We start from the raw sequence: 57,671 nt of genomic DNA on the forward strand, positions 1-57,671 counted from the left end.
TTATTAGTGTTTAATTCATTGCAGTGACACTAAATATTGAATATTATTATATACTGATAATGTAAAAAAATATACCAAAATATCCAAAAACATCCTTTACCGAAGTCATTTAAAAATTTTAGACATCTAAATTATTTAAGAAGCCATTACAGGAAAATGGAAATTAAGATTACCTCATTTTTTAAATTTTGATTAAAGGGGAAATTCCTATATTCGTAGAAACAAAAATGCAATTTTATGGAACAACGAACAAAATTTAGCACATTAATGCCTATTTATGGTTTATACACCATTAAGGAAAAATAGAAATCTAAAAATACAATTCATATGAGTACAGCAATAGTTTTCAATAAAGAAATGCAGAATTATTTCAATTCAAATAATTCATTAGTCGCTGAATTTTTAAGAACAAAATTCAAAGAAAGTCGTAGAGAAAATTATAATGGTTTCTTTGATGATTTTTTATTTAGCTACGGTATTATTTCCTTTAATTCTGAGCCTATTTTAAATGGAAAAAAATATATTCCTTCTCTAACTTGCTCAAAAAATAATATCTTCAGAGAGGAAATGGGTGTAACTGAGTTATCTAAAGAGCCCAAAACTTTATTAGAATGTGAAAAGATATTTGCGCAATATTTTATATCCAGATTTAATGATATAAATTTATCTTACTTCACAAATTGGGATTCTGAAAATAATTATAATTAATTCCAAATAACAGAAAATCTAATATAGTATTATGAACTTACGTCTATTTTTTCTGTTAGTTATTATTGAATCGCTTTGTGTTGTTAGTGGATTTTTTGTACTTATATTATTTTTCTTTCTTTATTTTGGTTCAGGCGCTGGAGCAAGTTCAGACAAAGCTATATTGACTGAAAATGTGGGGTTTGTAATCCTGTTTTTATTGCCATTGCTTTTTGGAATTTTTAAAAGCAGAACTTTAACAGAAAAATTAAAAGCCAAAAGTTATTTATACTCAGGCTTGCTCGTAACAATAGTTAGCGGTATATATTTTGGAATTAATATGTAACAGGACAGCCCTACTGCTAACACACGCTACAGCAATTTGGATATTTGGCTTAATGGAAAAATTGGTTTGTATTTGAAAATTTAACAAATCCGAAAATAGGGCTTAATTTAATCCAAACTGCTTGTAGCGCGAGAACGTTATAGGGCACTTAACCGCAGAAAACCGGAATATGACATATTTAATGATTGATACCTGTGTTTGGTTAGACTTGGCCAAAACATCAAAATACGAAAAGTTAGTAAACTTATTAGACCAACTTGTAGAAGATTGGGAAGTTTCGTTAATAATTCCAGAAATAGTATTGTCAGAATTCCAAAATAACAAAGACAGAATTGTTTCAGATGCAGGCAAGAATTTATCAAGTTACTTTGAAAAAGTTAGAGATATAATCTTTGATTTTGGCGAAGAGAAAAATAAAAAAATTATTATGGCTCATCTAGATGAATTTACAAGCAAAATTCCCAATTACGGAGAATCAGTTTTAAATTCGTTGCAAAAAATTGAAAAATTATTCTCTCAAGCAGAAATTATTAAAACTACAGATGAAATTTTATTGAAAGCTTCAAAAAGAGCACTTCACAAAAAAGCTCCTTTTCATTTATCAAAAAATAGTATTGGCGATGCAATAATTATTGAATCATATATTGAGTACATAATCCAAAATGAACCTCAGGACTGTAAATTTATGTTTGTTACACATAATAAAAATGATTTTAGTTTAACAAACGGTAATCATAAAATCCCTCATAAAGATATTGCAGATTTCTTCGATTCAACTAAATCTTTTTATTTCATCAATTTAATTGATGCATTAAATGAAATAAATGCTGAATTAGTTCTTAATATACAAGAAGATAATTATTGGAAATCAGAACCACGAAATCTTACTGAAATTTCAGAAGTGAGTAACGAATTAGAAAGAAAAATTTGGTATAACAGACATCAAATCTTGGCAAATAAAATTAAAACAGGGAAAGTAAAGATTATTGATATTAAAGATTATAGTAGTCAAAACCATAATACGACTATTGTAGATATAATATGGGAAACTGCGATAAAAGGTGCGAAAACAATAGAAGAAAAATATGGTAAAGAGAATCTTATTTGGGATGATTTTGAATGGGGAATGATAAATGGTAAATTATCAGCACTTAGATGGGTTTCAGGGGAAGAATGGGACTTTCTGGATACATAAACGCCCTATAACACACGTCTCATGCAATTTGCCAATTTAGTGAAATTACCGTTTTAATTCTTATTTTAGTTTAGCTGAAATACTCGTCTTCGTACGTCGCAAACGGCGCAAGGCTCGAGAACGTTAGTGGCAAGGCAGAGAAGCTATTGTGTATACGAGCAACTAAAAATTAATTATGGAGTATAGTTTTACAGTGCCTAATCATAAAGAGCATTTCACAGTGCAAATTGATGGGTTTATATATCAATGTGGATATAGATTTAAAACAGAAAGAACCACAGCAGGAATTAAGTATTCTTGTCAGTTCAATAATGAAGAAACCAAAAATGAATTTGACAAAGGGTTAAGCGACAAGGTTCCTGAACTTTGGCAAAATGAACAGTAAAATTAACCCTATTTAATGTTGTTTTTTTACCTTTATACTTGAAATAAATCAAAACATCATGAAAGATTATCAACTAACGGTACCTCACGAATTCGAGGCGTTTCACTTGGGAATTGAATTAACTATTATGGATATACAAGATAATTCAGAACCGATATTTACAACCAAAGAAACAAAAGACGCGACAATTTACTTTATTCCATTTGAGGAAGAAGACAAAATGTATGCTTTTGATAAGGAAATTAGAGCAAGTATGCCATATCTTTTTAAATCTTAGCTTGGATTAAAAAGAGTACAACTGACTATTTAAGATATGCCCAGCCGCTAACATGCATTACAAGATATTTGGGCATTTGGCTAAATTTAAAGATGGTTTTTATTTGGAAAACTTTTGCATATTGGAAAAACTCGCCTCTTTAATCCCATATCTTGTAGCGCAGGACGTTGACAGTAATGTTCCCTCAGAAAAGACCTAAACATAAATATGAAAAACCACCTTGAAATTAAATTTGAAATAGCAAATTTTGAATTAGAGGAAATTGAAAATTGGTTAAAGGAAGAATTACTAACTTCAAATAATGGCTTTTATCATAATTGGAATTTAATAGCGAAAGCGTATTCCGAAAACAAAATTGTAATTATAAAAAATGAAATCAACGTAATTGGATTTTTAATTTGGTGTGATTTTAATATGTATGCTGAAATAGATATTTTTGAAATCAAGCGAGAATTTAGAAAAAAAGGAATTGGGAAATATTTTTTTAATGAAGTTTCAACCTTTTTTAAAAACCATAATTTCTCTGCAATAAAACTTTTTTGCGAACCACAAGAATCTGAAAAATTTTGGATAAAAATGGAATTTATAAAATTTCCAAAAATTGGATATTCTATTTCTGACCTTACTTATTTCAAACCATTAATTGAAATAAATGAGCCAACAATTGAAATTGATGAAAATAATAAATTGGAACTTTGGGATTTAGAACCTTACCAAATAAAAGATACTAAACCAAAATGGATTTGGAGCATAAATTCGGAAAAATTTCTTCCAATATTAAATCCTTGTAACTCAGATTGGAATATTCGTTGGACAAAAAACGGTAAAGTAATTAGAGAAAATAAAGTAAAACGTTTTTCAAATACAGAAATTGAATTTGGAAATTTTCTTTTTGTGGAAGAACTAACTGAATAAAAAACACTGCCGCTAACTGCCGTTTAGCGAGATTGGGGTTTTAGGTTTAATGGAAAGTTAGTGTTGTATTTGAGAAATTTGTGTTTAACCGAAAAATCTCGCATCTTTATTCCCCACCCTCGCCAAGCACCAGAACGTTACATGCAATGCTATAATAGAAAGTATGGAAAATAAATTTAAAATTCGACATGCAATATTAAAGTCCCTTCATGAGAAAAGGTCAGAAGGGACTAGTCCAAATACTATACATGTTTCAGAAATTGCTCGAACTTGGTTAGAATTAGTAGAAACCGTGGATTTTTCAGAAAATAAAATCGTTGAGCAAATTAAATATCTAGAAAATCAAAAAGATATATATACACAGGAAGAAGACTATTATATATTTTATTACGCAATTACCGATATTGGCATTGCTTCTTTTTATGATCAAAAATATCTTGATGAAGGAAAAAAAAGATCAAGAGAAAAATACCATGACATAATTAGAAATTGGTCAGTCACCATACTTTTGATATTAGCTATCCTGACCTTCACAATCAACGCATATGTAACGATCAAAAGAAATTCAGAAATAGAAAATTTAGAAAGTAAATTGAAAATCATTTCAAATCAAATTAATCGGAAGTAAAAAGCAACGCAGGTAAAAGCCATTTGGCGATATTGGGATTTTAAGTTTAATTTAAAGATGGTTTTGTACTTGGAAAATTTGTGCTTAACCGAAAAATCTCGCATGTTTATTCCCCAAACTCACCAAGTACCAGAACGTTAGCTGTTATTAATACAAATATATCGTATGAAAGAAAATTATCAATTTGATCGAATAGAATTATCACAATCGAATATGTATAATAATATTCGAGGAAGTAAACCAATTGGTGATACTACATTCGAAGGATATTTTAAGTGTAAACTTGTTCACGGTGAAATGTTTTCAGTGATTGTTCCAGATTTAATTTACATAATGGATGATGATAAAACATTTTCTTGGTTTCAGCATTATTCATTCTTGCCAAACCATTTAAATAAATTTAGTGAAGAAGAGATTTTTGGCACTATAAATATAGATATTGCTTGGGGACATACATTGAGAATTACAATTTCTCACGAAAATCATATTGAAAACTTCCAAGACCATTCCAATCTTTTTAAATGTATAATAAAAGGTCCAAAAAATCTTCTAGAATACTCGACCGGGAAAGGAGAAATAATTAATAACAAGCCTTTTATTAAACTCTATCATCACACAACCGACGAAATTAAAGAATTGATTGAGAAATCAAGTTATTATTTAGGTTCCCTTTGGAATTATCAAGGAACTAAAAAAATTCAAAGTTTATGTTTTGTTTATTTTACAAGTTTAGATTCAATTAAACAAGAACAAGATTTAGTGCAAATAGCAATGGCAAGTGAGGGAGAATTATATTTAATCAAAGATATTAGTCAAGAAATTGTACCAATAAAAGTTTACCGAGAAAATACTCTTAATAGAAAAGCCAGTATAAATCAATTAATTGATAGTACAATAATTATGAGTAATCCTATTTTAATGCATACTCAAGATGATTTAAGTTATGTATTTTATGAGCGAAGTAATCCTTTTATTTATCGTGTTGCTCTTAATTCAGAAAAAACGCTACCTTTTAAAAATGGAATTATTTTTAGAACTGAAGATGTTTCAACTAGTGACCATATTATCTTGGGTGATGCTACAACGGAAATAGGACTAGTTGCAATATTTGATGAAGAGAACACAAAACAGATATTTAAAATAGAACCATTTTACAATTCAAAAACCAATATTTTAAAATTTTGGTTTGATAATACTAATCGCGATTTATATACAGAAAAGAAAATTACTAAACCGAAATTTTAACAATAGCTTACAGCTACTACAACGGATTGAGCAATAGGCTTAATTAACAATGGGCTAAATTAGTCCCAAATCCTCTGTAGTATTTAGAACGTTAGCAGATATATTATGACAAATAAACAGAAAAAGATGCTATTAGATTTGAAATCTAAAAAAGAAGAAATTTTTCAAATTGATCATCCTTTTGATGTACTTATTCATTCTGTATTGAACACAATTAATCTAAATGAACTTATCCAAATTTATATAGATGATAGTTTAATTGAAGTAAAATCATCTATTTATTCCAATATTGAAAAAAGACTAAATACTATTGATAATACCGAAAAAATATATGAAGATTTGAAATTCATTTTAGAAAACGGAGTTGAATATTATAAATCACAAAGGACTAGAAAAGTTTTAGAAATTCTTTTAATTAAACTTGATGATGATTATAAATATGATTACTTCAATACTTTTTTTTACTCAAAATATTCAAATGATAAAAAGTCAGCAGTTAAATATATCAAATACGCAAAAAAGGATGTTGCAAAAGAATTATTAAAAGAATACTTAAGTTCCGGGAATGCGGTATTTCTTCTACCTTTATTAGATAAAAAAAACTTGGAGTTTCTTGCAGAAAATATTACAGAAATTTGGTACACGGAACCTTCATTCTTTTATAAAAAACGGCTTATTGAACTTTTATCGCAGACAAAATTTAAGAATCTTGAATTTATAGAAAATGAAGAAATTGACTTATATATCCTGGCCTGTCTAATTAGTAAAAAAATAAAACCGAAGCATGCGTTGAAATTATTGAGTAAAGTCCCAGAGAGCAAAAGGCATTTTAGCATTTTTAATTTAAGTAAAGAATTAGATTACAAATTCATAGAGTGCGAAATGAAAAAATACATCTGCTAACAGATACCACAATGGATTTGGGTATTTGGCTTAATGGGAAGTAAGTTTTGTATTTGCGATGATTTGGCAAATCCGAAAAATGGGCTTAATTTAGTTCCAAGCCCGCTGTAGTGCCAGAACGTGCCTAATTATTAAAAACTTCTTAAAAGAAACAAATTCTATGATAACAGCATTTGCAGATGAATCCGGAAACAATTCGTTTAAATTTGATTCACAAGGAAGTCATTTTATTGTTGCCACTGTAATTTGTAATTCTGAAAAAGTACAAGATTTAGAAAAACAAGTTGATATAATTAGACAAAATCATAATTTCCAAACTGGAGAAATTAAATCAAGTGGCGTTGCAGGCAATCATAAAAGAAGACTTAATATTCTAAATGATATTGTTAATCTTGATATTTCTGTGTATGCAGTTATAGTTGACAAAAGAGAACTTAAAGGACAAGGCTTCAATTATAAAAAATCATTTTATAAATACTTAAATAATTTATTATATAAAGAACTGTTCAGAACTTTCCCCCAATTAGACTTATTTGTAGATGAGCATGGCGGAAACGATTATATGCTTGAATTTAAAAAGTATGTTTATAAAAACCATCAGAAAAATCTATTTTCAGGATCACAATTTGGAATACAAAACAGTAAACAAAGTAATTTAATTCAAATTGCAGATTTTGTTGCTGGAACAATCGCCTACATTTATGATGAAACTAAAAAATCAGAATATAGTGAAGAATTTAAAACTGTATTAAAACCGATTGTAAGCGATTTCAATTTTTTTCCAAAGGAATACAATTTTAAAGAATTTAATGAGTCAAACACTGATGAATTTTATTCGCCACTAATTGCAGAAGTTAGTATATTGAGAATTAATAATTTTATTGAAAAAGAAGTAGGCAACGACCAACAAAAGATTGACCAAATCAACTTCTTAAAATTATTGCTTTTATTCCAAAGAGTATATTATAAATCAAGATATATTTCTACAAAAGAGATTTTTAATCACTTAAGCCAAAGCCGAGAATCAAAATTGTCGGAAGAGTATTTCAGATCCAAAATTGTAGGTAACCTGAGAGATAATGGAATATTAATCTCTTCAAGTCCCAAAGGTTATAAAATTCCAACAACTGAAAAAGATTTATATTCTTTTATAAAGCATGGAAATCGAATAATTTTACCGATGCTAAATAGAATTAACGAAATGCACAAAGCTATAATGTTAGCATCAGGTAATAAACTTGATTTATTGGCAAATGAAGAATTTAAAGAACTGAAGAAAATAATAAATAACTAAACACACACTACTACAACGGATTTGGGCAATTGGCTAAATGAAAAGGTGGTTTTGAATTTGGGAGATTTGGCAAATGCGAAGAATGGCCTTAATATATTCCTAAATCCGCTGTATTATGGGAAAATTAACGACAATCTAAAAAAACAAATCGTGAAAGTAGAAACAACAAAGGATTCTGCATATTTTGAGAGAATAGAAAATGAAATTACTGACGAACTTAATAAACGCTTATCGGGGGTTTTAGAAGATTATGCTGAAATTAAAGGTCACGTTTCATCTTTTCAATCACTGCATGGAACAATTAGTCTAAACAAGGCTTCAAGTCTCGATATGGTTCATGGTAAATGGGCAACACATGATGATTATATTGCCGATTGGTTATCTGGACTAAAAGATTCTATTGAGAGTGGCAGACCGTCTATGATGCAAAAGATTTTTAAAATACAACGTATTCGTGAATATGTGCTTCTCTTCCTTGAAAGAGATTTTTATAGACATTATAAAGTTAGGACTAAAGATAAACCTCAAGAAAATTTATGGTCAATTTGGTTTGGTTCTGAAACGTTATTTTGGGGTTTATTAATATCGCCGAGATTAATTGAAGATAACTGGGAAAATAAACCTGGAAGAATTAGAAAAGTTGAATTTGGCTATTGGACTATTGGTCATGTTTTAAAAACAGGCTTAGTCGATCCCGAAAATAATACGATATATAAATTTCGTGATTTAAACGACTTTTTAATTTTTTATGAATCTATACTCAAAAGAGTTTCAAATTCAATTTATGAAAAACAAATTTTTGCTTTTTATGTTGATTATATTAGAAAATCACAAAACCCGTTATTAGAACCGTTACTTATTCCTGAATTTCGTTATGAGGGTATAAAGCAAAAACATAAATATAGATTAGATTTCACAATCTTAAATTGTCATACTGGCGAGCGCATCGGCTTTGAATTAAGTCCTCAATCAACACATATGGCAATTTCTGGTATAAAATCAAAAACTCAGACTGAGTTGAATAAAGATTTAGCTTTAAAGTGGGGTCGTGAGATGCAAAAGAGAAATGAATATTTCCAACAGTATGGAATTACAATAATGACTTTTACAGATGACAATCTTATCGACATGAAAAATTGTTTTAAAGCAATGGAATATTATCTATCCAAGAGAAAAGCCGATCGTCAAAGTGTTGATGAATTGATTCAAGACATTATTTCAATTAAATAGATAGACTGTGGTTAACAACTATTACAACTAATTTTGAGTAATAGGAATCTTCAATTTCAAGAATAATAAAAGGCGAAAGTTGTATAAACTTCAATACCTCGTAGCCCGCGATAGTAATATGGTAACATTCGGGAATAGGGATTTTCGAATTCTGAGCAAATTTTCACCTTTGGTCGACAAAGAGTTTTAGGAAAGGTAATTAGAAATAAGATTATGATGATTTTGTATCATGGCTTAAACGAACAGAGACATCGCTTTTGAAACTTTACTGCGATGACTTGAATAATTCTGTTGAGTTAGAAAACTGGTACAATGATTTAAATGGAAGTAAATACAAAACACAATAGTTAGCAGACATTAGTTAAAAGAGATTAATTTGAGTTCAGATAGGATAAATAATTGGATACGGGGTGCTTTTTAGGGGAATATATGAAATAAAAAAGACTTAAAAAACTGATTAACAGTTATTTAAGTCTTAATGTTTGTGCGGATAATAGGACTCGAACCTACACGCCTTGCGGCACCAGATCCTAAGTCTGGCATGTCTACCAATTTCACCATATCCGCGTAATTGTGGGTGCAAAGATAAGCATACTTTCGAATATTCAAAGAAAAATTTGAAAAAAATTATTCATTCTCTTTTTTGTATATTTGGTTTTCTATAAAAATAATTTAAATGGAAAACATTAAGTCGTACGTTCAACAACATAAAGATCGCTTTATCAATGAGTTGATCGAATTATTAAAAATTCCGTCGGTAAGTGCCGACACTGCATATTCACAAGATGTAATTGATACATCTGAGGCTGTAAAAGTAAGTTTAGAAAAAGCAGGCTGCGATTTAGTTGAAGTTTGCGACACTCCGGGTTACCCAATTATCTACGGAGAAAAAATAATCGATCCCAATCTTCCTACTGTTTTAGTTTACGGACATTATGATGTTCAGCCGCCGGATCCAATGGAATTGTGGACGTCTCTACCTTTTGAACCCGTTATCAAAACAACAGATATTCATCCCGAAGGAGCTATTTTCGCCCGTGGTGCCTGCGATGACAAAGGCCAAATGTACATGCACGTAAAAGCGCTTGAATATATGGTTCAAAGCAATACTTTACCTTGCAACGTAAAATTCATGATCGAAGGCGAAGAAGAAGTAGGTTCGGCAAGCTTAGCCTGGTTCGTAGAACGCAATCAGGAAAAACTGAAAAACGATGTAATCTTAATTTCAGATACCGGAATGATTTCGAACCAACAACCGTCTATCACGACAGGCTTACGAGGTTTAAGTTACGTAGAAGTTGAAGTTACAGGACCAAACCGCGACCTGCACTCAGGTTTATACGGCGGGGCAGTGGCGAACCCAATTAATATTCTGGCAAAAATGATTGCTTCACTTCACGACGAAGACAATCATATTACGATTCCGGGATTCTACGATAAAGTACAGGAATTATCTGCAGAAGAAAGAGCCGAAATGGCAAAAGCACCTTTCAGCTTAGAAAAATATAAAAACGCTTTGAATATCGCTGACGTTTATGGCGAAAAAGGCTATGTAACCAACGAACGCAACTCAATCCGTCCAACCTTAGATGTAAACGGAATCTGGGGCGGTTATCAGGGCGAAGGCGCAAAAACAGTTATTGCGAGCAAAGCTTTTGCTAAAATCTCGATGCGTCTGGTTCCAAATCAGGATTGGCATGAGATTACAGAACTTTTTACCCAACATTTCACCAGCATTGCGCCTGCCGGTGTTACCGTAAAAGTGACGCCGCACCACGGAGGTCAGGGCTATGTTACGCCTATTGACAGTATTGGATACAAAGCAGCAAATATGGCTTACACAGAAACTTTTGGAGTTCCGGCCATTCCGGTTCGTTCCGGCGGAAGTATTCCAATTGTGTCACTGTTCGAAAAAGAACTAAAAAGCAAAACAATTTTGATGGGATTTGGTTTAGACAGCGATGCCATTCACTCACCAAATGAGCATTTCGGAATCTTTAATTACCTGAAAGGAATTGAAACTATTCCGTTGTTTTACAAGTATTTTGTGGAACTTTCAAAGTAATTTCAACTATCAATACAATTCAAATCCGTTCAGCAATGAGCGGATTTTTTTTGATATAGATAGAAGAAAACTAATAGGATTTTTGTTGAATTTCTAACATAAGAAAGTCAGTTATTAAAATAAAAATTAGTTGTATTATTTTATTGATTAAAATTGCAAATTATTATTCAGGTTCAATCAAAATCAATCGGCGTGACATCACAAAAAAAACTTTCATCAATTCTTTTTTTACTCATTGTCTTTATTTCTGCAGCAATTAAAGCTCAAACACAAGTTCCGGATACGAATAAGGATTATCATCATATGTCTGAATTGGATGAAAAACCTGATTTTCCGGGTGGTATGCAGGGATTTTATGATTTTATAGGTGCTAATTACCAAACACCAAAAGTTCAGGGATTAGCGGGTAAAATCTATGTTACATTTATAATTGAAAAAGATGGTTCCTTAGCAGATATAAAAGTTTTAAGAGATATTGGTTACGGTACAGGAAAAGAAGCGATCCGGGTGCTTCAAAGTTGTCCTAAATGGATTCCGGGAAAATACAAAGGAGAACCGGTTCGGGTTTTATACTCTTTGCCTATTAATATTAAGGCTACTGAAAAGCCTGAAGAAAGAATATATTCAGAATCCGAAGTTTTTGAAAGACCAGCTTATCCGGGCGGTCTGCAAAATTTTTATATCGACATTTCAAAACACTTTAAAACTCCCGAAAAGGAAGGTCTAAAAGGGCAGCTTGTCATTGGTTTTGTAATTGAAAAAGATGGCTCGATAGGGAAAATTACGATTTTAAAAGATATCGGTTATGGTACAGGTGAGGAGGCTATGCGATGTATAAAATTAATTAAAAACTGGACTCCGGGTAAGCTTAAAGACGGAACAGCCGTAATTACAGCCTACAGTTTGCCTTTTACAATTCAATCAGCAAATTAATTGCTGAAAAAATCCGCTTCTAAACTTTAGAAGCGGATATTAAAAAAATTCAAAAAACTAAAAATAAATCCGGCTAAAATAAGTCCGGATTGTATCCAAAATAGGGCATGTTTTGTTCGTAAAAAACGACACCATAACTTTCTAATTCTTCTAAAATAGGCAAATACACTTCTTTGTTGATTGGAAGCTGTACGCCCGGAGTTGTAATTTTGCCATTCAAAATCAATAAAGTCGCAATAGCCACGGGAAGTCCGACAGTTTTTGCCATTGCAGTATACGTCTGATCATCGCCAATGCAAGCCATTTTTGAGTCTATTTGTCTTTTCTCACCATTCAGTTCGTAACCAAATTTATGATACATTACAATCATATCTTTATCATCTGGCTGCAGCGCCCAGCTGTCAGTGAGTATTTTTTCTAAAATCTGTGCAGGAGTTGCATTAGGTAAATTCACTTTTTTGTCAGGATTAAATAAATCCAATTCCAAAAGCTTGTCCCACATAATATCATCCTGATCGATTTTTAAAATCAAACGCATTTTTATTTCCACAGAATCGGTTGGGTGATAAGGCAAAAAAGAATTCGTAAACTGACGGTAGCTCATGTTTTCAGAATCTTCCATGATGTAGCTGTCATCTGTCATTCCTAATTGCACAAACATATTCCATGCTTTCGAAAAGCCAACTCTTCTAATCGTTCCTCTGTATAAGGTCAGAATATCATCTAAACCGTAAATTGACCGGTATTTAAGCGAATCACGGTTGGAATAGGCTTCAAATTTACCGTAGCCCTCTACTTCGAGAAACTCCGTTCTGCGAAATAAGGTTCCGTATGGAATGTATTTATAAGTACCTTCCTGAATAAACTTGGCTGCGCCACCCTGACCCGCTAATACTACATTTCGCGGCGCCCAGGTAAATTTGTAATTCCACAAATTATTATCTGATTCCGGAGCTACCAGACCCCCACAAAAAGATTCAAAAAGCAGCATCTTACCGCCTTTCGACCTAATTTCGTCAATAACTTTCATAGCACTCATATGATCTATTCCGGGATCGAGGCCAATTTCATTCATGAAAATCAAATTGTTTTGTCTGGCTTCTTCATCAAGTTCCATCATGGCATCGCTGATATAGGAAGCAGTAACGAGATGTTTTTTGTATTGCAGACAGTCTTTTGCAATTTCAATGTGTAAATATGCAGGAAGCATAGAAATGACGATTGAAGCTTTTTCTATGGCAGCTTTCCTTTCTTCAATATCAAAAATATTCAGGGCAATTGGGGTGGCATTGGGATGGTTGTTGATTTTTTTTTCGGCCAGGGCCAATGACAAATCAGCCACAATAATATGCAGGTTTTCGCTTTCAGATTTTGAAAGTAAATACCGTATCAAAGATGATGCGGATCTTCCGGCTCCAATTATTAGAACATGTCTCATGATTTACATATATAACACAAACATAGTAAATTGTTACAAAAATAACAATTAATGAATGGTGAAATTTTTAAAATAAATGGAACAAAGTAAATCAGATTTTTTTGAAAAGTGTATTTGAAATGTTTTTTGTTTGATTGAATTAAGACTATTTTTGTGATATTAAATACAAGTAAAAATGGAAAGAAAAATAATTATTACAGCTGCTATTTTTGGAATGTTAGCCATTATTTTAGGTGCTTTTGGTGCCCACGCCCTAAAAGCGATATTGATCCCGGAACAATTAACCAGTTTTGAAACTGGTGTCCGTTATCAAATGTACCATGCTTTCTTTTTATTTTTTGTAGCGTCCAGAAAAGAGTTGTCTTTAAAAACGTTAAAAGTGATTTATAATTTAGTATTGGGAGGGGTGCTTTTATTCTCAGGATCCATCTTTTTGCTGACTACAAAAAATGTCACTACAATTGACTTTAAAATTATTGGATTCGTAACTCCAATTGGCGGATTCTTATTAATCTTCGCTTGGTTTGTACTTTTAGCTACTTTTTTTAAGAAAAAATCATAAAATTGGTTTAAAAAAATTCTATCTAAAATTTAATACTTAATTTTGTTGTATATATAACAGGAAGCTTTGTCAGTGTGAATTTTATATATTATTTGTAGATATTCATAAATAATATAACACAAACGAAGTGCCTTTGTATTTTTTAAAATTGATATTTTAAAGTAAATTATAACACAACAAAAATTTATGGAGACTAATACACTTTCCACGAAATCGATTTCGCTTATGGATTTAGGAATAACAAATGCTAACGTACAGTATCAATTATCAGCAGATGAACTGCATGCGATTACTGTGCAGTCAGGGCAGGGTGTTGAAGCTTCGACAGGTGCTTTGGCAATTAATACAGGCGAATTTACCGGACGTTCTCCGCAAGATCGTTTTATTGTAAAAGATAAAATTACAGAAGATAAAGTATGGTGGGGAAATATAAACATCCCGTTTTCACCGGAAGCTTTTGAAAAATTATATAATAAAGTCACACAGTTTTTATCAAACAAACAAGTTTTTGTACGCGATTCATATGTCTGCTCTGATGCCAATTACAGATTGAATGTGCGTGTAGTAACGGAAACTGCCTGGTCTAATTTATTTTGCTACAATATGTTTCTTCGTCCGGAAGAATCTGAACTGGCAAACTTTACTCCGGACTGGACCGTGATTTGTGCACCAGGTTTTATGGCAGATCCTGCTGTAGACGGAACACGTCAGTCTAATTTTGCTATTCTGGATTTTACTAAAAAAGTAGCCTTAATTGGCGGAACAGGTTATACAGGAGAAATGAAAAAAGGAATCTTCTCTGCTCTTAATTTTATTCTGCCGGTTTTCGAAAATACATTGCCAATGCATTGCAGTGCCAATGTTGGAGAAGCAGGAGACACAGCAATTTTCTTTGGTTTATCAGGAACAGGAAAAACAACTTTATCTGCAGATCCGGAACGTAAATTGATCGGTGATGATGAACACGGATGGACAAGCGAAAACACTGTTTTTAACTTCGAAGGAGGCTGTTATGCCAAAGTAATTAACTTATCAGAAGAAAATGAACCGGATATTTTCAGGGCGATTAAAAAAGGAGCGCTTTTGGAAAATGTGGTTTTTAAAGCCGGAACAAACGAAGTTGATTATGAAAATATTTCGATTACACAAAACACACGTGTAAGTTACCCAATAACACATATCGATAATATTCAGCCAGGTTCAATTGGCCATAATCCTAAGAATATATTTTTCTTAACGGCAGATTCTTTCGGAATTTTGCCTCCAATCTCAAAACTGACTCCGGGTCAGGCAGCTTACCATTTTATTTCAGGCTACACTGCAAAAGTTGCCGGAACTGAAGCCGGGGTTACAGAACCGCAACCTAACTTTTCAGCCTGTTTTGGAGCGCCTTTTATGCCTTTGCATCCAACAAAATATGCAGAAATGTTAAGCAAAAAAATGAAAGATGCCGATGTAAAAGTCTGGCTAATCAATACCGGATGGACAGGCGGACCATACGGAACAGGAAGCCGAATGAAGTTAAAGTATACCCGCGCCATGATTACGGCAGCATTAAACGGAGAACTGGATAATGTGGAATACGTAGACCATAAAGTATTTGGAATTGCAAAACCACAATCCTGTCCGAATGTTCCAAGTGAAATTTTAAATCCGAGAAATACCTGGGAAGATCCTGCGTTATATGATAAAAAGGCGTTAGAATTGGCTCAGAAATTTAAAGCTAATTTTGCCAAATTTGAAGAGTTTGCAAATGCCGAAATTTTAGCCGGCGCACCGATTACAGAATAAAAGAAATTATTGATTCAAACTAAAAAAAGCTGTTCGTTATGAACAGCTTTTTTGTTTGGTTTCCAATCGCAGCTAAAAAATAAAAATAAACACTAAACACTGCACTGCGATTGAAAACAACACTGAAAGTTTATTTTTTTGCTTCGTCGATACGTTTCTGGATCAAATCCCAGGCGTAATAATGAAATGTCATTCCGTTGCTCATGGCTACAAAAAGACCGTTATTATAAGCTCCGCCTAAGTTAACGCTGGTTACATCGGCACCATCGCATTCAATTGTTGACGTTGGAACTTCTGCCAGTAATTTATAGCTGTCTGGATTTCCGTTAACGCCTTCTCTCGGATAAACCATAAAAGAATTTGCCTGTTGGTTGGATACTAAAATATATCCTGTAGAATCTGTTTTTTTGTAAATCGCAATTCCTTCATGATCTGCCTTGAAATCTTTCTGACCGAAGAAAGCCAGTTCTTTATTGTCGTTTAAAGCCGGATCTGCTTTGTATTTCCTGATTCCAACTTGCTCGTCACAATAGTAAACAGCACCTAATTCATTATCAACTGCGATAGCTTCGATTTCTTTTTTTCCGCTGTAAGTTCCAAATTTGCGAACGACTTTTGCAGCAGCATATTTTCCTGAACCGGAAAGTTCATACTGCCATAAATAACTTCCTGAAGGACCAGATTTTCTTCCCACAATAGCAAATATTTTACCGTCAGTTGGTCTTGTGTATAAAGTAACTCCCATTGGGTCACGCAACTCTTCTCCTTCAAATACTGAAATTCCGCCATTGTCAATCGGGTTTAAATCGGGTAAGCTAAAGATTCTTATTTTGTTGCTTTCACGTTCTGTAGTCACGGCAATGTCAACTTTTTTTCCGTCAATAATCAATCCGTAAGCAATATCAACATTGTTTGGACGCTTTAACGGAATTGATTTTTTTAGTATTTTTCCATTTAGATCAAAAGCATATAAGCCACCATCTGTATCTTTATCAGTTCCCACAATAATACTTTTTGAAGCATCTGTTGGATGGATCCATATTGAAGGATCATCAGTATCATGAGGCAAGGCTTCTGTAACGGCTGTTGGTTTTACCGCGTTTGGTGCAACCGGAGCTAATTTATCGTCTTTACAAGCCGTAAATAAAATGCCTGAAAACAAAAGAACGAGTATAAATTTATTTTTCATTGAATTTTCATTTGAATAAAATTAGACAGAACCGTTATGTTCTGCCTAATTTAAGAATTTTATAATTTATATTTTACAAGTCAAACTTCAAACCTAAATTATAGCGGGCCTGATAATATTCTACTTGTTTGGTATGCGCTTCAACTCCCTGGTAGTAACGTAATGGCTGATTAGTCAGGTTGTTTGCTTCTGCAAAAACACGAAGTTTAGGTGTAATTTTGTACGACGCATTTGCGTCTAAGAAAAATTGTTTGTCATAGTAACTGTCGTTGTATGATTCTGAACCTAACTCATCTAAATAATCAGATGCAAAATTGGTAGAAATTCTTGCTGAAAAACGTTTGTTTTCCCATGATAATGAACCATTAAACATGTGTGGCGTAGTTCCCGGAAGGCTAATATCGTTTCTTTCATTACCGTCCTCATCAGCAATTCCTTTTGCTTTAGACTTTGTGTACGTATAATTCAAATAAACATTAAACCCTTTTAAAAATTTCCCCGGCAGGAAATCTAACTGACGCTGAAATGCCACTTCAAAACCGTAAACATCAACATTATCACCATTTCTGGATTGTATAAATTCCCAATTTTCACCCGCTGGAATTGGATTAACCTGATTTGGAAAATCAGCAGCAAATTTTTCAGTTGTATATTGATTATCACTGTAGTTGTAAATGAAATCATTTAATTTCTTATAAAAAACACCTCCTGAAATTAATCCAACCGATTTGAAATAGTTTTCTACCATAAAATCATAATTGTATGAATAGGTAACATCAAGGTTTGGATTTCCAGCTGTAATAGCCATATCCGAAGCAATATTGTTTACGTAAGGTGCAAGGGCATAATAATCTGGTCTTGCCAAAGCTGTTGTTGCAGCCAATCTTAAAACTAAATCTTTAGTTGCATTATATTGAAATGAAATACTTGGCAATAAATTCGTGTAAGAGTTTGTCGTGTTAATTTCACTTTCTAATTCTTCTTCATCCAATACACGATTTCCTGTGTAATCAATATGAGTATTTTCTATACGGAAACCTAAAACCATTGAAAGCTTATCGTTAAAATCCTGATCCCATCTGATGTAAGCGGCATAAATATTTTCTTTAGCATTATAATTTACTGCTAAATATTCTGAAGGATCTGATTCTTTGTCAAATAAAGATGCGTTGTTCAAATCAAGATTTCCTAAAAAGTTAGCCGAAGCAAAAGTTCCCGGAACATATTTACTTCCCGGATTGAAGTTTTTACCATCAAAATAACTCGTTGAAATCTCTGATAAAAGCCCCATTCCATCGTTGATTGGCTCATAAGAAAAGAAAGTATTGTTTCTTTCTTTTTCTTTCATTCTCAAACGAAGTCCGGTTCTGATTCTTCCTTTTTCTGCAGCGATAATCGAGAATGGAAAACGGATATTGATTTTAGCACCAAATTCACTTTCACTTGTTTCATCCGTATTTTCAGAAGCCGAGTCAAATTCTAATTCATCTAATGACTCTCCTACACTTGTAACTAAAGGAAATTTATTTTCAGAAAAATCCTGATTAATGCCTAATCCTTCCTGACGGTATTCGATATAACGCTCTCCCGGGCGGTATTCTCTGGCTTTAGCATAATTAGCAGACCAGTCTAAATCTAATTTTGAGTTGATCAAATGTTCTCCGCGTAACGAATAATTTTGTACTCTTTGATCTTCTAATCTTCTGTTTTTGTTACGGTTATTATCAACACCACCTTTGGTTTCACGTTTTACACGACCTTCAAAACCGGTAATTTCTTCACCATTATAGATAGCTTCAATATCATCGTAAGTAGTTCTGAAACGGTTTTCCCTGTCGTCTCTCCAGTTGTAGATTGCATTGGCGAAAATACTGTTGTTCTCATCAAATTTATAATCTAAAGCAATAGATCCGCTTCGGCGAATACGCTGTACATCGTATTTTCTGATTTCAGCAGCCTGTACAAATTCGTTTCCGAAATCATCTTTTACCCATTCGTTTTCGATGTTGTCAGATCCGTAATCTACATTATTATAAGAACCGCTGAAGACAAATCCTAATTTATTGTTTAAGAAACGATTTCCATACACTAATCCTGCAGTGTAAGAAGCGTGTTCGCGAATTGGAAGATAACCTCCTGCAAGTGTTGCCGAAATTCTTTCGCCGTTTGGAGTTGCTCTTGTCACTAAATTAACAGAACCTCCAATCGCATCAGCATCCATGTCTGAAGTCAGGGTTTTATTAACTTCAATAGTCGAAATCATATCAGACGGGATTAAGTCCATCTGAACATTTCTGTTGTCTCCTTCTGCTGACGGAATACGATCACCATTTAAAGTTACTGAGTTCAAAGAAGGAGCCAGACCTCTGATAATAATGTTTCTGGCTTCACCCTGATCATTTTGCATCGTAATACCCGAAACACGTTTTAAAGCATCTCCCACATTGGCGTCCGGAAAACGACCTACCTGATCTGATGAAATTACGTTTCCGATATTTTTATTGTTTTTTTGCTGGTTTAGTGCTTTTGCCTGACCTTTTAAAATGTCTCCCACTACAACCTCATCTAATTCTGTTCCTGTAGTTTTAAGAGCAAAATCAATTACATTGTTTTTACCTTGTTCAACTGAGATTTCTTGTGTGATGGATGTATATCCTATGTATTTTACAGTTACCTGATACGTCCCAATATTAATATTAAGTAATTCAAATCGTCCATTATAATCAGAGATGGTGTATTTATTCTCTCCAACAATTTGAATCATGGCTCCCGGTAAAGGAAGTTTATCGTCGGCATCTAATACCTTACCTGATATTATTGCTTTTTGAGCGTAGCCTGTGAACGTTAATAAAAATAGCATTGCTGCTACATAAAAATTTTTCATTTTGTTTTTGGTTTGATTTTGGTGCGAAACTAAAACCTTAGTGTTATTAAACTCCTTCAAAAAAATTATCATACTGTTATGATTAGGTGTTTTTAATTAGAAAATAGTAATGTTTATGTAACATTGAAATAGCATAACTAGTCAGTTATTAGGAAATAGTTACTAGTGATTAGTAGAATGTGGGAACTATTAACATTACAGTTCTTATAAAGACCTAAATTTAGATAGCTAAATGAATTTTCTTTCTTATATCGGTGAACAAAAACTAATTGCTAATCACTAATTACTATGGACTAAACAATTATAAAACCACCAAATAATTGATTCACAACTAAAAACAAATTAACTATTTGCATTGCAATTGAATTTTTGGCGTTAAATTTGCCTTATCAATCACAATCAAAAATCATCAATCATGTTAAAACAATTTTTTATCCTGTGCTCAGGTGCCGACAGGAATCTTCTCGAAGGCTGTTCAGAAGGCGAGCAAACCAAATATGTTGGTATTGGCGCCACCGTTTTTTTTACCGCAGTTATGGCTTTTTTGGCCAGTGCTTATGCGCTTTTTACTGTTTTTGATTCTATCTATCCGGCATTGATTTTCGGGTTTGTATGGAGTTTACTTATTTTTAATCTGGATCGTTTTATCGTTTCAACTATTAAAAAAAGAGATCGCTTTATGGATGAATTCCTGCAAGCAACTCCCCGAATTATCCTGGCGATTATTATTGCTATCGTAATTTCGAAGCCTTTAGAAATCAAAATTTTCGAAAAAGAAATCAATACCGTTTTGCTAAAAGAAAAAAACGAAATGGAACTGGCTAATAAAAAACAAATTGGAACCTATTTCAAATCGGATTTAGATAAAAATAAGGCTGAAATTGCTGCTTTAAAAGCGGATATTCTAAAAAAAGAGAAAGAAGTAAATGCTTTATACTCGACATACATAACAGAAGCCGAAGGAACTACCGGAACAAAAAAACTCGGGAAAGGTCCTGTTTATAAAGAAAAGAGAGAGAAACACGACGCATCTTTAAAAGAATATGAAACGTTAAAAACCGCCAACGAGGCCAAAATTGCCGAAAAAGAAAAAGCAGGTAAACAGCTTCAGGCTGATTTAGATAAGAAAGTTTCACAAACACAGCCCATCATCGAAGGTTTTGACGGATTAATGGCGAGAATAAATGCCCTGAATAAGTTACCGTGGCTTCCGTCGTTTTTTATTATGTTATTATTCCTGGCAATTGAAACTTCTCCAATAATTGCCAAACTGCTTGCCCCAAAAGGCGAATTCGATATTAAACAGGAAGAAGCCGAGACTGCCATGAAAGCTACTTTGGAACAAAATAAATACCAGCGTGATTTACTGATAAAGACAAGCGCCGAAATGCACGACAAAGTATATGCTGATATTGCCGAAGATAAAAATCTTTACAATCTGCAGCGAAAAAATGCAACTGAATTATTAGAACTGCAATCAAACGGTTTTTTAGAAAAACAAAAAAGTACATTATAATTCTAAAAAGATTTAAGACAATTATAAAGAAAGAAGCTTCACAGGCTTCTTTTTTTTGTTTATAAAAAATCAACCAAAGGAAAAATGTCTATTAATTCCCAAAAGAGAAAATTCAGCTTAGTGAAAATATTAATTTTTCTAAAATCCATTGGAGTAAAACCATAAAACGTTTTAAAAGCAGCCGAAAAATGGGACACATCTTTATAGCCGCATTTATAAGCAACCTCCCCTACATTTGAATTTTTGTTTTTGAACAGTTTTTTGGCATATTCCATTCGGAGTTTCGTCACATAACTTTTTACCGTGGTTTCAAAACAGGCCTTAAATCCCTTTTTGAGTTTAAATTCGTTGAGTGATATCAATCTGGAAAGCTCCAGAAGCGAAGGTGCATTTGTAAAATTGCGTTCTAAAATTCTTTTGGCCTCCAACAGTTTTTTGTAATCCTTTTCATCTACAGGTGCTTTAGCCTCAAATTCCTTTAAGGATTCAAGCTGAAAAATTAAAAGCTCTTTTATCTTGGCTTCCAGGTACATTTTTTTCATGGAGCCCGAATATTTGCAATTCTTTATTTCGTGAATAGCCCATTGAATTTCTGAATTGAACGGAACATATTTTGGCGTCAGATAACCGGATTTTTTCTGTTGAATATTTTTGGAGAATTTTTGATGTAAATCCCAGTTTTCATTAATCAGTTTAGAATAAAAATCGGGAGATAAAATAATCGACAGATAATTAATTTTTTCTGATTCAGGAATTTTAAATGTAGCGTTGAGTTTTGATGTGTAAAGAATATTATGAGTGTTTTCTGTGGTGTATTTTTCGCTTTCAACCTCGTCAATATTTGCCTCTACATTATTGCAGCAAATAAAATTGAGTACTACCGATTCGCCAATCATTTCAGTCCGAATTGTTTGAGGAGTGGAAAAATACATCTGAATATCAATAATCAAAATATCTTCGGTAACAAGATTAACGCTGGTAATTTCTCCCAGATTATCTTTTTTAATACTGACTTTTTCTTCAGTAAAATGATTTTTTTGATTGTAAGCACCTGTTTCTATGTCTATAATAGGCTCTTCTTCTCCCAGAATGATTGATTTAAATCTCAAAATATAATCCGTTTTTACAAAATAATAATCCGTTTTTCCCTATTTGTTTTAAGAACTGTCATGGTACTTTTGTCGCAAATTTATTTATAATAAGTCTAATTAAGAACAATATCTGCTAAAATTTTTAAATACCACCCATGCGCAACCTATACTCTTTTCTCATTCTGTTGATTTTGATGGCTTTACCATTATTTTCGCAGGAAAAACAGACTAAAGAAAAAACTGCTGCTACTGAAAAAACCAAAGAAGAAAAATCAGAAGCAGAAACATTAGAAAACATTACCGTACAGGGAACATCAAAAAAGAAAAAAATAGAAACTTCTGGTTTTGCAGTATCAATCATAGAAACCAAGGAAGCTTCATTAAGGAATTTAACTACCAATGAATTACTGGACAGGTCGGTTGGTGTACGTGTTAGACAAAATGGAGGAATAGGCTCAAATGTAGTGTATAACCTGAATGGAATGTCCGGAAGTACTATAGGAGTTTTTCTTAATGGAATTGAGGTTTCTACTTATGGGCAGTCTTTTAACCTCAACAATATTCCGCCAGCCATGATCGAGCGTATAGAGGTTTACAAAGGAGTTTTGCCTTCTCATTTAACAGGTGATTATGTCGGTGGCGCAATTAATGTGATACTAAAAAAAGATGTGTCTCAGAATACTGCTAACGTTTCAGCCTCTTATGGATCATTCAACACTTTCCAATCCGATTTTGGTGTAATGTACCGGGATAAAAAAACAGGGTTTTCATTTAGAGGATCAGGTTCTTATATCTACACAGACAATAGTTATGAAACTTGGGGACACTCATCAACTTATGTAAATGAATTTCAACAAATTATAAGAAACTACAAAGCAAAACGATTCAACAATACTTATAAAAATATAAACGGGCGTTTTGAAGTTGGTTTTACCAACACCAAATGGGCTGATCAGTTTTTTATTGTGTATAATGGATCCAGCAACTATACCGAAATTCCTCACGGTATAACAATGTCTGTACCTTATGTGGGTAGATTTAATGAAGCGGGGGCGAATGTATTTGAACTGAACTACAACAAAAGGAATTTTCTTGCAAAAAATTTAACTTTTAATGTCAATGCCGTGCGAAGCGAACGTAATAGCTATTTACAAGATACTGTTGATTATGCTTACAATTGGGATGGTAAAATAAGACATATTTATGAAAATGGCGTTTTGGTTAAATTGAAGACAAAAGAGGGAGGACAACAAGGAAAAAAAGTTATTACTGATACAGATACAAAAATCACAAACGCACGAGCCAATTTGGGCTATTTGATTACAGATGGACATCGTGTATCGTTAAATCATAAATTTGAAGCAACAAACAGAAAAGAGGAAGATTTATTAAATCCTGCATCCAAAGATTTAGCTACCGATAGTAATATCTATAAGAATATTACTTCTATGTCTTATGAAGCGGAAACTTTTAATAAGAGATTAAAAACCAATATTTCAGGAAAGTACACCAATAATCGTGTCAATGATTTACGAAAAAAAATAGTAACAATAGAAGGTGTAAACTCAATTGTAGAAGAAAATGTTACTACTATTGACAGAAATTTTGGCTTCGGTGGTACAGTCTCATATAATTTAATTCCCAGTATGTTTATCACTGGTTCTACGGAAAACTCATATATAATGCCCTCTGATATGCAATTGTTTGGAGCACCTGAACAAAATATACTCCCAAATCTTCAATTGCAGGCAGAGAAATACATCAATTATAATTTAGGTTTTCGTTGGAATCCATCTGACTTCGGAAAACATAAAATAGCGTTTTATGTTAACGCTTTCTGGCGTAATGCTTACAATAAAATTACGCCGCAAACTGTAGTTGCCGCAGATATTGAAAATGAATCGGATGCCGATATACAAGTGACTAAATTTGTAAATCTTCAAAAAACACAAGCAAAAGGTTTCGAAGCAGAAGTCATTTACATCTATAACAACCGTCTTAATACATCTTTTAATATTTCAAAATTCAACAATCTGGATAAAAGTGATTCTGATGAAAATGGTGCACCAAATAGATATTATGGCCATCAGGTATCCAACGAGCCTTTTTTTACCATGAATATGAACATGCAATATAACTTTTTAAATGTTTTTCAGAAGGAATCGCTATTAAGTACTTATTATAATGCAGGTTATGTAGGTGAATATTTTACTGTTAGAGGAGAACCGGCATACTCAATAACGCCTACCCAGATTACACATGATTTAGGAGCGAGTTACCGTTTTCCTTCTAAAAAACTGGTAGCCAGCCTAGATGTAAAAAACATCTTCAATGCCGAAGTCTATGACAATTTTCAAATACAAAAACCGGGTAGAGGAATCTACTTCAAATTGAATTATACCCTTAGTAAATTTTTATAATCAAATTAATCAATATCATGAAAAAAAATCTATTTAGAATAGCATTATTTAGTACTGTTATTGCAGCCTTAACATTAGGAAGCTGTAGTAGTGACGACAACAACGATCCAGGAACTAATCCGCCTGTTGCAGACGGTACACGCTGGATAACTTTAACAGGATCTTTTCCTGATGCGGCAGGAACAGCAGGAAATGGAGGAACGCGTGCTTACGCAATTACTCAGGAGAATGCGGCTAACCCGGATTATGTAGTAGATCTTTTTAAGATGGAGAGCGAGAAATATGTTGTAGGATTTGCTTTGAAATCCAGTCGTACTGCACGTGTTCAGGCTTCTGAAGATGGTAAATTTTTATACAATATCCAGTACACAGGAACTGAAGGCGGTGTATTTAATAAATACAGCGTTTCCGGACAAGGGAAATATACAGAAGTTGGTTATGAGCTTAATACTGCAACTATTTTAGGTACGTCTCCTCGTTGGGTTAAAGCAGCAGAAGGTATTGGTGTAGGGGTATCTTTTGGTGAAGCATTAGATCCTTATACTGGAAGTGCCCCAAATTACGTATGGAGACATCCAAAAGGTAAAATCAAAATTGCAAACATCGACTTAAATAATACTGCCATCACAAATACCGGTAATATTGACGTAGACCTTGGAGCTGAATTAGAAGCACAAGGTTACCATGTATGGAGAGCAGACGTACCTGTATTAAATCAGGCTAAAGACAAATTATATATTGGTTTAGGTGTTAGAAGACACAACGTAAACGGTACAGTAACAACAAATGCAAATACCGGAGCTATCTCTGGCTGGCAGACAACTAACGAAAGAAATTTAGGTACTCTTACTTATGTAGTAGATTATCCAAGTTTAAGAAATGCTAAGATTATCACTTCAGAAAAAAGTATGATTGACAATTTAGGATACCGTACATTAACACAGTATGTTGGAACTGATGGAAATCTTTACCAGGCAACTGCTACTTCTGGTCCGGATATCCTACGTATCAGTAAAGCAACAAATGATTACGATCAGACTTACCACTTCAATCTTAATACTGCTTTAAGCATAACTGGTTCAAGTATTAAAGCCTGGAGATATATTAAAGATGGAGTAGCTGTTGTTCTTTATACCGTAACAGGTACTAATGGCGGTTATGTTGCTTTAATAGATTTAAATGCTAAAACAGCAACTAAATTAGCGACAGATAGTGAAGCAGACACAGCATTAGCAACAACATTTGGTCAGTTTCAAAACATCGGTTTAGTTGGAGATAATGTATATCTTCCATTAACTCCTTCAGGTAAAGATGGAAATATTTATATAGTAAACTGGAAAACCAAAACAATCAAAAAAGGAGCTACATTAAAAGCAGCTTCAGGTAGTTTCTATTTAGGTGCTTACTAAGCAATCTTAGAAAATATTAAATTCAGTTTAAAAGCAGATATTAATGAAAAATTAGTATCTGTTTTTATTTTTAGAAAGTATAAAGCATAAAAAAACCTATTTTACAAGAAGTGAAATAGGTTTTTTTATGTGAATAGTTTTTTAAACGTTCTTCAAATTGATAATTTCCTGATCCGTCAAAAAGCGCCAGTTACCTCTTGGAAGGTTCTTTTTAGTTAAACCTGCAAAAGATACACGGTCAATACGTAACACATCATAATCAAAGTTTTCAAAAATAGCACGAACCACTTTTACATTTGATGAACGTAATTTAAGCCCTATTTCGCTTTTTGGTTCATTATCAATATAACTTACTTCTTCTACAAAAACGCGGTGTCCGTCCAAAACCAAACCTTTACTGATTTTTTCTAAATCTTCAAATTTCAGGTTTTTATCCAAAGAAACCTGATAAATTTTTGACGATTTCTGACTCGGCAAAGTAAATTTACGAATCATGTCCGTATCATTGGTAAACAACAATAAACCTGTCGTGTTTTTGTCCATTCTTCCAATCGGAGCAATTTTAGCAGTTGTAGAACCGCGAACCAATTCTAAAACGTTACGGTATTCCTGACCTTCGTCAAGAGCAGTGGTAAAGTTTTTAGGTTTATTCAGTAAGATATATTCTTTCTTTTCAGGAGTTAGAACCACACCATCAAAGTTTACAACATCGTTCAATTTTACTAAATAACCCATTTCAGTAACCGGAACGCCATTTACTTTAACGTTTCCTGACTGAATGTATATATCTGCATCACGACGCGAGCAAACACCTGAATTGGAAATATATTTATTCAAACGTATTTCGTCAGAAGCTTTTTGTCTCTTCGGAGCCTGATTTTGTTTTTTAAGTTTTTGTGCTTTTTCTTCTTCGGCTGCCTTCACAGCAGGTTTCACTTTCTTCGGCCCTTGAGCACGCTTTGCCATAGGAGGTTTTGGCTTGCCGGAGTTTGATCTTGAGCTGTTTGGTCTCGATCCGCCTCTTTTATTATTCCCTTCCTTATTATTCATAAATTCTGTAATTTGTGCAAAGATAGTTTTTTCCTGCTAATAATCTTAAGTTCAATGTTGTTAGATTAATAGCAATAAGGTTTTAATCGATTTGAAGCATCACATCCTGCTTTGTTTAAACATGGATTCCCGTTTTCCGTTCCCAATCTTTTATTTTTTGGCAGCAAAAAATAAAAGGATTTCCACTTCAACCGGGGCTAGATCAAATCAATTGGCTTCTTTTAATATTAATAAACAGAGTTTTACCACAGAGATTCGCAAAGTGAACCTGGAGTTACACAAAGTTTTTATATTCTCCGTGAATCTTTGCGAAAAATTCTCTGTGGATCTTTGCGGAATAAACCCTAAAAATTAGAAATCAATTGCTTTCCGTGCCACAAAACACTTGGGTTAATCAAAACAATACAAAATACACCTGAAACAATCAAAAATTTAAGCACATTATGAAGCAGTAAGTATTGTTCCTTAGAGTTTGATTTCCATAAATAAAGCAGAAAAAAAAGCATTGTTGCAAAGCACATATAGAAATAAATATCCATATAGCCCACATCATAAACATTAATCAGTACATAAACCGGAAGTACAGTCAAAAAAGTTAAAACAGTAATGATTTGTTTAGAAACACTTTCGTTATAAAGTATTGGAATTGTCTGATAATTATTGGCTAAATCACCTTTTAAATTCTCCAGATCTTTTATCATTTCCCGAATCAAAAGCAATAAAAACAAAAACATGGCATGTGCTGAAATTACGGCAAAATGACTTCTGTGATTTTCAATTTCGTCAAAGGAAATCTGATGGTAAAAAAAGTAAAGTAGAATGGCGAAAAAAGGCAGAACAGCCAAAAAAGCCGCTGTCAGATTTCCAACAACAGCGTATTTTTTTATCTTATGAGAATAAAACCAAATCAGGAAAATATAAGCTGAAAAAAATAAAAAAGCACGCCAGGAAACAATTAATGCCATTAAAACGGCAATAAAATTCAAAGTAAAATAAACCGATAGTTTTGTTTTTTGACTAACTAATCTGTCCAGCATCGATTTGTTTGGCCTGTTGATCAAATCCTTCTGGCTGTCGTAAAAATTATTGATGATATACCCCGAAGCAATTGTAATGGCTGAAGCAAAAACAATTAGGAATAATTTGAAATCAAGTAGAATATCAAGTGCTCTTTTTTCAGGAGCGAGTATAAAAATAGCTGATAAATACTGTGCTAAAACAATAATCGGAATGTTGTAGCCTCTTACCACAGAAAACAGACTGACAATTTTCATTACTAAAAGTTTGTGCTGTCTGCTTAACATCATACGTATTTAAAGTTTGGAAAAGTATAAATTTAGAATTGATAAACCACTTCTAATTTATAGTCTTTTAAGGAAACTTTAGCACGTTCTAAATCTTCAGTAAAACCCAGAATATAACCGCCGCCGCCAGAACCGCAAAGTTTTAAATAATAATCATTAGTGTCAATTCCGTTTTGCCAGATTCCGTGAAACTGTTCCGGAATCATTGGTTTGAAATTATTTAAAACGACTTTAGAAAGCTTTTTAGTATTCGTAAACAACGATTTCATATCGCCATGTAAAAAGTTGTCTACACAGGCATCGGTATATTTAACGAATTGGTTTTTTAGCATCGCACGGAAACCTTTGTCTTTCAGGTTTTCCATAAAAATATTAACCATTGGAGCCGTTTCTCCCACAATTCCTGAATCTAATAAAAATACAGCCCCTTTGCCGTCAAAACTTTGAGTAGGAATGCCGGTTGCTTCAATATTATCCTTAGAATTAATTAAAATCGGAATACTCAAATAGCTGTTTAATGGATCCAGACCAGAGCTTTTTCCGTGGAAAAAACTCTCCATATTCGCAAATATGTTTTTTAACTGCAATAATTTTTCACGCGTAAGATTCTCCAGAACCGTAATCTTATGTGTAGCATATTTATCATAAATAGCGGCAACCAAAGCACCGCTGCTTCCCACTCCGTACCCTTGCGGAATACTGGAATCAAAATACATTCCGGTTTCAACATCACTTTTTAAAGCTGCCAAATCAAAAGCAACCAAATTAGGCTGTTCTGTTTGTAAGGTTTCGAGATAAGTGGTGTAACGTTTTAAACTTGCATTTGAGGCAATAGCTTCTGCAGAAGGATTTTCATCTTTCTTTAGTGCACCATTGTAAAAATTATAAGGAATAGAAAGTCCTTTAGAGTCGCGAATGATTCCGTATTCTCCAAAGAGTAATATTTTTGAGTAAAATAAAGGTCCTTTCATAATTAATTGATAATTCACAATTTATAATTGATAATTATATGTTTTTAGAGGTTTTAATAATACTTGTAAGTAATTTTAATAACTCTGTGATTTTAGGTTTAATATTTTGAAATTCAATATCAGAAAGATATTTTGTTTCATACAACAAATCTAACCAATATTCTGTTTCGTTTGCTTCTTTTAATGAAATAGATAATTTATGGATAAAATCAGCTTTACTTTGAGCATGTTCCTATTCTCTTACATTGGCATCAATAGAGGTTCCGGATTGCAAAACTTGTCTGGATAAAACAAATTCTTTTTTCTCGCTTAAAACTTTATAAAGGTTCACAATTTCGATTTCAAAAGCAAAAGATTTTTCTTTGATAATGTTTTTCTTCTCCATAAAGTTAGTAATTTTTAATTGACAATTATCAATTATCAATTATCAATTGACTGCCCTCCCCAATTTCGTCACAAATGTACTGACCATTTTGACAAAAGCCAACTAATTCGTTCTTAATAAATTGTAATACTTTTTTACTAACGTTTTCAGGATATAAAACATGGACATTTGCACCCGCATCAAGGGTAAAACAAACCGGAGTTTTTGTTTCGGCTCTGAATTTCCAGATGGCGTTAATAATTTGTAATGTGTTTGGCTTCATCAGGATAAAATAAGGCATCGAAGTCATCATCATGGCGTGTAAAGTCAGGGCTTCACTTTCTACAACTTTGATAAACTCTTCTATATTTCCACTTTCGAAAATAGCGATTAATTTATCAAGATTCTCGTGTGCCTGCGCAAAACGGCTGTAGGCATACGGATGATTGTGCATTAAATCATGTCCAACTGTGCTCGAAACCTGTTTTTCTCCTTTATCAACCAATAAAATCGTGTCCTGATAATTATGGAAATTTTCATGGATTGCATACGGAAATTCAACCCCAAATAAATCAGAGCTTCCTTCGATATTTGCCTGATTTCCCCAAACAACAACATTTCCTTTCACGCTTCGGCATGCACTTCCGGAACCTAAACGGGCTAAAAATGATGCTTTCTGATAAAAATAATCGTCTGTCATTTCCGGGTTGAGCTTTTTTTCTAAACTCATAAAATTCATAGCCAAAGCGGCCATTCCGGATGCCGAAGAAGCGATTCCCGAGCTGTGCGGAAAAGTATTATGAGTATCAATCGTGAAATGATAGTCTTTCAAAAACGGCAGATATTCTTCAATTCGCTCTAAAAACTTTCTGATTTTTGGCTTAAAATCTTCTTTTGGTTTTCCTTCAAATAATAAATCAAATGAAAAAGCATCCTTACTCTCTTTCTTTTCAAAAGCAAGTTTCGTAATCGTTTTGCAATTATTCAATGTAAAACTTACCGATGGATTCGCCGGAATCTGGTTGTCTTTTTTTCCCCAGTATTTTACCAATGCTATGTTGCTTGGAGCACTCCATTCAAAGTTTCCGTTTTCAATTGTTGAAGAATATGTTTTAGGAATAAAATCAGCTGCTGTAAACATGAATTATAAAATTTTGACAAAGATAACTTTTTCACCATATAAGTTATATAAGAAATATAAGCAGCTTTTACTAAATGAACTTATATGACTTATATGGTTTGAAATTTTTCTTTTTGACTATTTTTGATTCAAAATTTTATTATCATGAATAAGTTCGTAAAAATAGCAATAGCTTTAGTAGTTTGTCTGGCAGTAGGATATTCTGCAAGTCTGGTAACAAGACCCAGCGTAGCAGAGTGGTACCCAACAATTGAGAAGCCATTTTTTAATCCGCCCAACTGGATTTTCATGCCGGTCTGGACCTTGCTTTATATTTTAATGGCCGTTGCTGCCGGTTTAGTCTGGGATAAAATAAAAGAACAAAATGCAGCCGTAAAAAAAGCTTTAGGATTCTTTTTGATCCAACTGACTTTAAATGCCATCTGGTCGTATTTATTCTTCGGATTAAAAAACCCGATGCTGGCTTTAATCGAAATTGTTCTTCTATGGCTGATGATTTATGAAACGTATTTAAAATTTACTAAAATCAATAAAACGGCTGGATATTTATTAATCCCGTATTTGGCCTGGGTTGGATTTGCAGCGATTTTGAATGCGAGTATCTGGTGGTTGAATAAGTAACTTTTGTTTCAGGTTTCATGTTTATTTTGTTTCAGGTTTTCTGGTTAACTGATGAATCTTAATTTTTAACCTCTGTTCTCAACTTCTTAAATTCTTCATTTTTAGAATATAAAAAATCCATCGTAGCCAGAATATTTGGGTTTTCTAAAAGGATTTTAGATTTAGGATCAGCTTCGCAGAATTCAATAAAAAGGGCTGTTTCTTGGGGCTTTAATTTTAGGTCTTTTGTCAAAAAATCAGGATTTAATGTGTTTTTTACGAGCTGGCTGAAATCAATTTTGGGACTTTCCTTTTTAGGAGTTTCTTCTTTTTTGAATAAATTCCGAATTTGTTTTCCAAGGTAAATAAAATCTGTTCCGAGGGGCATAACTGCTTCTTTATAACCAGCAATTTTTAATCCTTCCTTTGATTTGTGAGAGTTTAGCTTAATCTGTTCTATTTCTTCTTTAGTCAGCCAGACTGTTTTTGATTCCTTATTCAAAACGACAACTTCTTTCAGCTCTTCCGGTTTGGCAATCATATTGACTGTAAAACGATTGGACTGAATGTTTTCTGCTGTGACTTTTAATCTTGTAAATAAAAAATCTTTTGAGAAGAAAAGCAGACTGTCTTTTATATTTACACTAATTGAAAATTCGCCCGATTCGTTTGTTCTGGTGCTGATTTTAGCAGTTTTGTTGATTACTTCTACATTTTTAAGCGGAAGATCCTGAGCAACTACTTTGCCATGAAGCAATTTTTCAGTTTGTGAAATAGATAACTGATAGGTGAAAAAAGAAATTGTGGTAAGTAATTTTACTCTCATACAGAATTAATTAGCTGAGAGTAAAATTATTAGAATCGTCTTAATGAAAACTTATGAATTGTGTAAATTCTTGTTAATACTCACGTTAGGTATTGGAATGGAGTAAATATTAAATCAAATGTTATAAAATATCAATCAATTCTGAAGCCGAATTTATAACCAATTTTGCACCGCTGTTTTTCAATTCTTCCTGAGTTCTGTAACCCCAGGTAACGCCAACAGGAAACATATTAGCATTTACTGCTGTCTGCATATCGATATCAGAATCGCCTACAAAAAGGATTTCTTCGGGTTTTAAGTTCCATTTTTTGCTAATTTCGACCGCTTCAAACGGATTTGGTTTTTTAAGTGCTTCTGTACTTAAACCAACTGCAGCATCAAAGTGATTTGGAAATATTTCAGTAGCTATCTTCTTGGTCAACTCATCTGCCTTGTTGGAGAAAACCGCCATTTTGATATTTTGTGAAGCCAAGTTATCTAATAATTCGACAATCCCTTCGTATGGTTTTGTTTTTAGCGTGCAGGTTTCACGATAACCTTTCACCATACTTTCAAAGCAGGTTTCAATCTGCTCCTGAGAATTGTTTGATACAGGCAAAGCCTTGCTTACTAAATTCCGCAAACCGCTGCCAATAAAATATTGATACGTATCATAAGTATGCGTTGGATAATTTAGACTTGTAAGTACAGAATTCATGGCATCTGAAATATCTTCTAATGAATTAACTAATGTTCCGTCTAAATCAAAAATAATTCCTTTAAATTTCATTTTATTTTTAAATATTATTGGCTAAAATAAACCCGCTTGTCCAGGCATTTTGGAAATTAAATCCTCCGGTAATGGCGTCGATATTGACAATTTCGCCTGCAAAATAAAGGTTTTCGTGAATCTTGCTTTCCATTGTTTTAAAGTTGATTTCCTTTAAATCGATTCCTCCTGCAGTTACAAATTCTTCTTTAAAAGTGCTTTTTCCGTTTACCTGAAATTTTGCCTGAGTCAATTGTAAAGCTAAATTCTGCAATTGAATTTTAGATAAATCTGCCCATTTTGTTTCTTCTTCAATTCCCGAAGCTAAAACTAAGCTTTCCCACAAACGATTCGGGAATTCAAAAGGTGATTTTTTTGAAACGGCTTTTTTGGCATGTTCCTGTTTTAATTCTTTCAGAATTTTTTCAGCATCTTCGGTATCAACATCATTAAGCCAATTGACGAAAATCGTAAACTGGTAATTTTTATCGTGAAGGATTCGTGCTCCCCAGGCCGAAAGTTTTAGGATGGCAGGGCCACTCATTCCCCAATGTGTGATTAACAAAGGACCCGTTGATTCTAGTTTGGTATCTTTTACGTTTACGGTAACTTGGGCTGCAACTCCGGGTAATTCTTTAATCCTGGAATCTTTAATATTGAATGTAAATAGGGAAGGAACGGGGCTTACAATTGCATGACCTTCTTCCTGAAGCATTTCCCAAATTTTTGGATTGCTTCCGGTTGCCATAACTAATTTTTCGGTAGTGTAATTTTCGGTTTGTGTGTCAATTTTCCAGTGATTTTCTTTTTTAAAAATCGATTGTACGCTTTGTCCTGTCAATACTTTGATACCTAACTTTTCTGTTGCTTTTAAAAAACAATCAATAATAGTTTGCGAGGAATTAGAAACCGGAAACATTCTGCCGTCTTCTTCGATTTTTAATTCAACACCGTGTTTTTCGAACCATTCAATTGTATCTCCAGAACAGAACTGATGAAATGGACCGCGAAGTTCTTTTTCGCCTCTTGGATAAAATTTAACCAGTTCATTAGGCTCAAAACACGCATGTGTCACATTGCATCTTCCGCCTCCGGAAACGCGGACTTTAGATAAAACTTCTTTTCCTCTTTCTAAAATGGCAATTTTAAGTTTCGGATTTTTTTCTGCAATATTAATTGCGGTAAAAAAACCTGCTGCGCCTCCGCCAACGATGATAATGTCGAAATTTTTGATCATATTTTATCTGGAAAATCAGAGATTATTCCGTTTACATTATAGCTTTTAACTTTTTGAATATCTTCTTCAACATTTACAGTCCACGGTAGAACCCAAAAACCTTTTTCCTGCATTTTGCGAACATTATCAGTATTTAATAAGTGAAAATCAGGATGAATAGCTTTTGCCTGTATCGATTCGGCGAAAGCCAAAGCAGTATCCAAATCTTCTTCGGTTAAAACACCAATTGGAATATCTGAATTTAGATTATGTACTTCCTGTAAAGCATTCCAGTCAAAACTTGAAACGATAAAATGGCTATAATCCCAGCCTTCTTCTGCAATGTATTTTTCAATTAAAGAAACAACTTGTTTTGAAGTATCCGCATTTTTTAATTCGACGTTGATAAAACATCTTTTTCTGACCAGATCAAAAACCTCATTCAAAGTCGGAATTTGGTGCTTACCAGCAATTGAAAATGACTTTAATTCGGATAATGTGAATGTGTTTACAGCACCTTTTCCGTTGGTCATTTTATCGATGGTTTCATCGTGCATTACGATGATATGCCCGTCAGCACTGAGGTGAACGTCAAGTTCAATTCCGTCTGAATTTAGGTCTAAAGCTTTTTGAAAAGCCTGAAGTGTATTTTCGGGTTCGTATGCTTTTGCACCTCTGTGAGCTATTTTTAGCATTTTTCTATTGAATAAGGTTCAGAGTTGCAAAGGTACAAAGTTGCAGAGGAAAAATAATAGCCACGAATTCACGAATTTTATTTTCAAAGATTGTTAAAATAATTCGTGAATTCGTGGCAGAATAACAATGTAATTTGTTTTATTCCAATTCTAAAACCAGAGCTGATTTTGGTTCCAAAGTAATTTCAGAAGATAAATCGAATGTTTTTCCATTCAAAACATCTTTTCCTGATGTATAATTTTTGATGTTTTCTTTGAAACGATTAGTTTTTACAACTTGCTCTTTTGCATTGTTATTGAAAACTACCATTACCGTTTTAGAATCTGTATATCTGAAATAAACATAGGTATTATTCTCAGGAATGTAATGCGTCATTTTTCCGAAATGAAGAGCTTCATTTGATTTTCTCCAGTTGAATAATTTTGACGTAAAATCAAAGTATTTTGCCTGTTCTGCTGTTCTTCCGGCTGAAGAGAAAGCATTATTTTTGTCGCCTGCCCAACCGCCCGGAAAATCCTGACGAATATCGGCGTCACCGCCTTTGCTTTTATCGCCGCCCATTCCAATTTCTGAACCGTAATATACTTGTGGAATTCCGCGAACGGTTGCCATCAAAGTCATCACCAGTTTATATTTTGCAAAATCATATTTGTAAACATCATTGATTCTGTTGGTATCGTGATTTTCAGCAAAAACCAAAAGATTGTTGACATTAGGATACAAATAATCCATTGCAAAATTATTATAGAATTTAATCAGTCCGCCATCCCAATTCGGGGTATCTTCATTAAAAACAGAACCAATTTGATCTTGCAAAGTAAAATCCATTACACTTGGTAAATTCGAATTGTAGTTTTGAATTTCGCCTATTTTACTGTCTTTTTGCCAATACGCCAGACTCGCCTGATTGTGCATCCAGATTTCTCCCACGATATTAAAGTTTGGATATTCTGCAGTAACTGCTTTTGCCCAATTGGCCATTGCGTTTGCATCTGAATAATTATAAGTATCTACTCTAAATCCGTCAAGATTGGCGAATTCAATCCACCAAATAGCGTTTTGAGTTAAATATTTTGCAACTAATGGATTTCTTAAATTCAAATCCGGCATTGAAGGTACGAACCAGCCATCAATACAAATTTCCTGATCTGTTTTTGAAGCGTGCGTATCCGGAATTACTTCACGACGATGGTGCGTTTGAGTATAATTTTCAAACTGATTAATCCATGATTTGGTTGGGATATCTTTCATCATCCAATGGGTAATTCCCCAATGATTCGTAACATAATCCATTACCAGTTTCATGTTTCTTTTATGCATTTCTGCAGACAAACGAGCGTAGTCGTCATTAGTTCCGTAACGCGGATCTATTTTGTACACATCAGATTGTGCGTAAGTATGGTAGGAATACTCCTTGTCATTGTCTTCGCATAAAGGCGTGCTCCAAATTGTTGTTGCGCCAAGAGACGAAATATAATCTAAGTTTTTAATGATTCCTTCGATATCTCCACCGTGACGTCCGCCCGGCAAAGCACGATTTCCTTTTTCTGCTAAAGAAGCATTGCTGTCGTTTTTTGGATTTCCGTTTGCAAAACGATCCGGCATAATCAGGTAAATCAAATCTGATGCATCATAACTTTTTCGGTCTGCTGAATTGGCTCTTCTTTCTTTAAGGGAATATTTTTGGGTAAAAGCTACTTTGTTTTTCAATTTAAAGGAAAAAATTAATTCTGAAGCTTTTACATCTTTTGTATCTATGGTTACAAAAAGATAATTTGGGTTTTCAGTTTTTTCAACATTTTTAATCGCAACATTATTTGATACCGAAGTTTCATACTGCGAAATGTTTTTTCCGTAGAACATAATCTGCAGTTCCGGATTTTTCATTCCGGCGTACCAGAAAGGCGGTTCTGTTTTTTGTATTTGCGCTTTCGCGGAAGCGGAAAACAACAGGACCAATAAGATTAACTTATAAAAAGAATGTTTTAAGAAATTCGTTTTAAGGTTTTTCATAGTAAGTAAATTTAAACCATATAAGTAATATAAGTCCATGTAAGAGTACGTTTGAATTAAATGAACTTATATTACTTATATGGTAAATTTAAAATTATTTGTTTTCAATAATGCTTATTGCATAACCTCCTCCCGGAGCAGAAAGCTGCGATAATTTTGATTTACTGGTTACAGCAATTTTCTTGATGGTATAAGCCTGCGGATTTGTTTTGTAATGCGCCTCTTTTGCATCAGCATAAATGGTTGCGGTGTACTTTTTACCTTTTTCAAGGAAACTGAAATCGATGTTTGAAGTACGTGGCGTTTCTCCGTTTACATTTCCAACAAACCAGTTGTTTGTTCCTTTGGCTTTACGGGCAACCGTAACAAAATCGCCCGGCTCAGCTTCAATATATTTGCTTTCTGACCAGTCTACAGCCACATCTTTAATGAATTGGAATGCATCCGGAAAACGGTTGTAATTCTCAGGCGTATCAGCCGCCATTTGTAACGGACTGTACATTGTAACGTATAAAGCCAATTGGTTTGCCAATGTGCTGTTTACGTGAGAGGTATTTCCTGGATTCATTTTGCTGATATCCATTTCGAAGATTCCAGGCGTATAATCCATTGGGCCTCCAATTAAACGTGTAAATGGTAAAACGGTAACGTGATTTGGTTTTGAACCCCCAAAAGCCTGGTATTCTGTTCCTCTAGCTGCTTCGTTTCCGATTAAATTTGGATAAGTTCTGCAGATTCCCGTTGGACGAATGGCTTCATGCGCATTGACCATAATTTTATACTCAGCCGCTTTTTCGACTGCATATTGGTAGTGGTTTACAATCCATTGGCTGTAATGGTTTTCACCGCGAGGCAAAATATCACCTACGTAACCGCTTTTTACGGCATCGTATCCGTTGTCGTTCATGAATTTGTAAGCTTTATCCATGTGACGCTCGTAGTTACGAACAGATCCTGAAGTTTCGTGGTGCATGATGATTTTTACACCTTTAGATTTTGCATATTCATGCAGACCTTTTACATCAAAATCAGGGTAAGGCGTCAGGAAATCGAAAACATAATCTTTTGAATGTCCAAACCAGTCTTCCCAGCCTTCGTTCCAGCCTTCGACTAAAACAGCGTCGAAGCCGTGCTGTGCCGCAAAGTCAATGTATTTTTTTACGTTAGCATTATTTGCTCCGTGTGTTCCGTTTGGTTTAGCTTTTGAGAAATCAGAAACGCCTAATTGAACCGTTGGGAAATCGTTTGTGTAGGACCATGAGCTTTTTCCTGTAATCATTTCCCACCAGACACCAACATACTTAACCGGTTTAATCCATGAAGTATCATCAATTTTTGATGGATCATTTAAGTTTAAAGTCATTTTTGAAGCTAAGATTTCTCTCGCATCATCGCTCACCATAATGGTTCTCCAAGGCGAATGGCTTGGCGCCTGCATATACCCTTTATCTCCTTTTGCATCAGGCGTTAACCATGATTCAAAAATCATGTTTTTATCGTCTAAATTCAGGTGCATACAAGAATAATTGATCAAAGCCGCTTCGTGCAGGTTGATGTAGATTCCGTCATTCGTTTTCAACATCAAAGAAGTCTGAACTCCTGTTGGAGAAAAGTTTTTTTGCGAAACGTTTGCTGTGTATGCCTTTTCAGATAGACCACGGATTTCAGATAATTTCGATTTGGTGTAATCGTATTCCTGAGTATCATAATCTCCCGGAATCCAAAAAGCCGTGTGGTCGCCCGCCATTGCAAATTGAGTTTTCTCTTCTTTAATAACAAAATAAGTAAGGTTCTTTTGAGCAGGGAATTCATATCTAAATCCAAGTCCGTCATTAAACAAACGGAAACGGATTATGATTTGTCTGTCAGTACTTTTTTGATTTAAAGTTACCGCCAGTTCGTTATAATGATTTCTGATGTTGTCAACTTCTCCCCAAACCGGTTTCCAGGTTTCATCAAAAGTGCTGGTTTTGGTATCCACAATCGTAAAATCATTCAGTAACGATTTGGTATCATTTTTAAGTTCAAGCCCTAATTTACTGGTTTTTACTACCTCCTTGTTTTTGTATTTTAAATTGTAAGCTGGAGTTCCGTCGCTTTGAAGCGAAAATTCCATTACGAACTTCCCTTCCGGTGATTTTAATTGCTGTGCATTTGCTATTGAGCTGAATGCAAACAAGATTAAACTTGCGAAAAATAAGTTTTTCATATGATGATATTTATTGATTTTTAAAAGTCATATGTAATTCGCATATCCTAATTGGTATATTCGACCAATTTCCGGTCATGCTCATTTCATATTTTTAGTTTTAAAGTATTGTAATTTAATTAATTTTTGCAAGTTGTTTGTTTGCAATTACAGATTTTCCATTTACGATAATCGTTAAATCCTGATCACCATCTACCATAAAAGTTGTTTCAGTATGACTTACTGTAACTTTTAAAATCTGATGCCTGAAATTGATTTTAAATGAATATCCTTTCCATTCTTTTGGAATTTTTGGTGAGAAATGAAGCTGGTCATTTTTAACACGCATTCCGCCAAAACCTTCAACAATACTCATCCATGTCCCCGCCATTGATGTGATATGACAGCCTTCTTCTACTTCTTTGTTATAATCATCCAAATCCAGACGTGAAGTTCTCAGGTAAAAAGTATACGCCATATCCATTTTATCTAAAACGGCAGCCTGAATTGAGTGTACACAAGGTGAAAGTGAACTTTCATGAACAGTAAATGATTCATAAAATTCGAAATTTCGTTTTAATTCTTCTCTTGAAAAATGGTCTTCGAAGAAATAGAAACACTGCAAAACATCGGCTTGTTTGATATAAGGCGAACGTAACACACGGTCCCAGGACCATTTTTGGTTAATAGGGCGCTGCGAACGGTCTAAATCTTTTACCCTAATTAATTCTTTGTCTAAGAAACCATCCTGCTGCAGATAAATTCCTAATTCCTCAGAAGTTGGAAAATACATATCATCTGCTACTTTTTTCCATTCCTGAATTTCAGCAGCAGAAAGATTTACTTTTTCTAATATTCTTTTATGGTCTTGCGGATATTCTGAAGCTACTTTTTTAATTTGTTCTTCAGCATAATCAATACACCATTTTGCAATATAATTGGTGTAGAAATTATTGTTGATGTTGTTTTCGTACTCATTTGGACCTGTAACACCAAGAATTACATATTGATTTTTTTCTTTAGAAAAAGAAGCTCTTTGATGCCAGAAACGGGCAATTCCGATTAATACTTCCAATCCTTTTTCAGGAATATATGAGTAATCTCCGGTGTAACGGTAATAGTTGTAGATCGCAAAAGCAATTGCTCCGTTTCTGTGGATTTCTTCGTGGGTAATTTCCCATTCGTTATGGCATTCTTCGCCATTCATGGTAACCATTGGATACAAAGCTGCACCGTTTTTGAAACCTAAATTATCTTTTGCATTCTCAATCGCTTTATCCAGTTGATTGTAACGATAGGTCAATAAATTTCGGGCAACTTCCTGATCTTTTGTAGCCATGTAAAACGGAATACAATAGGCTTCAGTATCCCAATACGTTGATCCTCCGTATTTTTCTCCGGTAAATCCTTTTGGTCCAATATTTAATCGGCTGTCTTTTCCGGAATAGGTCTGGTTCAACTGGAAAATATTGAAACGAATTCCCTGCTGTGCTTTTACATCACCTTCAATAGTAATATCTGACATTTCCCAGATTTTTGCCCAGGCATTAATTTGATTTTGAAGCAAAGTATCATGTCCTAAAGAAACGGCGGTTTTGATACATTTTTCGGCTGCAGCCAAAGTATTTTCGTGATTTAAAGAAACGGTATAACCCCCTATTTTCTGAATGGATGAGGTTTGCCCTTTTGCTATAATTGTTCCGTAAGTAAATTGTACTTTATCAATTGTAGAATCAATTGCAGAAGGAGAAATATTCACATTTTCACCATTGGCCAAAATCGTATTGTGCATAAAAGTAGTGACTTTAAAATGCGTTTTAAACGTTTTTGCTGTTACAAAAGCTTCACTATTCGATTTTTTTACCTCTAATGGCTTCCAGAATTTTTCATCCCAATTGGCATCTTCATTGGTTACACCTGCATCAATATACGGTTTGTATACTATTTTAGCGTCTTTGTTTAAAGGGGTAATATCATATTTGATGATTCCCGCTTCATCTAAATCCAAAGAAAGAAAACGACGGACATTAACGGAGATTTCTGTTCCGTTTTTTAAAACCGCTTCAAAAGAACGATTGTACCATCCTTCTTTCATATTCAGTTCCCTGCGAAAATTCCGAACCTCATCACATGTGTTTAAATCGAGGTTTTCTTCATTGATTTCGATGTTAATTCCAATCCAGTTAGGCGCGTTTAATACTTTGGCAAAATATTTCGGGTAACCGTTTTTCCACCAGCCTACTTTGGTTTTATCCGGGTAATAAATTCCGGCAATATAGCTTCCCTGAAAAGTCTCGCCAGAGTACGTTTCTTCAAAATTGGCCCGCTGTCCCATAGCCCCGTTACCAAGGCTGAAAAGGCTTTCAGAAGATTTGACACTTTCTGCGTCAAATCCTTCTTCTATGATGGACCAGTTGTCTGGTTTTATATAATCCTGATTCATTTTTTTAAAAGTTTTTGTTGATTGATTGAATGATTGATGATTTTTAATTTGATAATTAATCAATTAGAAAATGTGTCAATTAGAAAATGAGATAATTACTTTTTTTCACTTTTTCTTCGATTTATCTGATTAATTGCTCGTTCGTATTATTTTACTTTTTTATTAGATGATTTAATCTAATTGATTCATTAAAACGTGGTAATTTGTCATTTTCTAATTATCAAATTGATACATTACTACATCTTGTATTATCCAATTAGTTCCTTAATAAAATCTGGTGTAATTTGGGTAAAATCTCTAAAAATGTAATCGGCCTCATGCAAAATTGTTTCCTCACCAATTCCAACACTTGCCATTTCTGCAATATTTGCTGCCTGAATTCCTGCAACAGAATCTTCAAACACGATTGCATTTTTTGGATCAATATGTAGTAATTGAGCCGCTTTTAAGAAAACTTCGGGGTCTGGTTTTGCATTGGTAACGTCATTTCCGTCAACAATAGCATCGAAGTAAGACATAATCCCTGTTTTTTCCAGAATAGGTCTTGCATTTTTACTGGCAGAACCCAATGCAATTCCCTGGTTTTTATCTTTTAATAATTGCAGGATTTTAAAAACTCCCGGAAGAATTTCACTTTCGTCCATGTCAACTAAATAAGATAAGTAATCCTCATTTTTCTGAATTAGCATTTTGTCCTTATCGGCCTGCGAAACCTGAACATTTCCTAATTCTAAAATGATATCCAAAGAACGAACACGGCTTACGCCTTTAAGTAATTCGTTATGTTCGTGTGTGAAATTTATATGTAATGCCTGTGCAATTTTTTGCCAGGCCAAAAAGTGATATTTGGCGGTATCGACAATGACTCCGTCAAGGTCGAAGATAAATGCTTTTTTCATGTTATTCTTTTTCTTCGTCTTTTACAAAAAGTGTTAATAAACCTGCTAAAATCATAGCGCATCCTCCAAGAATAATGGTGTTTATGGTGTTTGCATTAAAAAGATGGATCGTAAAATATCCCAGGATTCCGGCAGCCACAATTTGTGGAATTACGATAAAGAAATTAAAAAGACCCATGTAATATCCCATTTTATTGGCCGGCAATGCATTCGAAAGCATCGCATAAGGCATAGACAAAATACTTGCCCACGCAATTCCAACCATTGCCATAGAGATAATAATGAATATTGGATTGGTAATAAAGTAGATAGATATAAGCCCGATTCCGCCTATGATAAGACAAATCATGTGCGTGATTTTTCTATTCGTTCTGTAAGCAATTAGAGGTATGATGAATGCAAAAACTGCAGCTGTACCATTTCTGACAGCTGAACAAACATTCAGCCAGTCTGCCCCGTCATTGTATTCTTTTTTAACTCTTTTTAATGCAGTTTTTTCAGCTTCGTTTGTATCTGTATTTAAACTGTCTGCAAAATAATTCGCAATGTTGACCGAAATGACTTTAGGATTTTCAGAAGCCCTGAATTGTTTGATTTCATCAAAATCTTTCACAAGAGATTTTAAGCTTTTTTCCTGTTTGTTTTTTTCGGCAACACTTAAATTATCATTTGCAAGTCTGTCTAATCGGTTTTGTGCTGCATTCTGCATTTTAGTAACTAAAGCACTATCAACTTTCATGTTGTATTTAGTAGAAGTGACAGCATTTGTAGCATAAATCCACATTGAAAACAAAGCAAACCAAGTAAAAAACTGAACAAGAGCAAGCTGTTTCATCGTTTTTGGCATTTTAAAAATACCGCCAAAAGTTTCAGCCAGAGCATCTTTAAAAGTTGTTTCTTTCTTTTCTTTTTTAAATTGTTCAATATCTTCAGGAGGAAATTCCTTAGTAGTGAAAATAGTATACATCACAGAAAAGAAATAAGCAATTCCACCTAAATAGAATGACCATTTAACCGACTCCGGAATTTCTCCTGCTCCTGCTGTATTACTAAAATGAAACCAATTGGTAAAAATCCACGGAAGAATTGCTGCAATGACAGAACCAACTCCTATAAAAAAACTCTGCATGGCAAAACCGCTGGTTCTTTGTTTGGGAGGAAGTTTATCGCCTACAAAAGCCCTGAAAGGTTCCATTGAGATATTGATAGATGCATCCAGTATCCAAAGCATTCCACCCGCAATCCATAAGGTTGAGGAATTCGGCATGATGAACAGGGCGATACTCGCCAATAATGCACCAATAAAAAAGAAAGGTCTTCTCCTACCCCAGTAAGGATGCCACGTACGGTCGCTTAAATATCCAATTATAGGCTGAACTAATAATCCGGTTAATGGGGCGGCGATCCACAAAATAGGGATTTCGTCTTTATTAGCTCCAAGGGTTTCAAAAATTCTGCTGATATTTGAGTTTTGCAACTCAAAACCAAACTGTATCCCCAGGAATCCGAAACTCATGTTCCAAATTTCCCAGAAACTTAATTTACGCTTTTCCATTATCGCAATTTGTAAAAAATTATACGATAAGCGCTTTGCTTATCAAAACTTACTATTTATTTCGAAGTAAAAGTAAAAGCTTTGAACCAGGCTGTAAATATAAAAATATATTTCAGTTTTTTGTTTTATAATGGCAAATAAGAACAAACATTTTTCACTACAAGGTTGTAGTAATGAATTAAATAAGAAAAAAGTACTACTAAAATTAAAATTGATAAAGGGTGAAGCAAAATTCAGATTTAGACAGCCTGCGTCACTTTTGTTTTACGATTTATGGATTAATCAGTAGATTCTCTTTTTATTAGATGCGTTTCGATTACCTCTGTTGTGTAATTTTCATTTTCTTCCTCATCATCATCTTCATGTTCTGCTTCGAGTCTTTCAATAAGCATTTTAGCTGCTTTATTACCCATTTTTTTTCCGCTTTGGCTTACTGTTGTAATGCTTGGGGTTGAGTATTTAGAAATAATTCCGTCAGTAAAAGCGATTACGGCAAGATCTTCCGGAACTTTTAGACCCATTTTGTTTGCTGTTTTAATAATGGTTACGGCAAAAAGCTCATTTACGGCAAAAACTGCATCAAAAGCCCTATCGTGTAAAAGCTGGCTGATTGTAATTTCGCAGGTATCTACGTCTTCAATTTTTATGATTAAATCTTCGTTGAACGGGAGTCCGTTGTCTAATAATGCTTTTTCATAACCATCGGTTCTCAGTTTCCCAACACTTACATAATCAACAGTTGTTACAAGGGCTATTTTTTTTCTTCCTTTATCAATCAAACTCTGGACCGCTTCGTAAGCTGCAGCTTTGTCGTCAATAATTACTTTATCGCATAAGATATCATTTGTTACGCGATCAAACATTACAACCGGCATTCCCTGATTGATAACCTCCGTGATATGATGAAAATCGCCTTTGAACTGTGTTTCTTTAGAAAGCGACATGATAAATCCGTCAATACTTCCGTTGGCTAACATCTCCATGTTTAATACTTCTTTATCAAAAGAATCATCCGATAAACAGATTACTACACTGTAACCATTTTCATTGGCAACCTGCTCGATTCCATCAATCACGGTAGAGAAAAAATAATGTACAATTTCCGGAATGATAATACCAATACTTTTGGTTTTTCGGTTTTTTAAACTAAGGGCAATGTTGTTGGGTTTATAGTTGTAAAATTTTGCAAAAGCCTGAACTTTCAATCGGGTTTCTTCACCAATTTCAGAGCTGTTTCGCAATGATTTTGAGACAGTTGAAATCGATACATCCAGCTCTTTTGCAATCTGTTTTAGGGTTACTTTTCGTTTCATCGTGCTAATTTGGAAAAAATGTTATTGATAATAAAGGTATTGTAAATTTTCATAAATCATAATTTTATTCCTAAAAAATGAAAATAATATACAAACTTTTCAACACTACCACGTTTTCGTAACTATTTGCGAAATGCCTCATGTCGAGCATGTTAATTATTTCCTAATCTTTGGACCTCGAAGTAAATTAAAAGCTTAACTAACAATCACTAACTCAAACTAATTTAAACAAAAAGTATGAAAACAATTTCGAAAAAGTTGTTATTTTTATTCCTGCTGTTACCGTTTACTATGCTCGCTCAAAGCACATTAAAGGGTACAGTTGTCGACAAGGCGACAGGACAACCAATCCCGGGGGTAAATGTAAATGTACAAGGTGCTCCTGGAGGAACATCGACCGGATTTGATGGTAATTTTGAATTATCTAATGTAAAGAACGGAAACAAAATCCTGGTTTCCTTTATTGGATACAAAACAGCAACCGTTGACTATAACGGACAAAAAACACTAAACATTTCACTAGAAGAAGATACCAATCAACTTAAAGAGGTAGTTGTGCAGGTAGGTTACGGTACCGTTAAGAAAAAAGATGCAACGGGATCTGTTTCCCAAATTTCAGCAAAAGAATTTAATAAAGGTATAAATGTAACTCCTGAAAGTCTGATTAGTGGACGTATTTCGGGTGTTAATGTTATTGGAGGAGGAGCTCCGGGAGCAAAAGCAGATATTAGAATTCGTGGTGGTTCATCATTAAGTGCTTCTAACGAACCATTAATTGTAATAGACGGACTTCCTATGAGTAATGCTGTTCCGAATGGTTCAACAAGTATTTTGTCTACAATTGATCCAAATGATATTGAATCTTTTACCGTTTTAAAAGATGCATCTGCAGCAGCTATCTACGGATCCAGAGCGGCAAATGGTGTAATTGTTATTACCACCAAAAAAGGAACCAAAGGCGGTATTAAGGTAAATTTTAACTCTCAGGTTGGTATTAATACAGTTGCCAATACAGTAGATGTTTTAACGGCTGATCAATTTCGTGCTTTAGTAAATGAAAAAGGAACTGCAGCTCAAAAAGCTTTGTTGGGAACAGCAAATACAAATTGGCAGGATGAAATTTTTCATACAGCTTTAACAACAAACAACAACATATCTGCAAGCGGTACTTTATTTAATAAATTACCTGTGCGTTTATCTGTTGGAAATGTGGATAATCCCGGAATCTTAAGAAACACATCTTTTGAGAGAACAACTACATCGATATCATTAAATCCGGTTTTATTTGACAATCATTTAAAAATTGACATTAGTGGTAACATAGCATTTGGAAAAAATCAGTTTCAGGATGAAGGTCCGGTTATTAGCGGCGCCATTACTTTTGATCCTACACAGCCTGTTCATCAAGCGGGTTCTCGTTACGGAGGATATTTCGAATGGTTAGAGCCAACAGGTAATTTGCCTTTATTACCGGCAAGAAACCCGGTTGCAAGATTAAATCAGGATGAGCGTAAAGCTACATCTACCAGAAAATGGGGAAATATCAGATTAGATTATAAATTACATTTTTTTGAAGACTTAAGAGCTGTTGTTGAGGCAGGTATCGATAAATTTGACAGTAACGGATATACACAAGTTAGTACAGAAAGTGCCTTAGGATATCAGCCAAATGTATTTAGCAGTGGTAATTGGGTTAATGAAGGCGGATACATTCATTATACAGATAATCGCCAAAACAAAAACTTAAATGCTTATTTTAACTATACCAAAGATTTAGGCAAATTCAAGATAGACGCAACTGCAGGACATAACTACCAGATGTTTGAAAGAGAAGGATATGATTCCGGACAAACGAGGCAGCCGGATCCATTAGAAGATGTAACTACAGATGCTGACATTAATCTACAATCGTATTTTGGACGTTTGAACTTAGGCTATGACAGCCGATATTTAATAACTGTAAATTATAGAAGAGACGGTACTTCCCGTTTTTCTGAAATTTACAGATGGGGTAATTTTGCCGGAGGTGCGTTTGCATGGAATGTAGCTGAAGAAGCATTTTTAAAAGATAATGCTACTTTGTCAAACTTAAAATTAAGAGTTGGATATGGGACTACAGGTCAACAGGATATTTCTGCTTCTTATGATTATCTAAGAAGAGTAACATTAGGAACAATTAATTCACAATATGTCTTTAACGGAGTTGTCTATTCAGTTGCAAGACCAGAAGGTTATAATGAAAATATCAAATGGGAAGATTTAGCAGAATTTAACGCAGGGATAGATTTTGGATTCTTTAATGATAGAGTAACGGGAACTATTAATTATTTTGATAAAAAATCAAGTGATCTTTTGGCAGAAGTTGCTGTTCCTGATGGAGCGAATATAAGAAACAGAGGGTTTAATAATATTGGAAGCGTAAGAACAAAAGGAATTGAATTTAATATTCAGTCTGATATTATTAAAAATGATAAACTAAATTGGAATCTTGCTTTTAATACCACTTATATTGATCAGAAAATATCAGATTTAGGAGCTACCGTACCAGGATTTCAAGGATATATTACAGGAGATATAATTGCTGGTGGTACAGGAAATCAGGTATTAATAAATTCTGAAGGCTATGCGCCAAATTCATTTTTTGTATTTGAACAATTATATGATGCTAATAAAAGACCAATTCAGGGAGCATACGCTGACAGAAATGGGGATGGTGCTATAAATGATGCCGATCGTTATAAATTTCATAAACCTACAGCCGATTATACTTTTGGATTATTCTCAACTTTAAACTACAAAAAGTTCGATTTTACAATGAACTGGAGAGCAAGTTTAGGAAACTATATTTATGATAACGTAAGCTCTGACAAGGGATATGTTGAAGCAGGTTTAAGAAGACAAACTGACTTGTCTAATATTACTACTGATTATTATAACACAGGATTTACAACTGAAAGTAATTCAAACGGAACGCAACGTGTTTTTTCTGATTATTTTGTAAAAGATGCCTCTTTTATAAAATTAGACAACATTGTACTTGGATATACTTTCGATAAAACATTAATAAAAGCCGCTTCATTAAGAGTTACAGCTGGTATTCAGAATGTTTTTGTCCTTACAAAATATAATGGTTTGGATCCTGAGAAATTTAATGGTATAGATAACAATGTGTATCCGAGAGCCAGAACATTTTTGTTTGGAGTAAATGCAAATTTCTAATAGTACATTGAAAATAAAATTTAAAAAAATAAATAAAATGAAAATATCATTTAAATATATATCTTATTTTCTCCTATTGATTTTAGGATTAAATATGGCACTTACTTCGTGTACGAGCGACTTAGATGTTACTCCTGAAGATGATGATGAATTTCTTTCTGAAGATTTCTTTAAGGATCCGGCTTCATACAAACAAGTATTGGCCAAGCTCTATGCAGGGTTGTATGTAGGAGGAAATGATGGTGACGGTCGCCCGGATATTTCAGGTCTTGGAGGTGATTTTAGCAGTTATTTGAGGTTATTGTTTGTTACACAGGAATTCCCAACAGATGAAGCTATTGTGGCCTGGAATGATGATGGATTACCTGCTATAAATGGTCAAAGATGGAGTCCTAGCAATCAGTTTTTATATGGAGTTTTTTCGAGAGCTTTTTACGAAATCAGTGTTGCAAATGAGTTTCTAAGACAAACCACTGACGATAAACTGACTGCAAGAGGAGTTGATGCAAGTCTGAAAGCTGAAATTGCAACTTTTAGAGCTGAAGTGCGTTTTTTAAGAGCTTTTTCATACTACAATTTGATGGATTTGTTTGGGAATGTGCCAATTACTACTGAAGCTGATCCTGTTGGTTTCTTTTATCCTCAACAGAAAACAAGAGCAGAAGTTTTTGCTTTTATCGAATCAGAATTAAAAGATTTGGATAACAGTATGGCTGCTTCAAAAACAAACGAATATGGCAGAGTGGATAAAACTGCTGCTAAATTTTTATTAGCTCAAATTTATTTAAACTCTAAAGTGTATACAGGTACAGAAAGAAATGATGAAGCTGCTACTTTGTGTAATGAAATCATAACAAGTTCAGGATATACTTTTGCTAATGTTCCTTACCGTTATTTGTTTTCAGCTGATAATGATCGAAACGGAGCTCAAAACGAGTTTATCTTTCCAGTTATAAGTGACGGAAACGCAATTAGAGCTGTTGGTGGTGGTATGAGTTTTATTCTCCATGCTTCTATTGGTGGTAAAATGGATGCAGCTGCACAAGGAATGAATGGTGGCTGGGCAGGTATCAGAACAAGAAAAGAATTCGTTCAGTTATTTCCTGACGAAACTGCTACCGGTGATAAAAGAGGAACCTTTTTTACGACTGATCAAACTTTAGATATTGCTGATTTTGGAATATTTGCTAATGGATATGCAGTTACAAAATATACCAATGTTAACTCTGATGGCACTGCCGCACAAAGAAATGATGTTCCTGATACTGATTTTCCAATGTACAGATTGTCTGATGTCTATTTAATGTATGCAGAAGCAACTCTTAGGGGAGCTTCTACAGGAAATATTACAACTGCTTTAGGTTATGTAAATAAAATTAGAGAGAGAGCTGGTAACGGTGTTATTTCTGCTTCAAGTTTAACTCTGGATTTTATTTTAGATGAAAGAGCAAGAGAATTGTTTTGGGAATGTCACAGAAGAACCGATTTGATTCGTTTTGGTAAATTCACAGGAGGATCTAAAATCTGGCAATGGAAAGGTGGCGTTAAAAATGGTAGTGCTACAGATTCATACAGAGACTTAATGCCAATTCCTTCAACAGCTATTCAGGCAAACCCTACTTTAAAACAAAATCCAGGATATAACTAATCTTATAAATAATAATAAAATGAAAAATATATATAAAATTTTAATCGCATTCGTTGGTGTTTTAGCAGTTTCATGTAATGCAGATGATGTAGAAAACAGACCTGTTATAGAAGCAGTTACTGAACCGGTATTATTGACTCCACAATCTGACTTTAATATTGTTCTTACTAAAGCAGCAGAAAACGAAATTGCTACAACTGTAATTTGGGATGATGCCAAATATAGTGGTACAGCAACTGTAGTAAATTATACGATTGAGGTTGCAAAAGCAGGAACTAATTTTGCTGCTCCTGTTACAGTAACAACAACAACATCTCGTTATAGAGCTTTGACAGTATCAGAACTGAATTCTGCTTTGGTAAATGGTGGTTTTATAGAAAAAGAAGAGAATAGTGTTGATATTCGTATCAAAGCTACTGTAGGCATTGGAGCAGAAGCACAGTATTCTAATTCTTACACTTTTAAAGCAACTCCTTATCACACGCCATTAGCAACCTCTCATTGGTTAGTAGGAGCGGCTACTCCGGGAGGATGGACTTGGGATGGTGACGCTGAAACTGAGTTCCCTTTAGTTGTTGGTCAGACCAATGTTTATCAGGTAACAATCGTGCTTAAAAACGGGGAAGCTTTCAGAGAATTTTTAGCAAATAACTTTACAAGTAATGATAACTGGGGTACAAGCAATAACTATACTCATTATTCATCATTAGGATATACTATCGATTCAGAATTAGAAAATGCTGGTGACGGAGATAGTAACTTTAGATATACCGGACCAACTGGACCAAGAGTTTTAAAAATTGACAATGTTGCAAAAACAATCACATTAGATTAATTTTTTGATGTAAAAATGTAAAAAGGCTATCTGCGGATAGCCTTTTTTAATCGAATTATCTAATCTTAATCCTTATGAAAAAAACTTTACTAACACTATTCTTTTTGATGTCGGCTGCTGTTTTTGCCCAGGTACAAAACGTAACCTCTTCAATAAGTCCTAATCCTTTTGAAGAAACAAACGCCATTACCATTACTATAAACGGAAGCAGTATCAATGAGACTACCTGGGGAATTGCCGGAACTCACGAATTATACATGTGGGCATGGGCTTTTGACACCAATGACACTACCGCAAAAGGAACGCCAAATAATGGCTCATGGACAGCTTCAAGCGCTGCAAGTATGTTTACTTATAACGCCGGGACAGACACTTATACCAAAACCATTACTCCGGCTACGTATTACAATGCAACAGGAATTGGCAGAATTGGTTTTTTGGTCAAAGCCAAAGACGGAACCGGCGATAAAAAATCGCAGGATATTCTGGTCGAAGTAGGTACTTTTCAGGTTACGCTTACTGCACCGGTAGAAAACAGTTCAGCCATTTTAACGTCAGGGGCTAATTTTAATATTACTGCTACAAATACTAATGGTGTTGCAAGTTATGTATTAAAATCAAACGGAAATACAATTAATACAAATGCAAGTACAGCCAGTTATTCCTTTAGTCATACCAACATCACTATAAATCAGAGTTATGAATTATTGGTAACACAGGGAGCAACAACAATTTCAAAAAAGTTTTCGGTTATTGTCAATCCTAATACCGTTTCAGAAGCTATACCTGCTGGTTTAGCTGATGGAATCAATTACAACACAGCCGATGCTACAAAAGCGACTTTAGTTCTGGATGCACCTTTAAAAGATTTTGTTTACGTTGCCGGAAGTTTTAATAACTGGCAGCCTTCATCGACCTATGCCATGAAAAAAGATCCGACTTCAGGGAAATTTTGGCTTGAATTATCAGGACTGGTTTCGGGAGCAAATAATACTTTTCAATATTGGGTTGGAGATGCAACGCCATTGGCTAATTCGCCTTCATTGGTTAAAGTGGCAGATCCCTATTCTACCTTGGTTCTGTCTCCTTATGATGACGGTTCGATTCCTGCCGCAAATTACCCAAACATGCCGGCTTATCCATCAGGGCAGCAATTTGAAGTAACGGTTTTAAAAACCGGACAAACACCATACAACTGGCAGGTGACCAATTTTACAAAACCTGAAAAAGATAAATTGGTAGTGTACGAAGTTTTGGTTCGTGATTTTGATGCCAACAGAAATTATCAAAGCCTGATTGACAGAATTGATTATTTTAAAAATCTGAAAATAAACGCTATTCAATTAATGCCGGTAATGGAATTTGAAGGCAATGAAAGCTGGGGTTATAATACTTCTTTCCACATGGCTTTAGATAAATTCTACGGAAGTTCTGATAAACTAAAAGAACTTATTGATTTATGCCACCAAAACGGAATCGCAGTTATTCTGGATGTGGCTTTAAATCACGCCTTCGGAAGAAATCCGATGGTGAGAATGTGGATGAATGATCCTGACGGAGACGGATTTGGATCACCAACTACTGAAAATCCTTATTTCAATACAGTGGCAATGCATAGTTATAATGTTGGTGAAGACTTTAATCATCAGTCCATCAGAACTCAAAATTATGTGAAGCGTGTTGTAAAACAATGGGTTGAAGAATATAAAATTGACGGTTTGCGTTGGGATTTAACCAAAGGATTCACTCAAAATTGTCCTTCAAATGTTGCAGGCGGACAAGAGCCGTGCACAGGAAATTTCCAACAAGACAGGGTTGATGTTTTGAAATCATATGCAGATTATTCATGGAGTCTGGATCCTACACATTATACTATTTTCGAACATTTAGGAACTGATTTGGAAGAGCAGCAATGGGCAAATTACAAAATTGCAGAATCGCCAAGTAAAGGAATCATGATGTGGGGAAATCTGAATAATGCTTATAATGAATTGTCTATGGGATATACCAGTAATATCTCAAGAATGACAAGTTCAAGCCACGGTTTTACTTCAAATCGTTTAATAGGTTATGCAGAAAGTCATGACGAAGAACGCCTGATGTATAAAAATATCCAATACGGAAATAGTACAAATTCTGCACATAATGTAAAAACCTTAAGCACGGCTTTATCAAGAATGTCGGCTATCGGTGCGGTTTCATTATTAGTTCCGGGGCCAAAAATGATCTGGCATTTTGGAGATTTAGGCTGGGATTCTTCTATTTTCACTTGTAACAACGGAACTGTAAATGATGCTTCGGCGACGATTTCAGGAGATTGTAAATTAGACACAAAACCTCAGCCTCAATGGACAGGAAACTGGCTCGGAAATACTGCTCGAAGTAAAATTTACAACGATTGGGCCAAAATGATTACCCTAAAAACCAAAGAGCCTGTGTTCTCAGGGACTGCAACAATGGCCAATACAAGCTCTTTGTACCCAAATATTAAAATTACCAATGCTGCTTTAAATTCTACTCAGCTTAAAGATATATTAATTATTGCCAATTTTAATGTAACAACACAAAACGTTGCCACTGGTTTTTCATATCCGGGAACATGGTATAATTTGATGGACAACTCTACAATAAATGTTACCGATGTGAATGCTGTAATAAGTATTCCGGCAGGTGAATTCAGAATTTACGGAAATAAACAAGCCAGTCTGGCTATTGAGGATTTTGAAAAAGGAAATTCAGTGAGTTTGTATCCAAATCCGGTTTCAAATTATTTTACATTGAACTTTACTGCTGTAAAAGTTGAAATTTATGCCCTAACAGGTCAGTTGGTAAAAAGTTTTGCAACCAATGGACATCCTGATTTTCAATTTGGCGTAAGCGATTTAAAACCGGGCTTATATATTGTAAAAGCGCTTAATGATAATAATGAAGCACAAGTTATAAAGTTTATTAAAAAATAAATTTTTGGTTAGTTTAGTAATGCAAAAAGGCTGTCCTTGTATGGACAGCCTTTTGTTTTTTTATTGTTTTAGAGATTAGTTTTCTTTGTCATATTCTCCTGTTAACGAAAAGTATCCAAAAACTCCCAGTCCCAGAACAATTAATGGAGTCAGAATAAACAGGATGATAATCCCAAATACTAAATCCTCCTGCTGGTCCGATAAAAATTTTGGCAAACCAAATTCAAAAACACAAAAATAGGCAGCAGCAATTGCTAATACGATCCACAGAATTCCTAAGGCTCTTTTTATAAAATTCATTTTCAGCAGATTAAAGGTGAGAGTTTTTATTTTTATTATCGATATAAATCATTCCAATTACAAAGCAAATCGAGGCAATCACGATAGGATACCAAAGTCCGTCGAGATAAAAGTCCTGTTTTCCTGCTGCTTTTGAATGAGTCACAAAATAAGTCGAAATTGCAGGAAGCAAACCTCCAAAAATTCCGTTTCCAACATGATACGGCAATGACATTGAAGTGTAACGAATTTTTACCGGAAACATTTCCACTAAAAAGGCCGCAATTGGCCCATAAACCATAGTAACAAATAATACCTGTATAAATACTAAGAAAATCAGACTCCATTCATCACTCGAGTTAATAGTGACAGAGGTAGTAACCTGAGCCTCTTTTTTAGCAGCGAAATGCGTCTTTTTTTCAATTGAAACGGTTCCGTCTGTAAATTCTTTATGAGTAGTGTAAACAGAATCTTTAGCAGCAGTTAATTCAACTGTCGTTTTTATTTTTTCTGTAATTTCAGTTTTTAGAGCAGTATCTGTTGTGGTGTACATTGCCTTGTAAATGGGTCTGTACAGCAAAATAGCAAGCAGCATTCCGCCCATCATAATGTATTTTCTTCCTACTTTATCGCTCAGCCATCCAAATATAATGAAAAACGGAGTTCCTAATAAAAGTGCAATTCCTAATAAGGTATCAACCTGAGAAGAATCTATGTTCATTACCGTCTTCATGAAACTCATGGCATAAAATTGTCCGGTATACCAAACAACACCCTGCCCCATTGTAGCTCCAAATAAAGCAAGTAGAACAAACTTTAAATTGTAACGGTTTCCAAAACTTTCCTTTAGCGGACTTGCACTTGTCGTTCCTTCTTTTTTTGCTTTTGCGAATTCAGGAGATTCATCCATATTTTTTCGGATGAGGTAAGAAACACCAACCATAACAATAGAAACCCAAAACGGAACACGCCATCCCCAGGTATCAAAATCTTCAGCTGAAAGAACTGTTTTTGTCGCCAGAATTACCATCAGTGAAATAAACAAACCAACGGTTGCAGTGGTCTGAATCCAGGATGTCCAATAGCCTCGCTGTCCTTTCGGGGCATGTTCTGCAACGTATGTGGCTGCCCCTCCATATTCTCCTCCAAGCGCTAATCCTTGTAGTAAACGTAAAATTAAAACCAATAAAGGAGCCATAAATCCAATAGTTTCATAACTCGGAATGCATCCTATTAAAAAAGTAGAGCCGCCCATTAATAATAAGGTAGCCATAAAAGTATATTTGCGACCAATAATATCTCCAAGTCTTCCAAAAAATAAAGCTCCGAAAGGACGAACTACAAATCCAGCTGCAAAAGTTGCCAATGTTGATAAAAATGCTGCGGTAGGATTGTCACTCGGAAAAAATTTTGTTGAAATTACAACGGCCAAACTTCCAAAAATATAGAAATCATACCATTCAATCATTGTTCCCATTGAAGAGGCCGAAATCACTTTCCAAATGCCTTTTGTCGAAGTTTTACTCATAAAATAAATTTGTATTCTTAATAATTATTAAAAGATAAAAATATAGTTTTACGAATATATAAGATATTTTTTTATTTAGTTGGTACTTTTTTTAACAAAAGGATGTTAATTGTTTATTTTACACTTTAAGCATGGAGAAAGTTTCAGAAAATGAAGGGAAATTTTGATTGTTCCACAAGTCTTGGGATTGATTCCTTACCGGAAGAGGAATTTAGTAAAAACAAAAAACCCGAATATTGCTATTCGGGTTTTGTGGTACCTCCAGGGATCGAACCAGGGACACATGGATTTTCAGTCCATTGCTCTACCATCTGAGCTAAGGTACCTTGCTTATTACATCACTTATTCTATTTTTGTAGCCTTGGGTGAACGTGTTTGCGGGTGCAAAGATAGAATCATTTTTCGTTTATCCAAAACATTTTTTTAAAAAAATCAATTCGTACCTTCGCACAGGTAAATTAGTAAATATGGTTTTAACAGTTGATGTTGGGAATACCCGAATTAAAGCGGCTGTCTTTGAGGAGGATACTGTTCTTGAAAGTTTTGTTTTTGAGAAAAATGAGCTTGAAAAAAAAATTGAAAAAATTTTAAAAAAATTTCCAAACTGCTCTGATTTGGTCATTGCATCGGTGGGAAATATTGAAAAACACTCTTTTCTGATTTTCGAAAACCTGCTTAATATTCATTTTTTGACAGATAATGATGTTTTTCCGTTTACAAATAAATATGCGACTCCAAAAACTTTAGGGATAGACAGAATGATTTTGGCAGCAGGAGCAACTTTGCAATTTCCTAAAAAAAATAGATTGGTGATTGATGCAGGAACATGTATAACCTACGATTTTATCGACGAATTTGATAATTATTTAGGAGGGGCGATCTCGCCGGGTTTAAGATTACGTTATGAAGTATTACATAACTATACTGCCAGGCTGCCTTTGTTGGTTTTGGAAGAGCCTGAATCCTATATAGGTGACACTACTGCACAGGCGATACATTCTGGGGTTGTGAATGGTTTCGTCTATGAGATTGACGGTTTTATCGATGAATATCGCACAAAATTTTCAAATTTTATAATAATTTTAACGGGAGGAGATACAGATTTTTTGGCTAAACGATTAAAAAATACCATATTTGCCAATTCAAATTTCTTGCTTGAGAGTTTGAACCAAACATTTCAATATAAAATCGACAATGATTAAAAAAATTATACTAAGCGCTTGTTTGCTTATTTCGTTCGTTTCATTAGCTCAGCAAGGTACTGCATCTCCATATTCTTTTTACGGAATTGGTGATGTAAGATTTAAGGGAACCTTAGAAAACAGGTCGATGGCAGGTGTTTCGGTAGAACAGGACAGTATACATTTGAATGTAGATAATCCGGCAAGTTATGCCAGTCTGATACAAACTACTTTTACTGTGGGAGGGACTTATGGAACTTCAAAACTAAAAACGGATACTCAAACAGCAAG

General features: G+C 34.1%; 45 protein-coding genes, 2 tRNA genes and 1 pseudogene (1 of these 48 only partly in view). 25 read left to right on the forward strand and 23 right to left on the reverse strand.

What is annotated here, in order from left to right; translation table 11 throughout:
- The first annotated feature begins 327 nt into the window (after window positions 1-327).
- The 11 genes from DMB68_RS11165 (at window position 328) to DMB68_RS11215 (ending at window position 9,105) form a co-directional block, all read left to right on the forward strand.
- Window positions 328-708: a hypothetical protein gene (locus DMB68_RS11165; protein WP_110346750.1), complete on the forward strand. Its 381-nt coding sequence runs from the start codon at window positions 328-330 to the stop codon at window positions 706-708.
- A 31-nt stretch (window positions 709-739) separates the two neighbouring features.
- Window positions 740-1,033, forward strand: coding sequence for a hypothetical protein (locus tag DMB68_RS11170; protein ID WP_110346751.1), 294 nt, complete (start codon window positions 740-742; stop codon window positions 1,031-1,033).
- Window positions 1,034-1,202: 169 nt separating this feature from the next.
- Entirely contained in the window at window positions 1,203-2,228 is a 1,026-nt protein-coding gene (locus DMB68_RS11175) for a PIN domain-containing protein (RefSeq protein WP_110346752.1), read from the forward strand.
- 175 nt (window positions 2,229-2,403) lie between these two features.
- Window positions 2,404-2,613: a hypothetical protein gene (locus DMB68_RS11180; protein ID WP_110346753.1), complete on the forward strand. Its 210-nt coding sequence runs from the start codon at window positions 2,404-2,406 to the stop codon at window positions 2,611-2,613.
- Between the two features lie 127 nt (window positions 2,614-2,740).
- Window positions 2,741-2,890 (forward strand): hypothetical protein, encoded by a 150-nt coding sequence (locus tag DMB68_RS11185; RefSeq protein ID WP_165830128.1) that lies wholly within the window; start codon window positions 2,741-2,743, stop codon window positions 2,888-2,890.
- A gap of 207 nt (window positions 2,891-3,097) precedes the next feature.
- Window positions 3,098-3,805, forward strand: a complete 708-nt coding sequence (locus DMB68_RS11190) for a GNAT family N-acetyltransferase (protein WP_110346755.1) — start codon at window positions 3,098-3,100, stop codon at window positions 3,803-3,805.
- 163 nt (window positions 3,806-3,968) lie between these two features.
- On the forward strand, window positions 3,969-4,433 hold the full coding sequence (locus DMB68_RS11195) for a hypothetical protein (protein WP_110346756.1): 465 nt from the start codon (window positions 3,969-3,971) through the stop codon (window positions 4,431-4,433).
- 165 nt (window positions 4,434-4,598) lie between these two features.
- On the forward strand, window positions 4,599-5,678 hold the full coding sequence (locus DMB68_RS11200) for a hypothetical protein (protein WP_124019420.1): 1,080 nt from the start codon (window positions 4,599-4,601) through the stop codon (window positions 5,676-5,678).
- A gap of 138 nt (window positions 5,679-5,816) precedes the next feature.
- A complete protein-coding gene (locus DMB68_RS11205) occupies window positions 5,817-6,581 on the forward strand; it encodes a hypothetical protein (protein WP_165830129.1) in 765 nt (254 codons plus the stop codon).
- A gap of 160 nt (window positions 6,582-6,741) precedes the next feature.
- The gene (locus DMB68_RS11210; RefSeq protein ID WP_110346759.1) at window positions 6,742-7,875 is read left to right on the forward strand and encodes a DUF3800 domain-containing protein; all 1,134 of its coding nucleotides are present in this window, start codon (window positions 6,742-6,744) and stop codon (window positions 7,873-7,875) included.
- A 150-nt stretch (window positions 7,876-8,025) separates the two neighbouring features.
- Window positions 8,026-9,105 carry a topoisomerase II gene (locus DMB68_RS11215; protein ID WP_124019421.1) on the forward strand — a complete coding sequence of 360 codons (1,080 nt, stop codon included), beginning with the start codon at window positions 8,026-8,028 and terminating at the stop codon, window positions 9,103-9,105.
- Between the two features lie 485 nt (window positions 9,106-9,590).
- Here the strand turns inward: DMB68_RS11215 and DMB68_RS11220 are convergent.
- Window positions 9,591-9,672: transfer RNA gene (locus tag DMB68_RS11220), tRNA-Leu, on the reverse strand.
- Window positions 9,673-9,781: 109 nt separating this feature from the next.
- On the opposite strand from DMB68_RS11220, the gene DMB68_RS11225 reads away from it, so the two are divergent.
- Together DMB68_RS11225 and DMB68_RS23375 are read left to right on the forward strand one after the other, a co-directional pair.
- The gene (locus tag DMB68_RS11225; protein WP_110346761.1) at window positions 9,782-11,170 is read left to right on the forward strand and encodes a dipeptidase; all 1,389 of its coding nucleotides are present in this window, start codon (window positions 9,782-9,784) and stop codon (window positions 11,168-11,170) included.
- A 192-nt stretch (window positions 11,171-11,362) separates the two neighbouring features.
- Window positions 11,363-12,103 carry an energy transducer TonB gene (locus DMB68_RS23375; RefSeq protein ID WP_165830130.1) on the forward strand — a complete coding sequence of 247 codons (741 nt, stop codon included), beginning with the start codon at window positions 11,363-11,365 and terminating at the stop codon, window positions 12,101-12,103.
- A 73-nt stretch (window positions 12,104-12,176) separates the two neighbouring features.
- On the opposite strand, the gene DMB68_RS11235 is transcribed toward DMB68_RS23375, so the two are convergent.
- Window positions 12,177-13,541 (reverse strand): saccharopine dehydrogenase family protein, encoded by a 1,365-nt coding sequence (locus DMB68_RS11235; RefSeq protein ID WP_110346762.1) that lies wholly within the window; start codon window positions 13,539-13,541, stop codon window positions 12,177-12,179.
- Window positions 13,542-13,716: 175 nt separating this feature from the next.
- Here DMB68_RS11235 and DMB68_RS11240 point away from each other — a divergent pair, with 175 nt between their 5' ends.
- Together DMB68_RS11240 and pckA are read left to right on the forward strand one after the other, a co-directional pair.
- The gene (locus DMB68_RS11240; RefSeq protein ID WP_110346763.1) at window positions 13,717-14,103 is read left to right on the forward strand and encodes a DUF423 domain-containing protein; all 387 of its coding nucleotides are present in this window, start codon (window positions 13,717-13,719) and stop codon (window positions 14,101-14,103) included.
- A 186-nt stretch (window positions 14,104-14,289) separates the two neighbouring features.
- Complete coding sequence (pckA, locus tag DMB68_RS11245) at window positions 14,290-15,894, forward strand: phosphoenolpyruvate carboxykinase (ATP) (protein WP_110346764.1); 1,605 nt, start codon at window positions 14,290-14,292, stop codon at window positions 15,892-15,894.
- Window positions 15,895-16,024: 130 nt separating this feature from the next.
- Here pckA and DMB68_RS11250 read toward each other — a convergent pair whose 3' ends face one another.
- Entirely contained in the window at window positions 16,025-17,083 is a 1,059-nt protein-coding gene (locus tag DMB68_RS11250) for a phytase (protein WP_110346765.1), read from the reverse strand.
- Window positions 17,084-17,156: 73 nt separating this feature from the next.
- Window positions 17,157-19,967 (reverse strand): TonB-dependent receptor, encoded by a 2,811-nt coding sequence (locus DMB68_RS11255; RefSeq protein WP_231131642.1) that lies wholly within the window; start codon window positions 19,965-19,967, stop codon window positions 17,157-17,159.
- A gap of 415 nt (window positions 19,968-20,382) precedes the next feature.
- On the opposite strand from DMB68_RS11255, the gene DMB68_RS11260 reads away from it, so the two are divergent.
- Window positions 20,383-21,483 (forward strand): DUF4407 domain-containing protein, encoded by a 1,101-nt coding sequence (locus DMB68_RS11260; RefSeq protein ID WP_110346767.1) that lies wholly within the window; start codon window positions 20,383-20,385, stop codon window positions 21,481-21,483.
- 59 nt (window positions 21,484-21,542) lie between these two features.
- On the opposite strand, the gene DMB68_RS11265 is transcribed toward DMB68_RS11260, so the two are convergent.
- Window positions 21,543-22,592, reverse strand: coding sequence for a helix-turn-helix domain-containing protein (locus tag DMB68_RS11265; protein WP_110346768.1), 1,050 nt, complete (start codon window positions 22,590-22,592; stop codon window positions 21,543-21,545).
- 137 nt (window positions 22,593-22,729) lie between these two features.
- Between DMB68_RS11265 and DMB68_RS11270 the strand changes: the two genes are divergently transcribed.
- Both DMB68_RS11270 and DMB68_RS11275 read left to right on the forward strand, forming a co-directional pair.
- Window positions 22,730-24,994 carry a TonB-dependent receptor plug domain-containing protein gene (locus DMB68_RS11270; protein WP_110346769.1) on the forward strand — a complete coding sequence of 755 codons (2,265 nt, stop codon included), beginning with the start codon at window positions 22,730-22,732 and terminating at the stop codon, window positions 24,992-24,994.
- A 17-nt stretch (window positions 24,995-25,011) separates the two neighbouring features.
- Window positions 25,012-26,403, forward strand: coding sequence for a hypothetical protein (locus DMB68_RS11275; RefSeq protein ID WP_110346770.1), 1,392 nt, complete (start codon window positions 25,012-25,014; stop codon window positions 26,401-26,403).
- A 141-nt stretch (window positions 26,404-26,544) separates the two neighbouring features.
- Here the strand turns inward: DMB68_RS11275 and DMB68_RS11280 are convergent, their stop codons facing one another.
- The 5 genes and pseudogenes from DMB68_RS11280 to DMB68_RS11305 all read right to left on the reverse strand — a co-directional run bounded on the left by DMB68_RS11280 (window position 26,545) and on the right by DMB68_RS11305 (window position 31,233).
- Complete coding sequence (locus DMB68_RS11280) at window positions 26,545-27,453, reverse strand: pseudouridine synthase (protein WP_110346771.1); 909 nt, start codon at window positions 27,451-27,453, stop codon at window positions 26,545-26,547.
- Between the two features lie 344 nt (window positions 27,454-27,797).
- Window positions 27,798-28,757, reverse strand: a complete 960-nt coding sequence (locus DMB68_RS11290; RefSeq protein WP_110346773.1) for a geranylgeranylglycerol-phosphate geranylgeranyltransferase — start codon at window positions 28,755-28,757, stop codon at window positions 27,798-27,800.
- 32 nt (window positions 28,758-28,789) lie between these two features.
- Entirely contained in the window at window positions 28,790-29,728 is a 939-nt protein-coding gene (locus DMB68_RS11295; RefSeq protein ID WP_031454193.1) for a mevalonate kinase family protein, read from the reverse strand.
- Window positions 29,729-29,762: 34 nt separating this feature from the next.
- Window positions 29,763-30,113, reverse strand: a pseudogene (locus DMB68_RS11300) (four helix bundle protein).
- A 28-nt stretch (window positions 30,114-30,141) separates the two neighbouring features.
- Window positions 30,142-31,233 (reverse strand): diphosphomevalonate/mevalonate 3,5-bisphosphate decarboxylase family protein, encoded by a 1,092-nt coding sequence (locus tag DMB68_RS11305; protein ID WP_110346774.1) that lies wholly within the window; start codon window positions 31,231-31,233, stop codon window positions 30,142-30,144.
- 144 nt (window positions 31,234-31,377) lie between these two features.
- Between DMB68_RS11305 and DMB68_RS11310 the strand changes: the two genes are divergently transcribed.
- The gene (locus tag DMB68_RS11310) at window positions 31,378-31,854 is read left to right on the forward strand and encodes a TspO/MBR family protein (RefSeq protein ID WP_110346775.1); all 477 of its coding nucleotides are present in this window, start codon (window positions 31,378-31,380) and stop codon (window positions 31,852-31,854) included.
- Window positions 31,855-31,912: 58 nt separating this feature from the next.
- Here DMB68_RS11310 and DMB68_RS11315 read toward each other — a convergent pair whose 3' ends face one another.
- The 10 genes from DMB68_RS11315 to DMB68_RS11360 form a co-directional block, all read right to left on the reverse strand.
- On the reverse strand, window positions 31,913-32,659 hold the full coding sequence (locus DMB68_RS11315; RefSeq protein WP_110346776.1) for a hypothetical protein: 747 nt from the start codon (window positions 32,657-32,659) through the stop codon (window positions 31,913-31,915).
- 121 nt (window positions 32,660-32,780) lie between these two features.
- Window positions 32,781-33,428, reverse strand: coding sequence for an HAD family hydrolase (locus tag DMB68_RS11320; protein ID WP_110346777.1), 648 nt, complete (start codon window positions 33,426-33,428; stop codon window positions 32,781-32,783).
- A gap of 7 nt (window positions 33,429-33,435) precedes the next feature.
- Entirely contained in the window at window positions 33,436-34,644 is a 1,209-nt protein-coding gene (locus DMB68_RS11325; RefSeq protein ID WP_110346778.1) for a BaiN/RdsA family NAD(P)/FAD-dependent oxidoreductase, read from the reverse strand.
- A complete protein-coding gene (locus DMB68_RS11330) occupies window positions 34,641-35,318 on the reverse strand; it encodes a glycerophosphodiester phosphodiesterase (protein WP_110346779.1) in 678 nt (225 codons plus the stop codon). The genes DMB68_RS11325 and DMB68_RS11330 overlap by 4 nt, the downstream gene beginning before the upstream one ends.
- A gap of 139 nt (window positions 35,319-35,457) precedes the next feature.
- Window positions 35,458-37,332 carry a glycoside hydrolase family 13 protein gene (locus tag DMB68_RS11335; protein WP_110346780.1) on the reverse strand — a complete coding sequence of 625 codons (1,875 nt, stop codon included), beginning with the start codon at window positions 37,330-37,332 and terminating at the stop codon, window positions 35,458-35,460.
- 94 nt (window positions 37,333-37,426) lie between these two features.
- Window positions 37,427-39,541 carry a glycoside hydrolase family 97 protein gene (locus DMB68_RS11340; RefSeq protein WP_110346781.1) on the reverse strand — a complete coding sequence of 705 codons (2,115 nt, stop codon included), beginning with the start codon at window positions 39,539-39,541 and terminating at the stop codon, window positions 37,427-37,429.
- Between the two features lie 115 nt (window positions 39,542-39,656).
- Window positions 39,657-41,963: a glycoside hydrolase family 65 protein gene (locus DMB68_RS11345; protein ID WP_110347087.1), complete on the reverse strand. Its 2,307-nt coding sequence runs from the start codon at window positions 41,961-41,963 to the stop codon at window positions 39,657-39,659.
- Window positions 41,964-42,211: 248 nt separating this feature from the next.
- Window positions 42,212-42,862, reverse strand: coding sequence for a beta-phosphoglucomutase (gene pgmB / locus DMB68_RS11350; protein ID WP_110346782.1), 651 nt, complete (start codon window positions 42,860-42,862; stop codon window positions 42,212-42,214).
- A 1-nt stretch (window position 42,863) separates the two neighbouring features.
- Window positions 42,864-44,417 carry an MFS transporter gene (locus DMB68_RS11355; RefSeq protein ID WP_110346783.1) on the reverse strand — a complete coding sequence of 518 codons (1,554 nt, stop codon included), beginning with the start codon at window positions 44,415-44,417 and terminating at the stop codon, window positions 42,864-42,866.
- Between the two features lie 278 nt (window positions 44,418-44,695).
- On the reverse strand, window positions 44,696-45,730 hold the full coding sequence (locus tag DMB68_RS11360; RefSeq protein ID WP_110346784.1) for a LacI family DNA-binding transcriptional regulator: 1,035 nt from the start codon (window positions 45,728-45,730) through the stop codon (window positions 44,696-44,698).
- 237 nt (window positions 45,731-45,967) lie between these two features.
- Between DMB68_RS11360 and DMB68_RS11365 the strand changes: the two genes are divergently transcribed.
- The 4 genes from DMB68_RS11365 to DMB68_RS11380 all read left to right on the forward strand — a co-directional run bounded on the left by DMB68_RS11365 (window position 45,968) and on the right by DMB68_RS11380 (window position 54,392).
- On the forward strand, window positions 45,968-48,949 hold the full coding sequence (locus DMB68_RS11365) for a SusC/RagA family TonB-linked outer membrane protein (protein WP_110346785.1): 2,982 nt from the start codon (window positions 45,968-45,970) through the stop codon (window positions 48,947-48,949).
- Window positions 48,950-48,986: 37 nt separating this feature from the next.
- On the forward strand, window positions 48,987-50,597 hold the full coding sequence (locus DMB68_RS11370) for a RagB/SusD family nutrient uptake outer membrane protein (RefSeq protein ID WP_110347088.1): 1,611 nt from the start codon (window positions 48,987-48,989) through the stop codon (window positions 50,595-50,597).
- 19 nt (window positions 50,598-50,616) lie between these two features.
- Window positions 50,617-51,432, forward strand: a complete 816-nt coding sequence (locus DMB68_RS23560) for a SusE domain-containing protein (RefSeq protein WP_196783700.1) — start codon at window positions 50,617-50,619, stop codon at window positions 51,430-51,432.
- A gap of 74 nt (window positions 51,433-51,506) precedes the next feature.
- Entirely contained in the window at window positions 51,507-54,392 is a 2,886-nt protein-coding gene (locus DMB68_RS11380; protein ID WP_110346786.1) for an alpha-amylase family glycosyl hydrolase, read from the forward strand.
- Window positions 54,393-54,467: 75 nt separating this feature from the next.
- On the opposite strand, the gene DMB68_RS11385 is transcribed toward DMB68_RS11380, so the two are convergent.
- The 3 genes from DMB68_RS11385 to DMB68_RS11395 all read right to left on the reverse strand — a co-directional run bounded on the left by DMB68_RS11385 (window position 54,468) and on the right by DMB68_RS11395 (window position 56,525).
- Window positions 54,468-54,692, reverse strand: coding sequence for a DUF6814 family protein (locus tag DMB68_RS11385; protein WP_031454172.1), 225 nt, complete (start codon window positions 54,690-54,692; stop codon window positions 54,468-54,470).
- 10 nt (window positions 54,693-54,702) lie between these two features.
- Window positions 54,703-56,199, reverse strand: coding sequence for an MFS transporter (locus DMB68_RS11390; protein ID WP_110346787.1), 1,497 nt, complete (start codon window positions 56,197-56,199; stop codon window positions 54,703-54,705).
- A 253-nt stretch (window positions 56,200-56,452) separates the two neighbouring features.
- Window positions 56,453-56,525: transfer RNA gene (locus DMB68_RS11395), tRNA-Phe, on the reverse strand.
- 141 nt (window positions 56,526-56,666) lie between these two features.
- Here DMB68_RS11395 and DMB68_RS11400 point away from each other — a divergent pair.
- Window positions 56,667-57,401, forward strand: a complete 735-nt coding sequence (locus DMB68_RS11400) for a type III pantothenate kinase (protein WP_110347089.1) — start codon at window positions 56,667-56,669, stop codon at window positions 57,399-57,401.
- A protein-coding gene (locus DMB68_RS11405; RefSeq protein WP_110346788.1) for a hypothetical protein crosses the window boundary here: on the forward strand, window positions 57,394-57,671 show its 5' portion. It continues 949 nt past the right edge of the window; 278 of the gene's 1,227 nt are visible here — the first part of the coding sequence; its start codon is at window positions 57,394-57,396; its stop codon lies beyond the right edge, outside the window. The genes DMB68_RS11400 and DMB68_RS11405 overlap by 8 nt, the downstream gene beginning before the upstream one ends.

It is taken from the genome of Flavobacterium hydrophilum (assembly GCF_003202405.1).
Lineage (GTDB): Bacteria > Bacteroidota > Bacteroidia > Flavobacteriales > Flavobacteriaceae > Flavobacterium > Flavobacterium hydrophilum.

Excerpts from the sequence above, each read along its gene's own strand:
- DMB68_RS11165 (WP_110346750.1), top strand. The coding sequence starts at position 328 with ATGAGTACAGCAATAGTTTTCAATAAAGAAATGCAGAATTATTTCAAT.
- DMB68_RS11170 (WP_110346751.1), top strand. The coding sequence starts at position 740 with ATGAACTTACGTCTATTTTTTCTGTTAGTTATTATTGAATCGCTTTGT.
- DMB68_RS11175 (WP_110346752.1), top strand. The coding sequence starts at position 1,203 with ATGACATATTTAATGATTGATACCTGTGTTTGGTTAGACTTGGCCAAA.
- DMB68_RS11180 (WP_110346753.1), top strand. The coding sequence starts at position 2,404 with ATGGAGTATAGTTTTACAGTGCCTAATCATAAAGAGCATTTCACAGTG.
- DMB68_RS11185 (WP_165830128.1), top strand. The coding sequence starts at position 2,741 with ATGGATATACAAGATAATTCAGAACCGATATTTACAACCAAAGAAACA.
- DMB68_RS11190 (WP_110346755.1), top strand. The coding sequence starts at position 3,098 with ATGAAAAACCACCTTGAAATTAAATTTGAAATAGCAAATTTTGAATTA.
- DMB68_RS11195 (WP_110346756.1), top strand. The coding sequence starts at position 3,969 with ATGGAAAATAAATTTAAAATTCGACATGCAATATTAAAGTCCCTTCAT.
- DMB68_RS11200 (WP_124019420.1), top strand. The coding sequence starts at position 4,599 with ATGAAAGAAAATTATCAATTTGATCGAATAGAATTATCACAATCGAAT.
- DMB68_RS11210 (WP_110346759.1), top strand. The coding sequence starts at position 6,742 with ATGATAACAGCATTTGCAGATGAATCCGGAAACAATTCGTTTAAATTT.
- DMB68_RS11225 (WP_110346761.1), top strand. The coding sequence starts at position 9,782 with ATGGAAAACATTAAGTCGTACGTTCAACAACATAAAGATCGCTTTATC.
- DMB68_RS11235 (WP_110346762.1), bottom strand. The coding sequence starts at position 13,541 with ATGAGACATGTTCTAATAATTGGAGCCGGAAGATCCGCATCATCTTTG.
- DMB68_RS11240 (WP_110346763.1), top strand. The coding sequence starts at position 13,717 with ATGGAAAGAAAAATAATTATTACAGCTGCTATTTTTGGAATGTTAGCC.
- pckA (WP_110346764.1), top strand. The coding sequence starts at position 14,290 with ATGGAGACTAATACACTTTCCACGAAATCGATTTCGCTTATGGATTTA.
- DMB68_RS11250 (WP_110346765.1), bottom strand. The coding sequence starts at position 17,083 with ATGAAAAATAAATTTATACTCGTTCTTTTGTTTTCAGGCATTTTATTT.
- DMB68_RS11255 (WP_231131642.1), bottom strand. The coding sequence starts at position 19,967 with ATGAAAAATTTTTATGTAGCAGCAATGCTATTTTTATTAACGTTCACA.
- DMB68_RS11260 (WP_110346767.1), top strand. The coding sequence starts at position 20,383 with ATGTTAAAACAATTTTTTATCCTGTGCTCAGGTGCCGACAGGAATCTT.
- DMB68_RS11270 (WP_110346769.1), top strand. The coding sequence starts at position 22,730 with ATGCGCAACCTATACTCTTTTCTCATTCTGTTGATTTTGATGGCTTTA.
- DMB68_RS11275 (WP_110346770.1), top strand. The coding sequence starts at position 25,012 with ATGAAAAAAAATCTATTTAGAATAGCATTATTTAGTACTGTTATTGCA.
- DMB68_RS11280 (WP_110346771.1), bottom strand. The coding sequence starts at position 27,453 with ATGAATAATAAGGAAGGGAATAATAAAAGAGGCGGATCGAGACCAAAC.
- DMB68_RS11290 (WP_110346773.1), bottom strand. The coding sequence starts at position 28,757 with ATGTTAAGCAGACAGCACAAACTTTTAGTAATGAAAATTGTCAGTCTG.
- DMB68_RS11295 (WP_031454193.1), bottom strand. The coding sequence starts at position 29,728 with ATGAAAGGACCTTTATTTTACTCAAAAATATTACTCTTTGGAGAATAC.
- DMB68_RS11305 (WP_110346774.1), bottom strand. The coding sequence starts at position 31,233 with ATGTTTACAGCAGCTGATTTTATTCCTAAAACATATTCTTCAACAATT.
- DMB68_RS11310 (WP_110346775.1), top strand. The coding sequence starts at position 31,378 with ATGAATAAGTTCGTAAAAATAGCAATAGCTTTAGTAGTTTGTCTGGCA.
- DMB68_RS11315 (WP_110346776.1), bottom strand. The coding sequence starts at position 32,659 with ATGAGAGTAAAATTACTTACCACAATTTCTTTTTTCACCTATCAGTTA.
- DMB68_RS11320 (WP_110346777.1), bottom strand. The coding sequence starts at position 33,428 with ATGAAATTTAAAGGAATTATTTTTGATTTAGACGGAACATTAGTTAAT.
- DMB68_RS11325 (WP_110346778.1), bottom strand. The coding sequence starts at position 34,644 with ATGATCAAAAATTTCGACATTATCATCGTTGGCGGAGGCGCAGCAGGT.
- DMB68_RS11330 (WP_110346779.1), bottom strand. The coding sequence starts at position 35,318 with ATGCTAAAAATAGCTCACAGAGGTGCAAAAGCATACGAACCCGAAAAT.
- DMB68_RS11335 (WP_110346780.1), bottom strand. The coding sequence starts at position 37,332 with ATGAAAAACCTTAAAACGAATTTCTTAAAACATTCTTTTTATAAGTTA.
- DMB68_RS11340 (WP_110346781.1), bottom strand. The coding sequence starts at position 39,541 with ATGAAAAACTTATTTTTCGCAAGTTTAATCTTGTTTGCATTCAGCTCA.
- DMB68_RS11345 (WP_110347087.1), bottom strand. The coding sequence starts at position 41,963 with ATGAATCAGGATTATATAAAACCAGACAACTGGTCCATCATAGAAGAA.
- pgmB (WP_110346782.1), bottom strand. The coding sequence starts at position 42,862 with ATGAAAAAAGCATTTATCTTCGACCTTGACGGAGTCATTGTCGATACC.
- DMB68_RS11355 (WP_110346783.1), bottom strand. The coding sequence starts at position 44,417 with ATGGAAAAGCGTAAATTAAGTTTCTGGGAAATTTGGAACATGAGTTTC.
- DMB68_RS11360 (WP_110346784.1), bottom strand. The coding sequence starts at position 45,730 with ATGAAACGAAAAGTAACCCTAAAACAGATTGCAAAAGAGCTGGATGTA.
- DMB68_RS11365 (WP_110346785.1), top strand. The coding sequence starts at position 45,968 with ATGAAAACAATTTCGAAAAAGTTGTTATTTTTATTCCTGCTGTTACCG.
- DMB68_RS11370 (WP_110347088.1), top strand. The coding sequence starts at position 48,987 with ATGAAAATATCATTTAAATATATATCTTATTTTCTCCTATTGATTTTA.
- DMB68_RS23560 (WP_196783700.1), top strand. The coding sequence starts at position 50,617 with ATGAAAAATATATATAAAATTTTAATCGCATTCGTTGGTGTTTTAGCA.
- DMB68_RS11380 (WP_110346786.1), top strand. The coding sequence starts at position 51,507 with ATGAAAAAAACTTTACTAACACTATTCTTTTTGATGTCGGCTGCTGTT.
- DMB68_RS11385 (WP_031454172.1), bottom strand. The coding sequence starts at position 54,692 with ATGAATTTTATAAAAAGAGCCTTAGGAATTCTGTGGATCGTATTAGCA.
- DMB68_RS11390 (WP_110346787.1), bottom strand. The coding sequence starts at position 56,199 with ATGAGTAAAACTTCGACAAAAGGCATTTGGAAAGTGATTTCGGCCTCT.
- DMB68_RS11400 (WP_110347089.1), top strand. The coding sequence starts at position 56,667 with ATGGTTTTAACAGTTGATGTTGGGAATACCCGAATTAAAGCGGCTGTC.